This is a genomic window from Amycolatopsis sp. NPDC004772 (genome assembly GCF_053601215.1).
On record NZ_JBSGBK010000053.1, the window covers coordinates 1 to 56,014 of the forward strand.

At 72.4% G+C, this 56,014-nt stretch carries 48 protein-coding genes (1 of these 48 cut by a window edge); 25 read left to right on the plus strand and 23 right to left on the minus strand.

Annotated features, from left to right (window positions below):
- Positions 1-81: 81 nt before the first annotated feature.
- Genes ACWEF6_RS27475 through ACWEF6_RS27485 form a run of 3 tightly spaced genes read right to left on the minus strand, consistent with a single transcriptional unit; the run spans position 82 to position 2,171 of the window.
- On the minus strand, positions 82-1,275 hold the full coding sequence (locus ACWEF6_RS27475) for a cation:proton antiporter (protein WP_449685565.1): 1,194 nt from the start codon (positions 1,273-1,275) through the stop codon (positions 82-84).
- A 7-nt stretch (positions 1,276-1,282) separates the two neighbouring features.
- Positions 1,283-1,765 (minus strand): cation:proton antiporter regulatory subunit, encoded by a 483-nt coding sequence (locus tag ACWEF6_RS27480; protein WP_167384818.1) that lies wholly within the window; start codon positions 1,763-1,765, stop codon positions 1,283-1,285.
- Between the two features lie 37 nt (positions 1,766-1,802).
- The gene (locus ACWEF6_RS27485) at positions 1,803-2,171 is read right to left on the minus strand and encodes a DUF4267 domain-containing protein (protein WP_449685566.1); all 369 of its coding nucleotides are present in this window, start codon (positions 2,169-2,171) and stop codon (positions 1,803-1,805) included.
- Between the two features lie 113 nt (positions 2,172-2,284).
- On the opposite strand from ACWEF6_RS27485, the gene ACWEF6_RS27490 reads away from it, so the two are divergent.
- The 9 genes from ACWEF6_RS27490 to ACWEF6_RS27530 all read left to right on the plus strand — a co-directional run bounded on the left by ACWEF6_RS27490 (position 2,285) and on the right by ACWEF6_RS27530 (position 17,124).
- Entirely contained in the window at positions 2,285-2,830 is a 546-nt protein-coding gene (locus ACWEF6_RS27490; RefSeq protein WP_449685611.1) for a TetR/AcrR family transcriptional regulator, read from the plus strand.
- A gap of 91 nt (positions 2,831-2,921) precedes the next feature.
- Entirely contained in the window at positions 2,922-3,626 is a 705-nt protein-coding gene (gene cmk / locus ACWEF6_RS27495) for a (d)CMP kinase (protein WP_449685612.1), read from the plus strand.
- Positions 3,623-4,282: a lysophospholipid acyltransferase family protein gene (locus ACWEF6_RS27500; RefSeq protein WP_449685567.1), complete on the plus strand. Its 660-nt coding sequence runs from the start codon at positions 3,623-3,625 to the stop codon at positions 4,280-4,282. Before cmk ends, ACWEF6_RS27500 begins: the two co-directional genes overlap by 4 nt.
- A 16-nt stretch (positions 4,283-4,298) precedes the next feature.
- Positions 4,299-5,759 (plus strand): ribosome biogenesis GTPase Der, encoded by a 1,461-nt coding sequence (der, locus tag ACWEF6_RS27505; RefSeq protein WP_310971409.1) that lies wholly within the window; start codon positions 4,299-4,301, stop codon positions 5,757-5,759.
- A 312-nt stretch (positions 5,760-6,071) separates the two neighbouring features.
- Entirely contained in the window at positions 6,072-9,956 is a 3,885-nt protein-coding gene (locus ACWEF6_RS27510) for a Pls/PosA family non-ribosomal peptide synthetase (RefSeq protein WP_449685568.1), read from the plus strand.
- 80 nt (positions 9,957-10,036) lie between these two features.
- A complete protein-coding gene (locus ACWEF6_RS27515; protein WP_449685569.1) occupies positions 10,037-11,452 on the plus strand; it encodes a M1 family metallopeptidase in 1,416 nt (471 codons plus the stop codon).
- A gap of 125 nt (positions 11,453-11,577) precedes the next feature.
- The gene (locus tag ACWEF6_RS27520; RefSeq protein WP_449685570.1) at positions 11,578-13,869 is read left to right on the plus strand and encodes a glycosyl hydrolase family 95 catalytic domain-containing protein; all 2,292 of its coding nucleotides are present in this window, start codon (positions 11,578-11,580) and stop codon (positions 13,867-13,869) included.
- A 24-nt stretch (positions 13,870-13,893) separates the two neighbouring features.
- Positions 13,894-16,167: a glycosyl hydrolase family 95 catalytic domain-containing protein gene (locus tag ACWEF6_RS27525; RefSeq protein WP_449685571.1), complete on the plus strand. Its 2,274-nt coding sequence runs from the start codon at positions 13,894-13,896 to the stop codon at positions 16,165-16,167.
- Positions 16,168-16,227: 60 nt separating this feature from the next.
- The gene (locus ACWEF6_RS27530; protein ID WP_449685572.1) at positions 16,228-17,124 is read left to right on the plus strand and encodes a peptidylprolyl isomerase; all 897 of its coding nucleotides are present in this window, start codon (positions 16,228-16,230) and stop codon (positions 17,122-17,124) included.
- A gap of 121 nt (positions 17,125-17,245) precedes the next feature.
- On the opposite strand, the gene ACWEF6_RS27535 is transcribed toward ACWEF6_RS27530, so the two are convergent.
- The 3 genes from ACWEF6_RS27535 to ACWEF6_RS27545 form a co-directional block, all read right to left on the minus strand.
- Positions 17,246-18,991 carry an FAD-dependent monooxygenase gene (locus ACWEF6_RS27535; RefSeq protein WP_449685573.1) on the minus strand — a complete coding sequence of 582 codons (1,746 nt, stop codon included), beginning with the start codon at positions 18,989-18,991 and terminating at the stop codon, positions 17,246-17,248.
- Positions 18,988-20,736: a maleylacetate reductase and hydroxyquinol 1,2-dioxygenase domain-containing protein gene (locus ACWEF6_RS27540; protein ID WP_449685574.1), complete on the minus strand. Its 1,749-nt coding sequence runs from the start codon at positions 20,734-20,736 to the stop codon at positions 18,988-18,990. Before ACWEF6_RS27540 ends, ACWEF6_RS27535 begins: the two co-directional genes overlap by 4 nt.
- A gap of 76 nt (positions 20,737-20,812) precedes the next feature.
- Entirely contained in the window at positions 20,813-21,682 is an 870-nt protein-coding gene (locus ACWEF6_RS27545; RefSeq protein WP_449685575.1) for a helix-turn-helix domain-containing protein, read from the minus strand.
- A 70-nt stretch (positions 21,683-21,752) separates the two neighbouring features.
- Here ACWEF6_RS27545 and ACWEF6_RS27550 point away from each other — a divergent pair, with 70 nt between their 5' ends.
- Positions 21,753-22,490 carry a DUF4184 family protein gene (locus ACWEF6_RS27550; protein WP_449685576.1) on the plus strand — a complete coding sequence of 246 codons (738 nt, stop codon included), beginning with the start codon at positions 21,753-21,755 and terminating at the stop codon, positions 22,488-22,490.
- On the opposite strand, the gene ACWEF6_RS27555 is transcribed toward ACWEF6_RS27550, so the two are convergent.
- From ACWEF6_RS27555 to ACWEF6_RS27565, 3 genes are read right to left on the minus strand one after another with little or no spacing between them, the layout of a single operon-like run.
- Positions 22,457-23,254, minus strand: coding sequence for a siderophore-interacting protein (locus ACWEF6_RS27555; RefSeq protein WP_449685577.1), 798 nt, complete (start codon positions 23,252-23,254; stop codon positions 22,457-22,459). The two genes, ACWEF6_RS27550 and ACWEF6_RS27555, sit on opposite strands and share 34 nt — an antisense overlap.
- Complete coding sequence (locus ACWEF6_RS27560; protein WP_449685578.1) at positions 23,254-24,120, minus strand: PDR/VanB family oxidoreductase; 867 nt, start codon at positions 24,118-24,120, stop codon at positions 23,254-23,256. Before ACWEF6_RS27560 ends, ACWEF6_RS27555 begins: the two co-directional genes overlap by 1 nt.
- A 1-nt stretch (position 24,121) precedes the next feature.
- Positions 24,122-24,742, minus strand: a complete 621-nt coding sequence (locus tag ACWEF6_RS27565) for an MSMEG_1061 family FMN-dependent PPOX-type flavoprotein (protein ID WP_449685579.1) — start codon at positions 24,740-24,742, stop codon at positions 24,122-24,124.
- Between the two features lie 56 nt (positions 24,743-24,798).
- On the opposite strand from ACWEF6_RS27565, the gene ACWEF6_RS27570 reads away from it, so the two are divergent.
- Positions 24,799-25,416 carry a TetR/AcrR family transcriptional regulator gene (locus ACWEF6_RS27570; protein ID WP_449685580.1) on the plus strand — a complete coding sequence of 206 codons (618 nt, stop codon included), beginning with the start codon at positions 24,799-24,801 and terminating at the stop codon, positions 25,414-25,416.
- Between the two features lie 96 nt (positions 25,417-25,512).
- Here ACWEF6_RS27570 and ACWEF6_RS27575 read toward each other — a convergent pair whose 3' ends face one another.
- Positions 25,513-26,091: a LuxR C-terminal-related transcriptional regulator gene (locus ACWEF6_RS27575; protein ID WP_449685581.1), complete on the minus strand. Its 579-nt coding sequence runs from the start codon at positions 26,089-26,091 to the stop codon at positions 25,513-25,515.
- Between the two features lie 22 nt (positions 26,092-26,113).
- Here ACWEF6_RS27575 and ACWEF6_RS27580 point away from each other — a divergent pair, with 22 nt between their 5' ends.
- A complete protein-coding gene (locus ACWEF6_RS27580) occupies positions 26,114-27,103 on the plus strand; it encodes a histidine kinase (RefSeq protein ID WP_449685582.1) in 990 nt (329 codons plus the stop codon).
- Here the strand turns inward: ACWEF6_RS27580 and ACWEF6_RS27585 are convergent.
- A complete protein-coding gene (locus tag ACWEF6_RS27585; RefSeq protein WP_449685583.1) occupies positions 27,045-27,776 on the minus strand; it encodes a polysaccharide deacetylase family protein in 732 nt (243 codons plus the stop codon). The two genes, ACWEF6_RS27580 and ACWEF6_RS27585, sit on opposite strands and share 59 nt — an antisense overlap.
- A gap of 123 nt (positions 27,777-27,899) precedes the next feature.
- Between ACWEF6_RS27585 and ACWEF6_RS27590 the strand changes: the two genes are divergently transcribed.
- Both ACWEF6_RS27590 and ACWEF6_RS27595 read left to right on the plus strand, forming a co-directional pair.
- Positions 27,900-28,106, plus strand: a complete 207-nt coding sequence (locus tag ACWEF6_RS27590) for a helix-turn-helix domain-containing protein (protein WP_449685613.1) — start codon at positions 27,900-27,902, stop codon at positions 28,104-28,106.
- Complete coding sequence (locus ACWEF6_RS27595; RefSeq protein WP_449685584.1) at positions 28,106-28,990, plus strand: Clp protease N-terminal domain-containing protein; 885 nt, start codon at positions 28,106-28,108, stop codon at positions 28,988-28,990. Before ACWEF6_RS27590 ends, ACWEF6_RS27595 begins: the two co-directional genes overlap by 1 nt.
- 7 nt (positions 28,991-28,997) lie before the next feature.
- Here the strand turns inward: ACWEF6_RS27595 and ACWEF6_RS27600 are convergent, their stop codons facing one another.
- Together ACWEF6_RS27600 and ACWEF6_RS27605 are read right to left on the minus strand one after the other, a co-directional pair.
- Positions 28,998-29,804, minus strand: coding sequence for an NAD-dependent epimerase/dehydratase family protein (locus ACWEF6_RS27600; RefSeq protein ID WP_449685585.1), 807 nt, complete (start codon positions 29,802-29,804; stop codon positions 28,998-29,000).
- A gap of 23 nt (positions 29,805-29,827) precedes the next feature.
- Positions 29,828-30,640: an IclR family transcriptional regulator gene (locus ACWEF6_RS27605; protein ID WP_449685586.1), complete on the minus strand. Its 813-nt coding sequence runs from the start codon at positions 30,638-30,640 to the stop codon at positions 29,828-29,830.
- Positions 30,641-30,793: 153 nt separating this feature from the next.
- Between ACWEF6_RS27605 and ACWEF6_RS27610 the strand changes: the two genes are divergently transcribed.
- The 7 genes from ACWEF6_RS27610 (at position 30,794) to ACWEF6_RS27640 (ending at position 41,253) form a co-directional block, all read left to right on the plus strand.
- Positions 30,794-32,302 (plus strand): sodium:solute symporter family protein, encoded by a 1,509-nt coding sequence (locus ACWEF6_RS27610; RefSeq protein ID WP_449685587.1) that lies wholly within the window; start codon positions 30,794-30,796, stop codon positions 32,300-32,302.
- Positions 32,303-32,351: 49 nt separating this feature from the next.
- Positions 32,352-33,287: a 5-dehydro-4-deoxyglucarate dehydratase gene (locus ACWEF6_RS27615; RefSeq protein ID WP_449685588.1), complete on the plus strand. Its 936-nt coding sequence runs from the start codon at positions 32,352-32,354 to the stop codon at positions 33,285-33,287.
- Complete coding sequence (locus ACWEF6_RS27620; protein WP_449685589.1) at positions 33,287-34,543, plus strand: glucarate dehydratase family protein; 1,257 nt, start codon at positions 33,287-33,289, stop codon at positions 34,541-34,543. The genes ACWEF6_RS27615 and ACWEF6_RS27620 overlap by 1 nt, the downstream gene beginning before the upstream one ends.
- A 4-nt stretch (positions 34,544-34,547) precedes the next feature.
- Entirely contained in the window at positions 34,548-35,675 is a 1,128-nt protein-coding gene (locus ACWEF6_RS27625) for a hypothetical protein (protein WP_449685590.1), read from the plus strand.
- A 15-nt stretch (positions 35,676-35,690) separates the two neighbouring features.
- Positions 35,691-37,145: an aldehyde dehydrogenase (NADP(+)) gene (locus ACWEF6_RS27630; RefSeq protein WP_449685591.1), complete on the plus strand. Its 1,455-nt coding sequence runs from the start codon at positions 35,691-35,693 to the stop codon at positions 37,143-37,145.
- A 206-nt stretch (positions 37,146-37,351) separates the two neighbouring features.
- Positions 37,352-39,727 (plus strand): polysaccharide lyase 8 family protein, encoded by a 2,376-nt coding sequence (locus ACWEF6_RS27635; RefSeq protein ID WP_449685592.1) that lies wholly within the window; start codon positions 37,352-37,354, stop codon positions 39,725-39,727.
- Between the two features lie 71 nt (positions 39,728-39,798).
- Positions 39,799-41,253, plus strand: coding sequence for a flavin-containing monooxygenase (locus tag ACWEF6_RS27640; protein ID WP_449685593.1), 1,455 nt, complete (start codon positions 39,799-39,801; stop codon positions 41,251-41,253).
- A 5-nt stretch (positions 41,254-41,258) separates the two neighbouring features.
- On the opposite strand, the gene ACWEF6_RS27645 is transcribed toward ACWEF6_RS27640, so the two are convergent.
- Positions 41,259-41,888 (minus strand): winged helix-turn-helix transcriptional regulator, encoded by a 630-nt coding sequence (locus ACWEF6_RS27645; protein ID WP_449685594.1) that lies wholly within the window; start codon positions 41,886-41,888, stop codon positions 41,259-41,261.
- Positions 41,889-41,975: 87 nt separating this feature from the next.
- Between ACWEF6_RS27645 and ACWEF6_RS27650 the strand changes: the two genes are divergently transcribed.
- A complete protein-coding gene (locus tag ACWEF6_RS27650) occupies positions 41,976-42,344 on the plus strand; it encodes a VOC family protein (RefSeq protein WP_449685595.1) in 369 nt (122 codons plus the stop codon).
- Between the two features lie 154 nt (positions 42,345-42,498).
- Here the strand turns inward: ACWEF6_RS27650 and ACWEF6_RS27655 are convergent, their stop codons facing one another.
- The 6 genes from ACWEF6_RS27655 to ACWEF6_RS27680 all read right to left on the minus strand — a co-directional run bounded on the left by ACWEF6_RS27655 (position 42,499) and on the right by ACWEF6_RS27680 (position 49,866).
- Complete coding sequence (locus ACWEF6_RS27655; RefSeq protein WP_310971435.1) at positions 42,499-42,621, minus strand: ribosomal protein bL36; 123 nt, start codon at positions 42,619-42,621, stop codon at positions 42,499-42,501.
- A 76-nt stretch (positions 42,622-42,697) separates the two neighbouring features.
- Positions 42,698-43,867: a VWA domain-containing protein gene (locus tag ACWEF6_RS27660; protein WP_449685596.1), complete on the minus strand. Its 1,170-nt coding sequence runs from the start codon at positions 43,865-43,867 to the stop codon at positions 42,698-42,700.
- Entirely contained in the window at positions 43,864-46,047 is a 2,184-nt protein-coding gene (locus ACWEF6_RS27665) for a DUF5682 family protein (protein ID WP_449685597.1), read from the minus strand. The genes ACWEF6_RS27660 and ACWEF6_RS27665 overlap by 4 nt, the downstream gene beginning before the upstream one ends.
- Positions 46,044-47,129 carry an ATP-binding protein gene (locus ACWEF6_RS27670; RefSeq protein ID WP_449685598.1) on the minus strand — a complete coding sequence of 362 codons (1,086 nt, stop codon included), beginning with the start codon at positions 47,127-47,129 and terminating at the stop codon, positions 46,044-46,046. The genes ACWEF6_RS27665 and ACWEF6_RS27670 overlap by 4 nt, the downstream gene beginning before the upstream one ends.
- The gene (locus tag ACWEF6_RS27675; protein ID WP_449685599.1) at positions 47,126-48,511 is read right to left on the minus strand and encodes a DUF5691 domain-containing protein; all 1,386 of its coding nucleotides are present in this window, start codon (positions 48,509-48,511) and stop codon (positions 47,126-47,128) included. The genes ACWEF6_RS27670 and ACWEF6_RS27675 overlap by 4 nt, the downstream gene beginning before the upstream one ends.
- A 35-nt stretch (positions 48,512-48,546) precedes the next feature.
- On the minus strand, positions 48,547-49,866 hold the full coding sequence (locus ACWEF6_RS27680) for an SWIM zinc finger family protein (RefSeq protein WP_449685600.1): 1,320 nt from the start codon (positions 49,864-49,866) through the stop codon (positions 48,547-48,549).
- 91 nt (positions 49,867-49,957) lie between these two features.
- On the opposite strand from ACWEF6_RS27680, the gene ACWEF6_RS27685 reads away from it, so the two are divergent.
- Complete coding sequence (locus ACWEF6_RS27685) at positions 49,958-50,467, plus strand: PadR family transcriptional regulator (RefSeq protein ID WP_449685601.1); 510 nt, start codon at positions 49,958-49,960, stop codon at positions 50,465-50,467.
- Entirely contained in the window at positions 50,467-51,066 is a 600-nt protein-coding gene (locus tag ACWEF6_RS27690; RefSeq protein WP_449685602.1) for a GyrI-like domain-containing protein, read from the plus strand. Before ACWEF6_RS27685 ends, ACWEF6_RS27690 begins: the two co-directional genes overlap by 1 nt.
- Here the strand turns inward: ACWEF6_RS27690 and ACWEF6_RS27695 are convergent.
- The 3 genes from ACWEF6_RS27695 to ACWEF6_RS27705 all read right to left on the minus strand — a co-directional run bounded on the left by ACWEF6_RS27695 (position 51,051) and on the right by ACWEF6_RS27705 (position 54,624).
- The gene (locus ACWEF6_RS27695; RefSeq protein ID WP_449685603.1) at positions 51,051-51,314 is read right to left on the minus strand and encodes a hypothetical protein; all 264 of its coding nucleotides are present in this window, start codon (positions 51,312-51,314) and stop codon (positions 51,051-51,053) included. The two genes, ACWEF6_RS27690 and ACWEF6_RS27695, sit on opposite strands and share 16 nt — an antisense overlap.
- The gene (locus ACWEF6_RS27700) at positions 51,314-53,380 is read right to left on the minus strand and encodes an AMP-binding protein (protein WP_449685604.1); all 2,067 of its coding nucleotides are present in this window, start codon (positions 53,378-53,380) and stop codon (positions 51,314-51,316) included. The genes ACWEF6_RS27695 and ACWEF6_RS27700 overlap by 1 nt, the downstream gene beginning before the upstream one ends.
- A gap of 305 nt (positions 53,381-53,685) precedes the next feature.
- On the minus strand, positions 53,686-54,624 hold the full coding sequence (locus tag ACWEF6_RS27705; RefSeq protein ID WP_449685605.1) for a helix-turn-helix transcriptional regulator: 939 nt from the start codon (positions 54,622-54,624) through the stop codon (positions 53,686-53,688).
- Between the two features lie 163 nt (positions 54,625-54,787).
- Between ACWEF6_RS27705 and ACWEF6_RS27710 the strand changes: the two genes are divergently transcribed.
- Positions 54,788-56,014, plus strand: the 5' portion of a protein-coding gene (locus ACWEF6_RS27710; protein ID WP_449685606.1) for a hypothetical protein. 255 nt of this gene lie beyond the right edge of the window; the window shows 1,227 of its 1,482 coding nt (coding positions 1-1,227); the start codon lies at positions 54,788-54,790; its stop codon lies beyond the right edge, outside the window.

The following is a 56,014-nucleotide window of genomic DNA, read 5'->3' on the forward strand; positions in this document are numbered from 1 at the left end:
CCACAAGTTGGTGGCGTTGGGTGCGTCCAATGCACCGAACGCCACATTGGGGCGCTTGGGGCTGGGCTGGGCGGGCTTGCGCTAGTTCGCCTCGGCCGGGGCCGTCCGCGCGGCCGATTTGCGTTGCAGGGCGCGGACGATCGGCTCCACCACCCGGGCCGCCGTCGGGCCGAGGATGGCCATCAGGAGGACGTACGCCGTGGCCAGCGCCGCGAGTTCGCCCGTGACCGCTCCCGCCGTCACCGCCAGGCCCGCGATGACGATCGAGAACTCGCCCCGCGCGACCAGCGCCGCTCCCGCCCGGGCCCGGCCCATCTTGCCGATGCCCTGGCGGCGCGCCGCCCACCAGCCCGTGGCCACCTTCGTCAGCGTCGTCACCACCGCCAGCACGATCGCCCAGCCCAGCACCGGCGGGATCGACGCCGGGTTCGTGTTGAGGCCGAAGACCACGAAGAACACCGCGGCGAACAGGTCGCGCAGCGGCTCCAGCATGTGCGTCGCGTTCTCCGCTGTCGAGCCCGAGATCGCGATGCCGAGCAGGAACGCCCCGACCGCCGCCGAGACTTGCATCGCCGACGCCAGGCCGGCGACCAGCAGGGCCGCGCCGAGCACCTTGAGCAGGAACACCTCGCGGTCCGGGCTGTCCACCGCGGCCGAGACGTACCGGCCGAACTTCAGCGCGACCACCAGCACCACGGTGATCACCAGCAGCGAGATGCCGACCGCCTCGAGACCGCCGAGCAGCGACACCCCGCCCAGCACGGCGGTGAGGATCGGCAGGTAGAGCGCCATCGCGAGGTCCTCGAACACGAGGATCGACAGCACCACCGGCGTCTCGCGGTTGCCGAGCCGGCCGAGGTCGCCAAGGACCTTCGCGACGATGCCGGACGACGAGATGTACGTGACGCCCGCCATCACCATCGCGCCGACCGGGCCCCAGCCCAGCAGCAGCGCGACGGCCGCGCCGGGAGCCGCGTTGAGGACGATGTCGAGCAGGCCGGCCGTCCAGGACCGGCGGAGCCCGGTGAACAACTCGGCCGCGGAGTACTCCAGGCCGAGCAGGAGGAGCAGGAGCACGACGCCGATTTCGCCGGCCAAGTGCGTGAAGCCGCCGATGTCGCCCAGCGGGATCAGGCCGCCCTGGCCGAAGCAGAGGCCGCCGAGCAGGTAAAGCGGGATGGGGGAGAGGCCGATCTTCGCGGCCAGGCGCCCGAGCACGCCCAGCCCGAAGAAGACCGCCCCCAGTTCGATCAGGGACAGCGCGGTGTGGTCCATCGGCCGCTCAGCCGTACTTGAGGATCTTGGCGGCGGCTTCCAGGCCCTCGCTCGTGCCGACCGCGACCAGCAGATCGCCGCCGGTGAACGTGAAGTCCGGCGTCGGCGACGGGTGCACCTGGCCGGCCCGCGCCACCGCGACCACCGAGACACCGGTGCGGGTGCGCATCGCGGTGTCGCCGAGCGTCCGGCCGTCGAACGGACCGGACGGCTTGATCGGCAGCTGCCGCGTGCTGATCCCCGGCAGGTCGCGGTGCTCCTCGGTCAGCTGCGCGACCAGCTGCGGCGCGCCGAGCAGGTTGGCCAGCGCGCCGGCCTCGTCCGCGGTGAGCGGGATCGAGGCGGCGCAGGCATCGGGATCGTCCGATTTGGACACGATCAGCTCGATGTGGCCGTCCCGCTGGGTGACGACGCCGATGCGGCGGCCGGTACGGGTGGCGAAGTCCTTGCGGACCCCGATGCCGGGCAGAGGAGTTACTTCGACGTTCACCCAACCACCGTAACCCAGGTGTCCGATTCGCGGGGATTCAGCCGAGCAGCAGGAGCAGGGCGGCGACGGCCATCGCGAGGCAGGTCAGGCCGTGGACGCCGAAGGCGATGGCCTTCTTGCCCCCGTGGCGCAGGACGATCAGCAGGTCGAAGAGGGGCCAGGCGGCCGCGGTGAGGACGACCCAGCCCAGCGCGTGCGGGTCGCCGTAGATCATCAGGGCCAGGGGGATCAGGCCCGCCCCGATGTCGCGGCCGCCCTTGACGTTCAAGAAGGTCTCGGCGTTCTCCGGGACCGCCTGGAAGCCGAAGCCCACGGCGATCTTCGCCGGCGCGAAGAGGTAGTTGAGGCCGACGTAGATGATGCCGAGCGAGACGAGCGCGGTGAGGACGTAGCCGGTGACGAGCATGGTGTTCCCTCCAGGTTTTCTAGCATCGCTAGGATTACTAGCAACGCTAATCTAGCGGCGCTAGTTTGTCTAGCGGTGCTAGCATGTGATCCATGACCCAGCGACAACGGCGTGTGCGCGACCGGACCGAGCGAGGGCAGCGGATCATCGCCGCGGCCAGGGAGCTGGCCGAGGCGGAGGGGTGGGACGCGGTCACCACCCGGCGGCTCGCGGGCCTGATCGAGTACAGCCAGCCGGTGCTCTACAGCCACTTCCCGGGCGGCAAGGACGCGATCATGGCGGCGGCCGCGCTGGAGGGCTTCACCGAGCTGGCGGCGACGCTGGGCGCGGCGCGTCCGGGCGGCCTCGGCGGGGTGACGGAGGCGTACGTGGCCTTCGCGGAAGCCAAACCGGGCCTCTACGACGCGATGTTCACGCACGCCTCGGAGCTGCGGTTCGCCGAGGACGACACGCCGGAGGTGATGAAGGCGTGCTTCGCGGAACTGCTCGCCGTCGTCGAGCCGACGGCGGGGGAGCAGGACGCGGGCGCGCTGACCGAGGTGTTCTGGAGCACCCTGCACGGCCTGGTGACGCTGGACCGGGGCCGCCGGCTCTCGCCCGCCCACCGTGACGAGCGCCTCGCGCTGGTGGTGGCGCGCTTCGGCACGCGGGCCGACTGATCTCCCCCGCACCCCGACCGGCAGAATGGGGGACGACGCCGAACGGGACGAGAACGCGAGGAGAGTGCCGGTGACGGGAGCCCTACGTGGTGTGGTCGCGCTGGATGGCCCATCGGGGACCGGGAAGACCACCGTCGCCCGCAAGCTCGCCCAGCGCCTCGGGGCCGGCTACCTCGACACCGGTGCCATGTACCGGATGGTCACCCTCGCCGTGCTGCGCGCGGGCGTCGACCCGGCCGACCAGGACGCGGTCGCCGAGGTCGCGGACCGCGCCGAGTTCACCATCGGCACCAGCCCCGACCGGCCCGAGATCCGCCTGGCCGGTGCGGACGTCGCCGCCGACATCCGCGGGCCGGAGGTCACCAAGGCCGTGTCGCCGGTCTCGGCCGTGCCGCACGTGCGGGAGCTGCTGGTCGCGCGGCAGCGGCAGATCATCGATGACGTCGTCGGGCACCGCGGCGGGATCGTCGTCGAGGGCCGGGACATCGGCACCGTCGTCGCGCCGGACTCGCCGCTCAAGGTCTTCCTGACCGCCTCGGCCGACGTCCGCGCGTCGCGCCGCAGCACCCAGGACACCGCCGCCGGGCGGCAGTCGTCGGTCGCCGACGCCCTGGCCAGCGTCGAGCGCCGCGACCACCTCGACTCGACCCGCGCCGCCTCGCCGCTGCGCGCGGCCGACGACGCCGTGCACGTCGACACCTCCGAGCTGTCGATCGACCAGGTGATCGTCGCGCTGAGCGAGCTGGCCAGCCACCGCGGCATCCTCGAAGGCTGCAACGCCGAGGTCGCTCGATGAGCGGTGACGGACTCCCCGAGGGATCCGTCGGCAGGCTCCACGACGCCGGGCGGGTCTTCGCCCGGTACTATCTGCGCTCGGCCTTCCGCATCCGGGTGCACGGCCGCGAGCGCGTCCCCGCCACCGGGCCGCTGCTCGTGATCGCCAACCACAGCTCCATGATCGAGCCGCAGCTGATCTTCGGAATGCTTCCGCGGCGTTCGGCGTTCCTGGTCAAGGCCGAGATGTTCGGCGGCGTCGTCGGCAAGTTCCTGCTGGCGATCGGGCAGATCCCGCTCAAGCGCGGCGAGATCGACCGCAAGCCGCTGCTCACCGCGGTCGGCGTCCTGAAGGACGGCGGGGTCGTCGGGATCTTCCCCGAAGGCACCCGCGGTGCCGGGGACGTCGGCGCGGCCGAACGCGGCGCGGCCTGGCTGGTCCGGGCCTCCGGCGCGACCGTGCTCCCGGTCGCGACGCGGGGCACGCTCAAGCCGGCCGACGGCAAGCGGCGGTTCCGGCCACGGGTGGACATCCTCGTGGGCGAGCCGTTCACGCCGAAAGTCGGCCCCGGGAAGACCGGGCTCGACCAGGGCACCGAAGAGCTGCGCGGTGAGCTCGCGGCGCTCGTGAAGACTTTGGACGACTGGCGTGCCGAACACGGATCCGGCGCGGTATAAGGGAAATCGGGTAGTGATGGAAGAGTACGACGGCGTCGGCGAAGTCGACGGCACCTGGTCCGACGAGACCGAATTCGCCGCGCTCGACGCGCAGATCGAGGCGGCGGAAGCGGCCGAGGAGGCCGCGCTCGGGCAGCCGGTGCTCGCCGTCGTCGGCCGGCCCAACGTGGGCAAGTCGACGCTGGTCAACCGCATCCTCGGCCGGCGCGAAGCCGTCGTGCAGGACGTGCCGGGCGTGACCCGCGACCGCGTCGCCTACGACGCCTACTGGGGTGGCCGCCGGTTCACCCTGGTCGACACCGGCGGCTGGGAGCCGGACGCGACCGGGCTGCAGGCCTCCGTCGCCGCCCAGGCCGAGCTGGCCATGCAGACCGCGGACGCGGTGCTGCTGGTCATCGACGCCTCGGTCGGCGCGACGGCGACCGACGAAGCCGTCTCCAAGGTGCTGCGCCGCTCGAAAAAGCCGGTGCTGCTGGCCGCCAACAAGGTCGACGACGACCGGCTGCTCGCCGACACCGCGTCGCTCTGGTCGCTCGGCCTCGGCGAGCCGCACCCGGTCAGCGCGCTGCACGGCCGCAGCTCCGGCGACCTGCTCGACGCCATCCTCAAGGCCCTGCCCGAGTCGCCGCGCGAGGGCGGCGTCCCGACGTCGGGGCCGCGGCGCGTCGCGCTGGTCGGCAAGCCGAACGTCGGCAAGTCGAGCCTGCTCAACAAGCTGTCCGGGGAGCAGCGCTCGGTCGTCGACTCGGTGGCCGGCACCACGGTCGACCCGGTCGACTCGCTGGTCGAGCTGGACGGCGAGACGTGGCGGTTCGTCGACACGGCGGGCCTGCGCAAGCGCGTCAACTTCGCCGCGGGCGCCGAGTACTACGCGTCGCTGCGCACCAAGACCGCGATCGACGCGGCCGAGGTCGCGATCGTGCTGCTGGACGCGGCCGAGCCGCTGTCGGAGCAGGACCTGCGGGTGCTGACCATGGTCGTCGAGGCCGGCCGCGCCTGCGTGCTGGCGTTCAACAAGTGGGACCTGGTCGACGAGGACCGCCGGCACGCGATGGTCCGCGAGCTCGACCGCGGCCTGGTCCGCGTGCCGTGGGCGGAGAAGGTCAACATCTCGGCGCTGACCGGCCGTTCGGTGCGCAAGCTCGCGCCGGCCCTGCGGACCGCGCTGAAGTCGTGGGACCAGCGGGTGCCGACCGGCCAGCTCAACGCGTGGCTGTCCGACCTGATCGCGGCCACCCCGCCGCCGGTCCGCTCGGGCAAGCAGCCGAAGGTCCTGTTCGCGACCCAGGCCGGCATCCGCCCGCCGACGCTGGTGCTGTTCACCACCGGCTTCCTCGAGGCGGGCTACCGCCGCTTCATCGAACGCAAGTTCCGTGAGCAATTCGGCTTCACCGGCAGCCCCGTTCGGGTGAATGTGCGCGTCCGGGAAAAGAAGGCGAAGCCGAAGGTCGGCGGAAAAGCCGCCCGAACCCGGTGAGTCATTTGCCGTAACTCGCGTGATCAGGGTCGTGACTCGCGTGATTGGGGCCGTAACTCGCGAGTTACGGCCCCAATCACGCCGGTTCCGGCTTCAATCACGCGAGATGCGAGCTGGATCACGCTGGTCAGGCCGGTGATCGTGAGGTCTGACACGCGAGCGTGACCCTGGGGATATCTTTTGGTGATCCGCGGGTATGGTTGAAGGTCGTTGCGGGCGCCTCATTCGGAGAGCGAGCCCGGTTGAGGCTCCCGAAAGGTGAGTGGTGGGCTTGCGCGCCCATGGTTTTGTCCTGCCCGGGGTGAGTGGCCGATGACCGTCACCATCGAACCCACCGAGTCCGCTGCCGAGGTCACGCTCGCCCCGGTCGCCGACCGCGCCCTCTTCTGGTCCGGCCTCGGCGCCGGTGAGCGCACCCTCCTCGACGTCCTCGCCGCCACCGCCGAGCGGCACCCGAACGCCGCCGCGATCGACGACGGCACCACCACCCTGACCTACCGCCGGCTGCTCGAGGAGATCGACGCTTACGGGCGCCGCCTCAACAGCTACGGCGTCGGCCTCGGCGACCGCGTCGGCATCCGGATCTCCTCCGGCACCGCCGAGCTGTACGTCGCCATCCTCGCCACCCTGTCCGTCGGCGCCGCCTACGTGCCGGTCGACGCGGACGACCCTGACGAGCGCGCCGAGCTCGTCTTCGAAGAAGCCCAGGTCGCCGCGGTCGCCACCGACGGCACGATCAACGTCCACAGCACCCCGGGTGGCCGCGACGGCCGCCCCGGCCCGGCCGACGACGCCTGGATCATCTTCACCTCCGGCTCCACCGGCAAGCCCAAGGGCGTCGCGGTCACGCACGCGAGTGCTGCCGCCTTCGTCGACGCCGAGGCCGAGCTCTTCCTCACCGACGAGCCGATCGGCCCCGGCGACCGCGTCCTGGCCGGCCTGAGCGTCGCCTTCGACGCCTCCTGCGAAGAGATGTGGCTGGCGTGGCGCCACGGCGCCTGCCTGGTCCCGGCGCCCCGCGCGCTGGTCCGCACCGGCGTCGACCTCGGCCCGTGGCTGGTCGCGCAGCGCATCACCGTCGTCTCGACCGTGCCGACGCTCGCCGCCCTGTGGCCCGCCGACGCCCTCGAAGACGTCCGCCTGCTCATCTTCGGCGGTGAAGCGTGCCCGCCGGAGCTGGCCGAGCGCGTTGCCGTCGAAGGCCGCGAAGTCTGGAACACCTACGGCCCGACCGAAGCCACCGTCGTCGCCTGCGCCGCGCAGCTGACCGGCGAGGGCCCGGTGCGGATCGGCCTGCCGCTCGTCGGCTGGCAGCTCGCCGTCGTGAACGACGAAGGTGAGCCGGTCGCCATGGGCGAGACCGGCGAGCTCGTCATCGGCGGCGTCGGCCTGGCCCGCTACCTCGACGCGGCCAAGGACGCCGAGAAGTTCGCGCCGCTGCCGTCGCTGGGCTGGCAGCGCGCCTACCGCTCCGGTGACATGGTCCGCGCCGAAGAAGAAGGCCTGCTGTTCCTCGGCCGCCTCGACGAGCAGGTCAAGCTCGGCGGCCGCCGCATCGAGCTGGGCGAGGTCGACGCCGCGCTGCAGGCCCTGCCGGGCGTGCAGGGCGCGGCCGCCGCGATCCGCCGCACCAAGGCCGGCAACCAGGTCCTCGTCGGGTACGTCGTGCCCGCGGGCGAGGACTTCGACCATGACCAGGCCGCGAGCCGCCTGCGCGAGCACCTGCCCGCCGCGCTGGTCCCGCTGCTCGCCGTCGTCGACGACCTGCCGACCCGCACCTCCGGCAAGGTCGACCGCAACGCCCTCCCGTGGCCGCTGTCCACCGTGGAGGCTTCCGGGCTGACCCCGACCGAGACGTGGCTCGCCGAAGGCTGGGCCGAAATCCTCGGCGTGTCGGTCGACAGCCCGAAGGCCGACTTCTTCACCCACGGCGGCGGCAGCCTGACCGCCGCCCAGGTGGTGGCCCGCATCCGCACCCGGCACCCCCAGGTGTCGGTCGCCGACATCTACGCCCACCCCAAGCTGGGCGCGCTGGCCGCGATGCTGGACGCGCTGAGCGGGCAGGCCACCGAACGCCGGGACATCGCGCCGACGAAGCGCCGCGCCGGGGTCGTCCAGACGCTGCTCATGGTCCCGCTGATGGGCCTGGTCGGACTGCGCTGGGTGACCCTGGCCGCCGCGCTGTCGAATGTCCTGTCCGTGCTCGGGTTCGCCTGGGCGCCGACGCTGAGCTGGGCGTGGCTCGGCCTGGCCTGGGTGGTGCTGTTCAGCCCGGCGGGCCGGATCGCGATCGCCGCGGGCGGCGCGCGCGTGCTGCTGTCCGGGGTCCGCCCCGGCACCTACCCGCGCGGCGGCAGTGTCCACTTGCGACTGTGGACGGCCGAGAAGCTGGCCGGGTTCTCCGGTGCGGACAGCGTCGCCGGCGCGTCCTGGATGACGACGTACGCGAAGGCGCTCGGCGCGCGGATCGGCAAGGACGTCGACCTGCACTCGCCGCCGCCGGTCACCGGCTTCCTCAAGCTGGGCCGCGGTGCCGCGATCGAGCCCGAGGTCGACCTGTCCGGCCACTGGGTCGACGGCGACGTCGTGCACATCGGCAAGGTCCGCGTCGGCGCGGAAGCCCGCGTCGGTGCGCGCAGCACGCTGTTCCCGGGCGTCCGCATCGGCAAGGGCGCGGAGATCGCGGCCGGGTCGACCGTCCGCGGCGCCGTCCCGGCCGGGCAGCGCTGGGCCGGTTCGCCCGCCACCCGCGTCGGCAAGGACGAGCGTGACGCGCTGAAGTGGCCGTCGAGCCGCCCGCCGCGCTCGCACTTCTGGGCCGCCGTCTACGGCGCGACCTCGCTGCTCCTCGGCTTCCTGCCCGGCATCGCGGCGCTGGCCGGGGTCGCGGTGCTCGGCTACGGCATCGCCGGCGCCCCGACGCTGTTCGACGCGTTCACCCGCGCGCTGGTCTTCGTGCCGGCCGCGACCGCCGCGTACTTCGGCGCGTACATGCTGCTGGTGCTCATCGGTGTCCGGGCGCTGAGCATCGGCATGGTCGAGGGCTACCACCCGGTGCACGGCCGCGTCGCCTGGCAGGTCTGGGCCACCGAACGGCTGATGAGCATGGCCCGCGAAGGCCTGTTCCCGCTGTACGCCAGCCTGTTCACGCCGGTGTGGCTGCGGCTGCTCGGCGCGAAGGTGGGCCGCAACGTCGAGGCGTCGACCGTGCTCGCGCTGCCGAAGATGACCAAGGTCGACAGCGGCGCGTTCCTGGCCGACGACACCATGGTCGCCACCTACGAGCTCAACCACGGCTGGCTGCACGTCGCCCCGGCGCGGATCGGCAAGCAGGCGTTCCTCGGCAACTCGGGGATGACCGCGCCCGGCCGTTCGGTGCCGAAGCGCGGGCTGGTCGGCGTCCTGTCGTCGACGCCGCTGAAGGCCAAGAAGGGCTCGTCGTACCTCGGGATGCCGCCGCTGCCGGTCCGCCGCGCGGTCGGCGAAGCCGACACGAGCCGCACCTACACCCCGGCGCTGCACCTCAAGGCCGCGCGGGCGCTGGTCGAGCTGTGCCGGATCATCCCGGTCATGTGCGGCGTCGCGCTGACCGTCGTGGTCGCCTTCGGCCTGCTGTGGACGGCTTCGGCGTTCGGCTTCGGCGTCGCCGCGCTGCTGGCCGGGCCCGCCCTGCTGGCCGCCGGGATCGTCGCGGCGCTGACCGCGACGGTGATGAAGTGGCTGCTGGTCGGCAAGTTCCGCGAGGTCGACCACCCGCTGTGGAGCTCCTTCGTCTGGCGCAACGAGCTGGCCGACACCTTCGTCGAGGCCTTCGCGGTGCCGTGGCTGATCGGCTCGGTCGGCGGCACCCCGCTGCTGACCGCGTGGCTGCGCACGATGGGCGTCAAGATCGGCCGCGGTGTCTGGCTGGAGACGTACTGGCTGCCCGAGGCCGACCTCGTCGAGCTCGGCGACGGCGCGACGATCAACCGCGGCTGCGTCGTCCAGACGCACCTGTTCCACGACCGGATCATGAGCATGTCCCGGGTGACCCTCGGCGAGGGCGCCACGCTCGGCCCGCACGGCATCGTGCTGCCGGGCGCGGGCATCGGCGCCCGGACGACGGTGGGCCCCGGTTCGCTGGTGACCCGCGGCGACGAGGTGCCGGCCGACACGCGCTGGCTGGGCAACCCGATCTCCGCGTGGACCGGTAAGTAACGAAAGCGGGACCAGGCGCGCCGGACTCACCCGTCCGTGCGAGCCTGGTTCCAGCACGCACGACGAAAGGTTCGCGACGGGTGATTTCGAAGGCTCCGGCTCCGGCTCCCGGCGCGGACACCTCGGGTGACCCCTACCTTCCCGCCCACGGCAACGGCGGGTACCGGACCCGGCACTACGACCTGAGCCTCGACTACAAGGTCGCGCCGAACCGGCTTTCGGCGTCGGCGGTGATCACCGCGGAGGCGACGCAGGCGCTTTCCCGCGTCAGCCTCGACTTCGGCGAGTTCCGGATCAACCGCGTGCTGGTCGACGGGAAGGCCGCGAAGTACCTCAAGCGCGGCGCGAAGCTGCACGTCAAGCCGGCGAAGTCGATCCCGGCGGGCACCGAGTTCACGGTCGAGGTGCACTACGTCGGCAACCCGCGCCCGGTGCGCAGCCGCTGGGGTGACGTCGGCTGGGACGAGCTGACCGACGGCGCGCTGGTGGCGAGCCAGCCGGTCGGGGCGCCGTCGTGGTTCCCCTGCAACGACCACCCGTCGGACAAGGCGACCTACCGGGTGAGCGTGACGACGGCGTCGCCGTACCTCGTCGCGGTCACCGGCACCCTGGTCGAGCGGACGACGTCGGCGAGCACGACGAGGTGGGTGTTCGAGCGGCGCGAGCCGACGGCGACCTACCTGATGAGCGTCCAGATCGGCCGCTACGACGAGGTCGAGCTGTCCGGCCGCGGCTGGTTCCCCCACACGGGGGTCGGGCTGCGCCGGCTGAGCCTCGGCATCGGGCGCGCGACCGGCCAGGTGGAGTCGATCTTCGAGACGGTGCCGCAGCGGGCGGCCGTGCCCCCGCGGCTGCGTCGCCTCTTCGACCGCGACTTCGGGCGCCAGGGCCGGATGATGGAGTTCCTGCAGCGGCTGTTCGGCGCGTACCCGTTCGCCGAGTACGTCATCGTGATCACCGACGACGACCTCGACGACCCGATCGAGGCCCAGGGCATGGCCATCTTCGGTGCCAACCACGTCGACGGCCGCCGCACCCACGAGCGGCTCGTGCTGCACGAGCTGGCCCACCAGTGGTTCGGCAACAGCCTGACGGTGGCGGACTGGCGCCACATCTGGCTGAACGAGGGCTTCGCGACGTACGCGGAGTGGCTGTGGTCGGAGGAGATCGGCGGCCAGCCGGCGTCGGCGCTGGCCCGCAGCTGGTACGCGCGGATCAAGGCCAAGCCCGCGGACGTCCGGATCGCCGACCCCGGCGTGGCCCGGATGTTCGACGAGCGCGTCTACAAGCGCGGCGGCCTGACGCTGCACGCGCTGCGGGCGGAGATCGGGGACCCGGCGTTCTTCGCGTTGCTGAAGTCGTGGGCCGAGGAGCACCGCCACGGGCTGGTCACGACGGAAGCTTTCGTGGCGGCGGCCGAGGCCCACGCGGGACGGTCGCTGAGCGCGTTCTTCACCCGCTGGCTGTACACGCCGGCGCTGCCGCCGCTTCCCTGATTCATCGGATGTCTCTGCCGCTTTCCGGGTGAACTCCTCTGGCGTTTTGGGCACCCCTCTGCAAGTATGGCCGCACGCCGCCGCTTGATCTCGCCGAAACATAGTATGAATTCGGAGGGTGCTTCATGGACTCTGTGTCCAGGCGGACGGTGCTCCGGTCGGCCTCGGTCCTCGCCGGGGCGGCCGCTTTCGGGGGGCTGTGGGCTCGCGCGGCCCCGCCCGCGCTCGCCGGCGGCGACCCGTACCGGGACGTCGCCCGGGATGCGCGGATGGTCTGGCGGCGGCTGCCGAGGAACTGGCAGGAAGGCCCGTTCCTCGCCAACGGCTCGCTCGGCGTCCAGGTCTACGCCGGCAAGAGCCCGCAGGTCCTCAAGTTCATGCTGAGCCACACCCAGGTGCAGGACCAGCGCAGCCAGTGGGAAGCCGGCATCGGGCTGTCCCGCCTGCCCATCGGGTACCTCACGCTCACCCTCGCCGGCGCGATCACCGCCGTCGACTGGACGCTCGACCTCTACAACGCCGAGCTCGGCGGCACCATCACCACCACTCAGGGCTCGGTCGCCTTCTCCGCCGTCGTGCACAACGACCTCGGCGTGCTGCTCGTCTCGCTGACGCCGAGCGCCGGGGAAGCCGCGGCCGCCTGGGCGTTCCAACCGCTCGAATCCGCCACCACCCGGACCGTCCGCAAGCCGCCCGAGTACGTCGCCAACCCCGCGCCCGAGCTCGGTGCCGGCTTCTGCGCGCAGCCCCTGCTCGCCGGGGGCGGGTACACCACCGCATGGCAGGAACGCGCGATCGGCACGAAACGGCTCCTCGCCGCCACTGTCGCCTACAGCTTCCCGGGCACCACGCACACCGCGGACGCGCGCAACGCCGTGCAGAAAGCGCTTGCCGCCCGCCCGGACGCGTTGCTCGCCCGCCACCGCCGCTGGTGGAACGACTACCACCGGCGCAGCTTCGTTTCGGTGCCGGACAAGCAGGTGCAGCGGTTCTACTGGATCCAGCTGTACAAGATCGCCGCCGCCACCCGGGCCGGCGGGCCGGTCGTCTCCGAGTGGGGGCCGTGGTTCCCCGAGGTCGGCAACAGCTGGACCGCCGTCTGGTGGAACCTCAACGTCCAGGTCACCTACCCGATCGTCAACAGCACCAACCACCCCGAACTCGACGCCGTCACCGAGACCTTCCGGCGCGACCACGCGAACCTCGAGGTGTCCGTCCCGCCCGCGTACCGCGACGGCGACACCTACGCCCTCTCGCACCCCGGCGACTGGCGGCTGCGGCCCGGCGGCACGCGCTCGGTGGGCGTCCCCGGGACGACGTCCAAGACCGACCAGACCGGGAACCTGCTGTGGGGCCTGCACAACGTCTGGCTGGCCTACCGGCACCACATGGACAAGGGCGTGCTGCGCGACGTCCTGTACCCGACGCTGGCCAAGGCGCTGAACTTCTACCGCCACTTCCTGGTCACCGGCCCGGACGGGGCGCTGCACCTGCCGCTGACCCGCTCCCCGGAGTACGCCGACGCGCCCGACTGCACCTACGACCTGTCGCTCATCCGCTGGGCGGCCCGCACACTCGTCGACACCGCCCGGATCCTGTGCCTCGACGAGCCGCGCGTGCCGATCTGGCGGGAGATCGGCGCCAAGCTCGTGCCGTACCACGAAGATCCGGCCGACGGTGTGCTGATCGGGGACGGCGTCCCCCTGGCCGCGTCGCACCGGCACTTCTCGCACCTGCTGTGGCTATACCCGCTGCGCGAGAAGGTCTGGGACCGTCTCGGTGACCGCGACCTCATGACCCGCACGTTCACCCACTGGGCCGCCGACCAATCCGCCTGGCACGGCTACAGCTACGCGGCCGCGTCGTCGATGAATTCGGTGATGGACGCGCCCGAGGAAGCCTTGCGGTACTTGAAGTTCTTCCTCGACCGGAACGTCGTCGCCGACACCGAGCTGACCGCGAACACGATGTACCGCGAGGGCTCCAACTTCGCGATCGAAAGCCCGATCACCGCCGCGCAGTCCGTGGTGGACATGCTGATGCAGGGCTCCGGCGGGGTGCTCAAGGTCTTCCCGTCGGTGTCGGCGACCTGGCGGGACGCCTCGATCGCCGGCCTGCGCGCGGAAGGCGCGTTCCTCGTGGACGCCTCCCGCCGCGACGGCACGACCGAATTCGTCCGCGTGCACAGCGAAGCCGGCGAGCCCCTGGTGCTGCAGCACGGCGTCGCCGGGGACGTCGACGTCCGCGACGAGCACGGGCGCCGGCTGCCGTGGCGCGCGGCCGGGCCGGGGCGGATCGCGATCGGGCTGCGCCGCGGCGGCACCGCCGTCGTCACCCCGCGGGGCCGGCGGCCGGACTCCGGGCCGCGGGACGTCCCCGCGCTCGGCCCCGCACCCGCGTGGGGCCTGCCGAGCTGAACCGCTCTTCGACGAGGAGGTCGAATGGACATCACCCGCAGGACGGTGCTCGGTGGTGCGCTCGCCGGGATCGCCGCCGCCGGCTTGACGCCGGGTTTCGCCGCCGCGGCACCCGGTGGCGACGACTTCGGCTGGGCCGGGTTCCTCGGCACCGCGGACCTGTACTGGCGGCGGCTGCCGAAGACCTGGTACGAGGGCCCGTTCCTGGGCAACGGCTATCTCGGCTCGGGTATCTACGCGGAGCCCGGGCAGAACGCGATCCGGTTCAACGTCCAGCACAGCCAGGTGCAGGACCACCGCCCGGAGTTCGGCTCGCTGTTCGGCCTGGCCCGGCTCCCGATCGGGTACTTCACGCTCGAACCGGCCGGCGCGATCACCGCGATCGACTGGCGGATGGACCTGTGGAACGCCGAGCTGACCGGGACGATCACGACGTCCGCGGGCAGTCTGAGCCTGCGGGCGATCGTCCACACCGGACAGTCTTTGCTGGCCGTCGAGATCCGCCCGTCCGAGGGGGAGCGCGGGTTCAAGTGGGTGTTCCACCCGGCGGTCGCGGTCAGCCCGCGGGCCGATCCGGTGTGGAACAAGCCGCCGCCGGCCGGGTACACCGCGAACCCGCCGGTGCAAATGTCGGGCAGCGGTGACGCGCGGCTGGCCGTCCAGCCGCTGCTGGCCGGCGGCGAGCACGTGACGGCCTGGCGGGAGGTCACGCGCGGCGGCGCCCGCACGCTGTACACGTCGGTGGCCTGGTCGCACCCCGGAAAGACGTCGGCCGCGCGGGCGCTGGGCACGATCCGCCGGGCGCTTCCGTTCGCCGCGCTGACCCAGGACCACCGGCGCTGGTGGCACGACTACTACCGGCAGAGCTTCCTGTCCATTCCGGACACCCGGCTCCAGAGCTTCTACTGGATCCAGCTGTACAAGGTGGCATCGGCGGCGCGGCGCGAGGCGCCGGTGATGGCGACGTCCGGGCCGTGGCTGGAGAACACGCCGTGGCCGGCGACGTGGTGGAACCTCAACGTCCAGCTCGAGTACTGGCTGATCCACGGCTCCAACCACCTGGAGCTCGACGCCGTCAGTTACGCCCTGGACAAGTACCGGGCCAACCTGACTTCGCAGGTCGCTTCTCCGTACCAGGCCGACTCGGCCGGGATCCCGCGGACGACCGACATGACGCTGCTCAACGGCGTCTCGAACGCGACCAGCGGGTTCCCGGTCGGGATCCCGGGGCAGGACACGCCGACGCCGGAGGTCGGCAACCTGACCTGGGCGCTGCACAACGTCTGGCTGTCCTACCGGCACACTCTCGATCACGTCCTGCTCCGGGGCACGCTGATCCCGTTGCTGCGCAAGGCGATCAACTACTACCTGCACTTCCTCGCGCTCGGGCCGGACGGCCGGCTCCACCTGCCGCCGACGTTCTCGCCCGAGTACGGTGTCAACGCCCCCGACTGCAACTACGACCTCTCGCTGATCCGCTGGGGCTGCAAGACGCTCCTGCAACACGCACCGGGCGATCCGCTGGCGCCGCGCTGGCGGAACGTGCTGGCGAACCTCGTCGACTACCCGGCCGACGCCAACGGCTACATGATCGGCGCCGGGGTGCCGTTCGCGAAGTCGCACCGGCACTACTCGCACCTGCTGCAGATCTACCCGCTCTACGACGTCACCTGGGAGCAGCCGGAGCACCGGGCGATCATCGAGACGTCGCTGAACCACTGGGTCGGCTTCGAGGGCGCGCTGCAGGGCTACACGTTCACCGGGGCGGCGTCGATCTCGGCGCAGATGCTGCGCGGCGAGCAGGCCGCGTTCTACCTCGGCGAGCTGCAGCGGCGGTACATCCAGCCGAACACGATGTACCAGGAGTCCGGGCCGGTCATCGAGACGCCGCTGTCGGCGGCGAAGTCCCTGCAGGACATGCTGGTGCAGAGCTGGGGTGGCGTGCTGCGGCTGTTCCCGGCGGTACCGGCGGCCTGGGGCGACGTCGCTTTGCGGGACTTCCGCACCGAAGGCGCGTTCCTGCTCAGCGCGTCCCGCACCGGCGGGAAGACGCGCTGGCTGAAGGTGCACAGCGAGGCCGGGGCGCCGTGCGTGCTGCGGCCGGGCATCGACGGCGAGCTCGCGGTGACCGACGCGCGCGGCCGGGCGCGCCGCTGGCGGCGGCTGGCCGGCGGGGACGTCCAGGTCGAGCTCGGGCGCGGTGAGGACGCGTTCGTGTACCGGAAGGGGGATCGCCCGGACTTCGGCGTCCGGCCGGTGGCGCCGGGCGGGCCGAGCGCGCCGTGGGGCCTGCCCTGATCGCCGTTTTCGCCCGGTCCCGACGGCAGTAGGGTGTGCTCTCCGACGAGGGGAGCGTGGATGAGCGAGCCGGACGGCAGACCCGGGCCGCCGTACCCGTATTCGCCGTGGCCGTCCCCGGTCCCGCCGAAGCGGTCGTCGACGTTGGCGATCGTGGTGATCACCGGGTCGGTCGTGATCGTCGTGGTGATGGCGCTGGCCTTCCTGGCCTGGGGCTACCCGGGGTTCCTGCGCGAGCCGGACGGCCAGGCCGGCGGCGCGTTCCGGACCACGGCACCGTCGCCGTCGACTTCGGCGGCCGCGCCCGGGACGCCGGGCGCGATCCCCGGCGGCCGGGCGCCGATGCCGAAGCGGAGCAAGCCGCTGGCCGACCCGGTGACCTGCGCGTTCACCCCGGACACCGGCTCGCCGGCCCCGAAGAAGGTGGCGCTGCCGCCCGACGGCCCGGCGCCGTCGTCGGGCACGGTCGGCGTGCGGCTGGCGACGACCGCGGGCGACATCGGGCTGACGCTGGACCGCGCGCTGGCGCCGTGCACGGTGGTCAACTTCCTGAGCCTGGCCCGGCAGGGTTTCTACGATGGCACGTCGTGCCACCGCCTGTCGGTCGTCACCGGGTTGCAGATGCTGCAGTGCGGCGACCCGGTGGGCGACGGCACCGGCGGCCCGGGCTACACGATCCGCGACGAGCTGTTCCCCGGCCTGACGTACGGCCGCGGCGTCCTCGCGATGGCGAAGACCACGGCCCCGGACTCCGGCGGCTCCCAGTTTTTCCTGGTCTTCGGCGACATCGACATCCCGCCGGAGTACACCGTCTTCGGCAGCATCGACGACGCCGGCCTGGAAACCCTCGACGCGATCGCCCGAGCCGGAATCGACCCGGCAAAACCCGGCATCGGCGACGGCAGCGGCCCGCCGAAGACCCCCGTAACCCTCACCAAGGTCACCGCCACCTCGTAACTCGCGTGATCCGAGCCGTATCTGGCGTGATCAGAGCCGGAACTCGCGTGATTGGGACCGTAACTCGCGAGTTCCGGCTTCAATCACGTGAGTTCCGTGCTCAATCACGTGAGTTCCGGGTTCAATCACGGGCCAGGAGGTGGCGGAGGTTCTGGAGGAGGGTCTCGGCGGGGGTGGGGGACGGCGTGGGGTGGCGGAAGGCGACGTAGCCGTCGGGGCGGATGAGGAGGCAACCGGCCTCGTCGATGCCGCGGAGGCGGGACCAGTCGCCGTAGGCGTCGCGGACGTCCGGGTCGCCGATGCGGACCGTCCGCAGGTCCAGGCCCAGCTCGGCGCCCACCTTGGCTGCCGCGTCGCGCCACGGGGTGCCGGTGAGGCCGGTCAGGAGCGTCCAGCGGCCGCCGCCCACGAGGTCCAAAGTGGACACACGACGGCCGTGCGGGCCGACCAGCCACGCGTGCGGCAGCTTCGCGCCCGGCTCGGTGCTCGGCCGGTGGAACAGCTCGGGGTCGCCATCGGAAACCGGAGCCGGGACGCCGTCGGGCAGCACCGCCCCGGAGACGTACCGCTGATCCAGCTCGACGCCGTGCGCGTTGAACTCGTAGTGCTTCAGCTCGATCGCCTGCTCCAGCTCATGCCGCTTGCGTGCCCCCTCGGCCGTGGGCGCGAGGCAGGTCTCGAGCCCGGCCGAGATGCCGTCGGCGTCGGTGTCGCCGGAGATCCCCAGCGCGGCGAAGATCGGCCCGAACTGGTCGCGGCTGAGGTTCGCCCGGTCGACGATCTGCTTGCCGACCGGCGCCCGCTCGGCCGTGTAGCTGTCCAGCAGGCCCTCGCCCGCCTCGCCGCGCAGCACCATCGCGAGCTTCCACGCCAGGTTGTAGGAGTCCTGGACGGACGTGTTCGACCCCAGCCCGTTCGACGGCGGGTGCCGGTGCACGGCGTCCCCGGCGCAGAACACCCGGCCGCTGCGGTACTCGGTCGCGTAGTTGTGGTTGACCGTCCACAACGACGTCGAGGTGATCTCGACGTCCAGCGCCGGGTCCCCGACGAGGTCCCGCACCAGCCGCGTCGCTTCCTCGGCGTCGACCTCGGGCGGTGGCTGGGCGATGTCGTAGCCCCAGGTCAGCAGCCACTCGTTCCACGGCCGCACCATCCGGACCAGGCCCATCCCGATCCCGCCGAGGTGCGCGCCCGGCCGCATCACCCAGTACAGCACGCTCGGCCGGTGCGCCACGTACCGCGCGAGGTCGGCGGTGAACGTGATGTTCATGCTGCCCGCCTTGCCCGTCTGCCCGGCGATCGGCAGGCCGGCTTGTTCGGCGACGCGGCTGCGGGCGCCGTCCGCGCCGATGAGGTACTTGGCGCGCAGGGTGAACTCGTCGCCGCGCACGCGGTCGCGGAACCGCACATCGACCCCGGAATCGTCCTGGGCGAACGACAGGAACTCGGTGTCCAGCCGCAGTTTCGTGCCCCGCGCGGCGGCCTCGCTGACCAGGATCGGCTCCAGGTAGGTCTGCGGCAGGTCGATCATGTGGCACGGGCTCGCCGCCGCGTACTCCGACGACGACCGGTCGCCGGTGCCCCAGCTGGCGATCCGGCCGATCTCCGGCCCGGTCAGCGACGTGCAGAGCACGGTGTCGCCCATCAGCTCCGGCGGTGTCCCGGCGGCCAGGGCCTTGTCCTCGACGCCGAGGTCGCGCAGCACCTCCATGGTCCGCTGGTTGGTGATGTGGGCGCGCGGGGTGTTGGCCGTCCAGCCGTACTTGGTCGCCAGCACGGCCGGCACGCCGTAGGTGGCGAGCAGCAGCGCCGCGGAGCCGCCGGCCGGGCCGCTGCCGACCACGATGACGTCGGTGTCGTAGGTCATGCGCTGCTCCCTGAAATCCGGAAGGTGAAGTCGAGCCCGTCGGTGAAGTCGACGATCAGGCCGTCCTTGACGCCGAACACGGTGTCCGAGTCGAGGTACTCCCCGCCGGCGACGAACAGCTGCGTGATCAGCGTGCGGTAGCCGGTTTTGGCGATCATGAAGTGCACGTGCGGCGCCCGGTAGGGGTGCCGCCCGACGGCGTCCAGCAGCTGCCCGACCGGGCCGTCGGCCGGGATCGGGTACGCGCTGGGGACGATCGTCCGGAAGCGCAGCCGCCCGTCGGCGTCGGTGCGGAAGCGGGCGCGCAGCACCGGACCGTCGACGTCGGGCAGCTGGACGTCGTAGAAACCGTCCTCATTGGACTGCCAGACGTCGACGATCGCGTCCGGGACCGGGGTGTCCGCCGTGTCGACCACGCGGATGTCCGCGGCCAGGGGCGTACCGGGCAGGCCCGCGGCCAGATCGGTGCCCTGCGGTGTCTCCGGCGGACCGTCGACGTAGAACGGGCCGAGGACGGCCGACGGCGTCGTGTCGGGTGTACGCGAGTTGGTCAGGACGTCGACGACGCTCGACACGCCCAGGGTGTCCGACAGCAGGATGAACTCCTGCCGCGTGTCGGTGGTGATGTGCCCGGCCCGGGTCAGGAAGCCGATCGCGTACTCCCACTCGTCCTGGGTGAGGTCGGTGCGGATCGCGTAGCCGTGCAGCGTCTCGACCAGGTCGCTCAGCAGCAGGCGCACGCGGTCCGGCGCGCCGGCGAAGCTGTCGACGACCTGCTTCGTGAGCGCCTTGAGGCTCGGGCGCGTGGCCGGCCGGGTGCCGTGCAGCGCCTGACGCAGCAGGTCCGCTTCCGGTTCGCCGTCGAGGTCGGCTTCGGTGAGGCCCAGCTCGGCCAGCGAGCGCGGGATCGGGAGCGACGCGGCCAGGTCGAACACCTCCGCGGCGTCGTCGAGCCTTTGGTGCGCCATGACGTACGGGAGGAGGACGGCGTGGGTTTCGGCGTGCGGCAGCCCGAACTTGCCGCCGAGGTGGTGGCAGAGCCGGTGGTGCAGGCCCATCCGCACCGCGTCGAGGCACGTCCCCGCGAGCCAGGCGCCGCGGAGCGCGTCGGTCCGGGCGTCCACATCGGACGGATCGGCGGCGATCCGCGGCAGGGCGCCGGTGAGCAGCCGGATCGCTTCGGCGGCGAGCAGGTCGGTCATCGGGTTGGCGTCCGGGGCGTACCGCGCCTCGACGGCATGGGCGAGCGCGTTCAGCCCGCTCGCCGCCGACACGGGGACCGGCAGCGACAGCGTGAGCGAGACGTCGTAGAGGACGATCGCCGGCCGGACCGCCGGGTTCCGGTGCGTGGTCTTGCGCCCGTCGGCGGTCTCGCCGAGGACGGCGGTCAGTTCGGAACCCGCGTACGTCGTCGGGACGATCAGCTGCGGCAGGCCGGTCCGCAGGGCGAGAGCCTTGGCCAGCCCGGTCGCCGAGCCGCCGCCGATCGCGACGACCCCGTCGACGTCGTGCTCGGCGACGACCTTGAGCGCGCGCTCGGTGACGTCGACGGGCGTGTGCTCGGTGGCGTCTTCGAAGCGCGCGGCCAGCCGGGGGCCGAGCGCCTCGGCGGCCCGGTCGCCGTGGCGCGGGCGGCCGATCAGCAGGACCCGGCCGAGCCCGAGCCGGTCGGCCTCCGCGCCGAGCGTGCCGAGCGAGCCGAAGACCACCCGGACGGGGTTCGCGGCGTAGCTGAACGAGGTCATGCGAGGCAGTATCCGGCCGCGAACGAGGCCCGGTCCTGCACGTTCGTGCTGCTCGACGGCACGAAACGCGCGTGTGTCAGCCGAGGCGGCGCAGAGCGGCCGGTGTGGTGCCGAGCTGAGCGCGCAGCACCCGGGTGAGGTGCTCCTGGTGCGAGAACCCGCAGCGGACGGCGATCTCGGCGATCGGGTCGTCGCCCGTGCGCAGCAGCAGCCCGGCCCGCTCGACGCGCAGCCGCAGCAGGTAGCGGTGCGGGGGCAGGCCGGTGCGGGCCTTGAACCGGCGGGAGAACTGGCTGACGCTCAGCCCGGCGAGGTCGGCCAGGTCGGCCAGCGGCACCGGCTCGGCCAGCCGTTCGGCCATCAGGTCGCGGACCGCCGCGAACTGGCGGTCGGACAGGCCGCGGGCCGGCTCGGGCTCCGGGACGTGCCCGGCGCGGTGGTGGCGCACGAGCTGGGCGGCGACGAGCGCGCCGAGCTGGTCGGCGTAGGTCCGGGCACCCGGCTCCCAGTCGCGGACGACGCCATCGAGGCTGAGCACCAGCTGTTCGAGCAGCGGATCGTGGCTGCCGAGCTCCTCGGCGAGCTGCACGGTCTCCCCGGCGGCCTCTTGGACGGCGACGTCGGCGAGGTAAACGTGCACGGTGTCGAGCGCCCCGCCCAGCTCGACGGACAGCTCGGCGTGCGACGGCTGCAGGAAGAGCCCGCCGGCGGGCATCCGCCGGCTCTGCTCGCGCGCGGTCCCGACCGCGCGCCGGACGGTCACGGGGCCGTCGAGGTGCAGGATCAGCTGGTGGCTGCCGGCGGCCCCGAACTCGGCGCGGTACGGGCGTTCCCGCTGCCGGGAGACGTAGACCCGGTCCCAGCCGAGGCCGGCACTGGTCCGGTCCGGGCGGACCCAGGGCAGCGCGAGGATGCCGTTCGTGTCGGCCAGCCCGAGTTCGCCCACGCTGCCTCCTCGCCGCGATGGTACCCGCCCTGAGCTGGGCGGCCGGTCAAGCCGACCCCGGGGGAGTCCGTTGCCGTTCACGTTCGCGCACCCGGCCGCGGTGGTGCCGCTGGCCCGGTGGCTCTGGCGGCCCGGCCTGGTCGCGGGTTCGCTCGCGCCCGACGTCGCGTACTACGTGCCGCTCCCCGGCGGGGAGCTGACCCACGAGCCGGTGGGGCTGGTGAGCGTGGACCTGCTGCTCGGGCTGGTGCTCGTGGCGGTGGGATACGCCGTCCTCGCGCCGGCCCTGGCGTTCGGGCCGGCCGGCTGGCGGGAGCGGGTGCCGCGCCCCGGCCGGGTCCCGTGGCTCGGCGCGGTGGTCTCGGTCGTCGCGGGGGCGGCCACCCACCTGTTCTGGGACGCGTTCACCCACACCGACGGCTTCGCCGTGCGGCACTGGAAGGGGCTGCGGGTCTCCGTCGTCGGCCCGCACCGCCTGTACAACGTCATCGGGTACGTGTCGTCCGCCGGCGGGTTGCTCCTGCTCGCGGTGCTGGTCGTGCGCTGGTACCGCCGGGTCCCGCGGGGTTCGCGGGCATGGCCGGCGTTGCCCCGCACCGGCCGGTGGGTGGTGGCGGCCGGACTCGGTGCGGGGCTGGTGGTGGGAGCGCTGCTCGGGTTGACGGACCCGGTGAGCGAGGTCAGCGGCTACGACTGGGTGCGCTGCCTGCTGATCGGCGCGGTCCGGGGCGGGCTCGTGGCGGTGGCTTGCTACGTCGTCGCGTGGCCGCTGGCTCAGCCGGGCGCCGCGCGGCCGTGGCGCCAGTAGCCGAGGAACGCGATGTCCGCCTTCGGCCAGCCGCGGTCGCGCACCAGGTGGCGGCGCACGCCCGTGGCCAGCGCGGCCTCCCCGGCGACCCACGCGTAGGCGGGCCCGGACGGCAGGACGGCGTCCCGGATCGTCGCCAGGGCCAGCGCGCCCGGACGCCGGCCGGGCCCCGGGCGGGGCAGCCAGTGCACCCGCACCCCGGGCGGTGCCTCGATCTCCCGCACGTCCGCCGGGGAGGGCACTTCGAGGAACACCTCCGCCACGAGGCCGGCCCCGGCGTGCTCGAGGATCGCCAGGATCGCGGGCAGCGCGCTCTCGTCCCCGGCCAGCAGCTGCCACGACACCCCGGGCGGCGGCAGGTAGCTGACGCCGAGGTCGAAGACGCCGGCCGGATCGCCCGGGCGCACCCGGCGCGCCCAGTCGGCCGCGGGCGCGTCGCCGTCGTGGAGGGCGAACTCGATGTCGATCTCGCCGGGCCGGGCCCGCCGGATCGTGTAGTTGCGGACCCACGGGCGGCGGGACTTCGGCAGCACGAGCAGTTCGGCCATCCAGCCCTCGTTGTCCAGCGTGGGCATGCGGAGCCGATCCTGACCCACGCGCGGGAAGAACAGCCGCACCGCCTGGTCGTCGCCGGCCGGCTCGAACTCCGCCAGCCCGGGACCGCCGAGGGTGATCGTGCGGAACGCCGGGCTGGGCGCGGTGGTCGCGCGGACTTCCAGGGTGATCATCCGCCGCGTCCGGGGGCGGCGCACCTTCGGGAACATCAGACGTCCAGCACGAGCCGCGGGGACAGCGCGCGGGACACGCACGGGTACATCCGGCCCGCCGCCGCGCCGATGTCGTCGCGGTGCTCGGGCTCACCCTTCACGACCCGCACTTCACAACTGCCGCAGACGCCCTCCCGGCACGCGGACGGCACCGGCCGCCCGGCGTGGTTCAGCGCGTCCAGCAGCGACTCGTCGGCCGGGACCTGGATCGTGCCCCCGGACCGGGCGCACCCCACTTCGAACGGGGTGTCCGGCCCGAACGCCCGCCGGGTGGGCTCGAACCGCTCGGTGTGCACCGCGGGGAACACCGCCTCGGCCGCGTCCACCAGCGACGCCGGGCCACAGCAGTACACCTCCGCCGTCGGGAACTCCCCGGCCAGCGCCGCGAGGTCGGGTCGGCCGAGCCGCACGCGGTCCCCGTACCGCGACGCGAGTTCGGCGGCGAACGGACGGCCCGCGTACGCCAGTGTCACCGCGGCACCGGAGGCGGCGGCGGACCGCAGCATCGGCAGGATCGGCGTGATCCCGATCCCGCCCGCCACGAACAGGTACTCCGGCGCGGGCCGCAGCGGGAAGTGGTTGCGGGGCAGGGAAACCGTCAGCGTCCGCCCCGGTCGCAGGAACAGGTGGACGTACTCCGAGCCGCCGCGGCTCAGCGGGTCGTGGCGGACCGCGATGCGGTAGGCCGAGAGGTCACCGGGGTCACCGCACAGCGAGTACTGCCGCGTCAGCCAGTTCGGCAGCTCCAGGTCGATGTGCGCGCCCGGTTCCCACGGCGCCAACGGGCCTTCGTCGCCGCGCAGGACCAGCGAAACGACGTCTTCGGTCACGCGCTCGATGCGCTCCAGGATCGTCTTCTGCATGTCAGTACAGCTTCCGGTAGCCCGCTTCGAGGAGCTGGTCGAGCAGCGCCGGGTCGACGTTCATCATCTCGCCGGCGACCTCGCCCGCCGACGGCAGTTCCGCCGCGAGCGCCTGGCTCGCCGGGTCCCACAGGCGCGAGCGGATCAGCGCGCGGCCGCAGTGGAAGTACACCTCGGCGACGTCGACGACGATCGCCAGCTCCGGTGCCTTGGCCTCGGTGCGCATCCGGGCGAGGACGTCCGGGGCGTCGGTGACGTACGCGCTTCCGTTGACCCGCAGCGTTTCCCGCATGCCGGGGACGAAGAACAGCAGGCCGACGCCGTCGTTCTCGGCGATGTTGCGGAAGGAGTCGGCGATCTTGTTGCCGGGCCGGTCGGGCAGCGCCAGGGTGTGCTCGTCGAGGACCTTGACGAAGCCGGGGTAATCGCCGCGGGGCGAGCAGTCGGCACGGCCCGCGGCGTCCGCGGTGGCCAGCGTCAGGAACGGCGAGTGCGCGATGAAGCGGCGGGCGTGCCGGTCGAGGTGGCCGCCGATCTTGGCCTTGATCATCGCCTCGGGCTCGCCCAGCCGGGCCCGCACCTCGGCCGCGGAGACGCGGGGCAGCGTATTTGTGCTGGTCATGGCACAATTATGAGCAAATATTCAGATCTTGACTACTCGCTTTCCCGGAGGATCCCGTGCCGTCGGACCAGCGCCGCATCCAGCCACGTAAACAGCCGCGGCAGGTGCGCGCCGAGCTGACCCGGCAGCGGATCCTGACCGCGGCTGCTCACGTTTTCGGCGACCACGGCTACGCCGCCGGCACCACCAACCGCATCGCCGAGCGCGCCGGCATCTCGATCGGCTCGCTGTACCAGTACTTCCCGAACAAGGACGCGATCCTCGCCGAGCTGCTGACCCGGCACCTCGACGGCGGCACGGCGGCCGCGGCCAAGGTGCTGACCGGCCCGCTGCCCGAGTCGATCGAGGAGGTCTTCCGCGTCTTCGTCCGGCTCGCCGTCGAGGCCCACCGCGACGACCCCCACCTGCTGCGCATGCTGCTGGAGCACGCCCCGCGGTCGAACGAGCTGCTGGAGCGGATCGGCCGGGTGAAGCAGGACATGGCCGGCCACACCCAGGCCTTGCTGGAGGGCCACCCCGAGGTCCGCGTCGCCGACACCGCCACGGCGGCCCGCCTGGTCATCGCGACGGTCGAGCTGGCCGTCCACGACCTGCTGGCCGAACCCGACCCGGTCGACGCCCGGCGGCTGGAGGACGAGATGGTCGCGATGCTGACCCGGTACGTCACGGGGTGACCTGCCGCTGCCCACCGCGCACCGGGCGGTCGCCGGCAAACGCTTGCGCGCCCGGCTCGCCGTCCCGGTCACCACGGCGGGCGCCGCACTTTTCCCTCAGCGGTCCCTGGCCACCAGCGCCGCCTGGGTGCGGCTGGTCACGCCGAGCTTGGCCAGCACGTTGCCGACGTGGACCTTCACCGTTCGTTCGGCCAGTCGCAGCCGGGCCGCTATGTCCTTATTGGACAGTCCCTCGCCGAGCAGCTCCAGCACGTCGCGCTCCCGCGGTGTCAGTGCACCGCCGCCGCTCAACGCCGAGGCCGCCGCCGGGCTCAAGGCCGTCACGCCCTGGTGGGCCGCCCGGACGGCCGCCGCGAGTTCGTCGCCCGAGGCGTCCTTCAGCACGAACCCCGCCGCACCCGAACTCAGGGCTTCGCGGATCTCCCGCGGCCGGCCGACCGTCGTCAGCATCAGGACCCGCGCCGCCGAGGGGCCGAGCCGGCGCAGGACTTCGAGTCCGTCCAACCCCGGCAGGTACAGGTCGAGCAGGACGACGTCGGCGGGCACCGGCGACGCCAGCAGCTCCGGGCCGCTCGCGTACTGCGCGACCACCTCGAGGTCCGGCTGCGCGCCCAGGATCAGCGCGATGCCCTCACGCACCAGCGCGTGGTCGTCGACGACCTGCACCCGGATCATGCCCGCACTCTACTGTCGGCCCATGCGTCAGTCTTTCGTCACGACGGCGGCCGTCGCCGCGGTGTTCTTCGCCAGCGGGGCGTGGACGCCGCAGCAGGGGTGGCTCGCCGCCGGGCTCAGCACCGCCCAGCTCGTCCCGCTGCTGTGGTCGCGCCGCGCGCCGGCCCTCGTGCTCGTGGTCGTGACCCTCGCGACGGCCGGGCACCTGCTGCTCGAACAGCCGCGCAACACGATGTACGTGCCGGTGCTGCTCGCTCTCCACAGCACACCGCAGCGGTGGCTCGCGGCCGCGGCGGCGCTCGCCACCGGCGCCGCGGTGTACCCGGCGAAGGGCCCGCTCGACGGCACGCTCCTCGTCGTCACGATCAGCGCGGTGGCCTGGCTGCTGGGTGCCGAACGCCGTCGGGCACTCGCCGACCGGGCCGAGCGCGCGGCCCGGCGGCTGCACGACACGCTCGCCCAGACCACCGCCGTCATGCTCGTGCAGGCCGAGACGCTGCGCGCGGTCGGCGACCTGACCGACGCCGACCGCGCCCGCCTCGACACGCTGCTGGCCGCCGGCCGTGGCGCGCTGACGCTCGTCCGCCGCACCCTGGACGACCTGCGCGACGACGCCGAACGCGCCCCCGACCTCGCCGAGGTGCTGGCCCGGCTGCGCACCGCGGGGCTGGTCCTCGACCGCGACCCGGTGCTGCCCGCCCTGCCGCCCCCGGTGCGGGAGCTCGCCGAACGGTTCATCGCCGAAACCGCGGTGAACGCCCTGCGCCACAACGGTCCCGGCGTCCGGCTGCGGTTCGACGTCGAGGCGGGGGAGCGGGTGACGATCACCGCGCGCAACGCGCTGAAGGGAACGTCCCGGGTGGGTGCCGGCTACGGGCTGGCCGGGCTCGCCGAGCAGGCCGCGGCGGCCGGGGGAGCGCTGACCCACGGCCCGCGGGACGGCGAGTGGGTGGTCAGTGTCGGGCTGCCAGCAGCTGCGACACGGTCACGAACCGGAAGCCGCGCTGCTTGAGCTGGTCGAGGATCGGCCCGATGGCCCGGCGCGTCTGCTCACGCGAGGCGTACATGGCGTGCAGCAGGACGATCGAGCCCGGCCGGACCTGGTCGACGACGGCCCGTTCCACGGTGGCGGTGGGCGGGGTGCCGTCGGAATCCGGCGCCACGTCCCAGGTGATCGTCGTGCGGTGGTGTTCGGACAGGTAGCTCGGCAGGGCGAAGAGCTTCTTGCCGTTCGGAGGCCGGAAGAGGATGTCGCCGGTGTACCCGGCCGCGCGGATGAGGGCGTCGGTGGCTTCGACCTCGTCGGCGATCCAGGACGGCGTCACGCCGATCATCCGGTCGTGGCTGAAGCTGTGGTTGCCGAGCTCGTGCCCGGCGGCGGCGATGTCCCGGGCGAGGTCCGGGTGCGCGGCCATGTCCCGGCCGATGAGGAAGAAGGTCGCGGGCACCTGACGGCTGTGCAGCGTGTCGAGGATCGTCTTCGTCCCCGCGGGATCGGGCCCGTCGTCGAAGGTGAGGGCGACGACCTTCTCGGTGGTGTCGACGCGGTCCACGAGGGTGCCGAAGAACTGGAAGGTCGGCGACTTCGACACCTCGAACAGCGTGACCGCCCCGGCGACCACGACGACCAGCACGCTCGCCACGACGATCGCCCACTTCCGGGCGCGGCGGGATTTCAAGATCATGCGGTCACCCTGGCGGCGGTCCCGAGGTGGGGGAAGCCGCAAAGGTCCTAGTACCAAGGTGTCGGGCCGTCAGCATATGTTGACGGTGTCAAGGTGTCAGCATATGCTGACGCGGTGAGCCTGATGACCGACTTCGAGCACACGGTGCGCAGCTCCGACCCCGACATCGCGCTGCGCGCGGTCGCAAGGTTGCGGCGGCTGGCCGAGCAGCTGGAAGCCGAGCAGGTGGCGGCGGCGCGGCGGGCCGGCTGGTCGTGGCAGGACATCGCCGAGCGGCTCGGAGTGACCAAGCAGACCGTGCACCGCAAGCACCGCGGCCGGGAGGACTGATGTTCCAGGGAGACCACCCCGCAGTGGGGCGGGCGATGAGCCGGGCGTGCGAGCTGGCCCGGGAGTTCGGCCACACGAGGGTCGGCAGCGAACACCTGCTGCTCGCGCTCACCGAAGGGCCCGCCGACGTCGGCGAGCACTTGCGGCTCGCACTCGCCGAAGGGGCACGGCCGACGCCCGACGGCGTCGGCGAACGCTCGCTGCCCGGCCTCGCCGAACGGCCGCCGTCGGGACTTGCCGAGGGTGGGCCGCGGGGACTCGCCGAAGGGCGGCCGCCGGGGCTTACCGAAGGTGGGCCGCCCGGACTCGCCGAGGGGCCGCCGCCAGGACTTGCCGAAGGGCCGCCGCCCGGGCTCGGGGATGTCGAGCGGGCCGTGCGGCGGGCGGCCCCGGACGGCGCCGGCGCGGCCGCCGACCGGGAAGCGCTCGCCGTGCTCGGCGTCGACCTCGGGCCGCTGCCGGGTGCCCTCGCGGACCGGCCGCCCGCCAAGGAGTTCCTGCTGCCACTCGGAGCCGGGAGAGCCCGGCGGCGGTGCGCCCGGGCGGTGCCGCCGATCGGCCTGGACCTCCAAGCCGCCTACGGCGCGTCCCTGCGGCTGGCGCTCGCCCGCCGGGAACGCCGGCACCGCGTCGAACACCTTGCCCTGGCGCTCGTCGCGCTCGATCCCGGCGCCGACTGGGTGTTGCGCGCTGTCGGAGCCGACCGGGAAGAGGTGCTCGCCCGCCTCGCCGCCGCGTTCCCGCCGCCGCGGCGCAACCGGCTGCTGCAGGCCGAACGGCGGGTCGGGTGCCGGGCCCGGTGTCGTGACATCGTGCGCCGGTACCAGCACACGACGGGCCGGATGGCGATGGCGCCGTCGGTGCTGGCCGCGCTGGTGCATTGAGGCGGGGTCAGAGCGGGTTGAACACTCCCAGAGGTGCCGTGCAGAACGGGCCTCCGACGTACTCGGCCGCCGGGCCGGTCGGCGCCGGCTTGTCCGCCAGCTGGTCCGCGTACACCTCCGCGTCGTCCAACGACTTGTAGCCCAAGGCTTCCGCCTCCTCGAGCGAGTAGATCCGGCGCGTGTTGTCCGAGACGCCCCAGATCAGGCGGTAGCCCGGCGACGGCGCCGCCAGGCACGCCTCGAACAGGCGCGCGCCGTCGTCCGGGGACAGCCAGGTCGTCAAGCCGCGCGGGCCCAGCGGCAACGGTGTCTCGAAGCACGAGCCGATGCGGATCACGATCACGTCCATGCCGAACCGGGAGTGGTACAGGCTCCCCAGCGCCTCGATCGCCGCCTTCGAGACGCCGTAGTACGTGTCCGGGCGGGGGGACGAGTCCGCCGGGAGGTCGGAATCCACCCTGCGGAAGCCGACCGCGTGGTTGCTCGACGCCAGGATCACGCGGGTGATCCCGGCCGCGCGCGCCGCCTCCAGGACCGTCTGCGTCCCGTTGATGTTGACGTCGAGGGTGGCCTCCCACGAGTTCTCGCGGCTGTGCCCGCCCAGGTGGATCAGCGCGTCGACACCTTCGCACGCCGCCGCCATCGCCGCCGGGTCGGTCACCGACGCCGTCACGACCTCTTCGGACTCGTCCGAAGCCGTCTGCGGGGCCAGGTCGAGCAGGCGCAGCACCCGGCCTGGGCGCCGCAAGCGGGGCCGCATCAGGGTGCCGACGACACCCGCCGACCCGGTGATGAGCACGCGCTGGTCCGTCATGGGGTTCCTCTCACGCAGAAGGGTTAACGGATGCCGGCCCGGCGCAGCTGCTGGCCGAGCTCGGCGGTGGTCTCGGCGAGCAGTTCGCCGACGCGGCGGGCGTCGTCGTCGCTCACCTGGGCGATGGGCATCGAGCAGCTGATCGCGTCGGTGCCCGGGATGCGGTAGGGGATCACCGCGGCGACGCACCGGACGCCCAGCGTGCCTTCCTCGACCTCGGCGGCGTACCCGCGCTCGCGCGTCGCGGCGCACTCGGCGTGCAGGCCTTCGAGCGTGGTGATGGTGTTCGGGGTCAGCGCGGTCAGCGTCGGCGGCATCAGCGCTTCGATCTCGTCGTGCGTCAGCTCGGCCAGCAGCGCCTTGCCCAGCGCGGTCGCGTGCGCGGGCAGCGTGCGCCCGACGCGGGAGACCAGGTGCGTCGACCGCTGCGACTCGCGCGTCTCCAGGTAGACGACCTCGGTGCCGTTGCGGCGCGCGAAGTGCGCCGTGAAGCCGGTCTTCTCGCGGATGCGCTCCAGCGCCTCGGTGGCGAACGGGACGACGGCGTCGCGGTCCAGGTACGCCGTGCCGCAGATCAGCGCGCGGACGCCGAGGCGGTAGCGGGCGGTGTTCGTGTCGGCTTCCAGCCAGCCGGCCTCCAAGAGCGTCCTCAACAGGCCGTGCAGCGACGAGCGCGGGAAGCCGGTGCGCGCGTGCAGGTCCGACAGGGACAGCCAGACGTCGTTCGCCGCGAACGTCTCGATGAGGTCGACGGCCCGGCGTGCGGACTTGACGCCCGAGGACTCCGAGGCGGGGGCACCGTCGGCTGCCGCCGGGTTGTCCACCTTCTGCGGCATTTGTGCTCCTCCGTCCGGCCGTTGACTTGTGACTCCGGCCATATTAGCGTCCCGAACAACGTTCTTATAGATGAACATGATCACTATAACAGACTCCGTTCATAGATGTGAACATCAAGACCGCATCGACGTGGACGCGGAAGGGAGCCTGCGGTGCACGCACTCGACTGGACGATGATCTGCGCGTACTTCGCGCTGATGATCGTGATCGGCTGGTGGTCGCACAAGAGGATCAGCGACGTGAAGGACTTCTTCACCGCCGGTGGCCGGATGCCGTGGTGGCTGGCCGGCATCTCGCACCACATGTCCGGCTACAGCGCCGTGCTCTTCGTCGCGTACGCGGGCGTTGCGTACACCACCGGCGTCACCGTGTACTTCTGGGGCTTCGCCAGCATCGGCATCGGCGTGGGCATCGGCAGCTGGCTGTTCGCCGCGCGCTGGAACCGGTTGCGTTCGAAGCTCGGCGTCGCCTCGCCGCTGGAGTACCTGGCCAAGCGGTACAACGTGCCGACGCAGCAGGCGCTCGCCTGGAGCGGCAGCCTGCTGAAGATCTTCGACATCGCGGCCAAGTGGTTCGCCGTCGCGACGCTGCTGCACGTCTTCGCCGGCCTGGACTACAACCTCGGCATCCTCATCACCGGCGCGGTCACCCTGGTCTACTGCACCATCGGCGGCCTGTGGGCCGACGCGCTCACCGACTTCGGCCAGTTCGTCATCCAGGCCATCGCCGCGATCGTGATGATCGTGGTGGTGCTGGGCAAGCTGGGCGGCATCTCGGCGCTCTGGACGATGTGGGACAAGCTGCCCGAAGGCCACGTCGACCCGGTGACGTCCAAGTACACCACCATCTTCCTGCTCGTCTACGTGCTGGTGAAGACGCTGGAGTACAACGGAGGCATGTGGAACCTGGCGCAGCGGTACATGGCCGCGCCGAACACCCACGAGGCCAAGCGGGGTGCGCGGCTTTCGTCCGCGCTGTACCTGTTGTGGCCGCTGGTGCTGATGTTCCCGATGTTCGCCGCGCCGCTGCTCATCCCCGGCATCAAGGACCCGACGCAGTCCTACGCGATCATGACCACGACGTTCCTGCCGCCGGGCCTGATCGGCCTGGTGCTGGCCGGCATCTTCTCGCACACCATGGCGATGGTCTCCTCCGACGCCAACGCCATCTCCGCGGTGATCACCCGCGACATGATCCCGGCGATGTTCCGCCGCGCCCGGCAGTGGACCGACGTCCAGGGCCTCAAGGCGGCCCGGATCACCACGGTCGTGTTCGTCGCGCTGACCATGCTCGTGGCCACCCAGGCGCAGAACCTCGGCGGCGTGCTGCAGATCGTCGTCAACTGGGTCGCCGCGCTGATGGGCCCGATCTCGATCCCGCTGCTGCTGGGCATGCTGCCGTGGTTCCGCAAGTGCGGCCCGCGCGCGGCGCTGATCTCCTGGGCGGGCGGCCTGATCGACTACGCGCTGGTGTACTACGTCTTCAAGGCGAACCAGACCGTGCTCGTCGCCACCCCGATCCTCGTTTCGCTCGCGCTCTACATCGGCCTCGGACTGCTCGCTCCCGAGCGCAGCGCGGCCGCCGATGAGATCGTCGACACCGTGAACACCGCCGACGACGACGTCGACCGCAAGCAGGAAGGCACGACCGTGCCCGCCTGACGCAGGCCACACCCGGCCGAACCGAAAAAGGACGAGAGAGCGGAAACTGATGGCACAGAACGAGATCGAGCTGGACGGCCTGCTGGCGTTCCCCCTCACCCCGTTCACCGAGGACCTCGAGGTCAACCTCGACGCGCTCGCGGAGAACGTGGAGAGCCACATCGCGGCGGGCGCCGGTGCGCTGTTCGTCGCGTGCGGCACCGGCGAGTTCAGCTCGCTCTCGCCCGCCGAGGTCACCTCGGTGCTCACCCGGGCCCGGGAGGTGGCCGAGGGCCGCGTCCCGGTCTGGGTGGGCGCCGGGGGCGGCGCGGCGTCGGCGCGGGCCGGCATCGCGGCGGCCCGGGCCGCCGGCGCGGACGGCGTCCTGCTGCTGCCGCCGTACCTGGTCACCGGGCCGTCGTCGGGCCTGGTCGACTTCGTGCGGTACGCCGTCGGCGACTCGTCCGTGCCGGTCATCGTCTACCACCGAGGCACCGGCGTGTTCACCGCGCCGGCCGCGGCCGCCCTGCTGGACATCCCGTCGGTCGTGGGCCTGAAGGACGGCTACGGCGACGTCGAGTGCATGACCCGGATAGTCACCACCATCCGGTCGCTGGACACCGAACGGGCGCGGAACTTCCTGTTCTTCAACGGGTTGCCGACCGCGGAGGTCTCGGCCAAGGCGTACGCCGCGATCGGCGTCGCCCGCTATTCCTCGGCGGTGCACTGCTTCGCGCCGGAGATCGCGCACCGCTTCCACCGCGCGCTCGGCGAAGGCGACACACGCGTGATGGACGCCCTGCTGACCGGGTTCTACCTGCCGCTGGTGGCGTTGCGGGACGAGACGCCCGGGTTCGCCGTCTCGCTCGTGAAGGCCGCCGCCCGGCTGCGCGGCGACAAGGTCGGCCCGGTCCGGCCGCCGCTGGTCGAACCGACCCCGGAACAGGTCCACCGGCTGGAGAAGGTCGTGGAGGACGGCTTCGTGACGCTGAAGGGGCTCGGCTGATGCAGATCCTCGACGTGGTGCTGACCCCGGTCGCGTTCGCGGACCCGCCGCTGCTCAACGTCATGGGCGTGCACGAGCCGTTCGCACTGCGCAGCGTCGTCCAGGTCAAGTGCGAGGACGGGATCGTCGGGCTCGGCGAGTCCTACGGTGACGACGCCTTCCTCGGCGAGGTGCGCAAGGTGCTGCCGCGGCTGCGCGGCCACGACGTGTTCGACCTGCCCGGCCTGCAGCGCCTGGTCGCCGAAGCGCTGTCGGACACGGTGCTGACCGACGCGCACGGCCTGATCGGCGGCTTTTCGATCCGCAAGACCGTCGCGAGCGTGTACTCGCTGTTCGAGGTCGCCTGCCTGGACGCGCAGGGGCACTACCTGGGCCGTCCGGTGACCGACCTGCTCGGCGGCAAGGCGCGTGACGCCGTCGAGTTCTCCGCCTACCTGTTCTACAAGTACGGCAAGCACATCGACGGCCGCGAGGACTCCTGGGGCGAGATCACCACGCCCGAGACGCTGGTCGGGTCGGCGAAGCGGATGTTCGACGAGTACGGCTTCCGCTCGATCAAGCTCAAGGGCGGCGTCTACGAGCCCGCGCAGGAGGTCGACGGCATCCGCGCGCTGGCCGAGGCGTTCCCCGGGAGCCCGCTGCGGATCGACCCGAACGGCGCCTGGACGGTCGAAACGGGCATCCGGGTCGCTCGCGAGCTCGACGGCGTCCTGGAGTACCTGGAGGACCCGACGCCGGGCATCGACGGCATGGCCCAGGTGGCCGCCGAGGCGTCCATGCCGCTGGCGACCAACATGTGCGTGGTCAACTTCGGCGACGTCGAACCGGGCTTCCGGGCGCGGGCGATCGGCGTCCTGCTGTCCGACCACCACTTCTGGGGCGGGCTGCGGGCCACGCAGTCGCTGTCGGTGACGTGCGAAAGCTTCGGCGTCGGCCTGTCGATGCACTCCAACAGCCACCTCGGGATCAGCCTGGCCGCGATGGTCCAGGTGGCCGCGGCGACGCCGCACCTGACCTACGCGTGCGACACGCACTGGCCGTGGAAGGTCGAGGACGTCATCGAGCCGGGCGTGCTGGAGTTCCGCGAGGGTGCCGTCGCGGTGCCGGCGACACCGGGGCTCGGGATCACGCTCGACGAGGACGCGCTGGCCCGCCTGCACGAAAACTACGTCCGATGTGGACTGACCAAGCGCGACGACGGGACCTACATGCGGAAGTACGTACCCGGGTTCGAAGCGAACACGGCGAGGTGGTGAACCGGTGAAGGTGACGGGATACGCCTACCCCTGGGACGTCGTCGAACCCGATTTCGTGGCGCGGGTCCGGGCGCTCGGCGTCGACGAGGTGGCCGTGGCGCTGTCGTACCACAGCGCCCGCGCGGCGACACCGTGGTCGCCGTCCCGGACGGCGGTGGTGGCGCGGCACGCGGCGTTCTACCGGCCGGTGACCGACGGGTGGGGCGAGCTGCGTCCGTCCACTCCGGACTGGGTGTCGTCCCCGGATTCCGGGGGCGACGCCGTCCGGCTGCTCACCGAGGCCGGGATCCCGGCCGCCGCCTGGATCGTCCTCACGCACAACTCGCAGCTGGGCTACGAGCACCCGGACGTCGTGGTGCGGAACTGCTTCGGCGAGGCGTACCCGTGGGCGCTGTGCCCGTCGCAGCCGGCGGTGCGCGAGTACGCCGCGGCCGTGGTCGCGAATTCGGTCGCCGGGCTGGAGCTGTCGTCGGTGATCCTCGAAGCCTGCGGGCCGCTCGGGGCGATCCACCAGCACCAGCACGAGAAGACCGATGGCGTCTGGGCCCCCGCGGTGGCCCGGCTGCTGTCGATCTGCTGCTGCGAGGCCTGCGCGGCCGCGTGGGACGTCGACGCGGAGACGGTCCGGGCGCAGCTCGTCGAGGAGGTCCGGCGGCTGCTGGCCACCGGTGATCTGGGGATCACCGGCGACCGGCTGCCGCCGTCGCTGACCCAGCAGCTGCTGCGCGGCCGGCAGCAGGCCACCGACGAGCTGCGGGCGGCGGTTTTGGCCACGCTGCCGGCGGGCACCCGGGTCGTGCTGCACGGCGCGGTGGACCCCTGGGTCACCGGTGCGCTGCCGGGGCTGACGCCGTCCGCTGCGGACGACGTCGACGCGGTCGTATTGTTCGGGTGGGCGCCCGCCACGGGTGCCGAGGCCGTCGCGGCGGCCCGGGAGGCCTTGCCCGAGCGGGTCGCGATCGCCAGCTACATCACGGCGGTCGCCGCCGCGCCGGTGCCGGACATCGCCGCCTACGTCGGCGAGCTGGCCAAGGCGGGTGCCGCCGAGCTGCACCTGTACCACCTCGGCCTGGCCGGACCGGGTCGCTGGCCCGACCTGGAAACGGCCACCGCCGCCGCCCATGAGAACTGAGGAGCTGTTCCACCGATGAGCCAGGCCACCGACGCCGCCACGCTCGAGAAGATCCTGGCGGGAGCTGCCGAAGCCGCCCGTCCCGCCGCCGAGGCCACCCCGGCCGAACGCGCCGGCTGGCTGACCGCCGTCGCCGACGCCCTCGACGCCGCCGCGGGCGAACTGGTCCCGCTGGCGCACGCCGAAACGCACCTGCCGGAGACCCCGCGGCTGGCCGGCGAGCTGAAGCGCACGACGTTCCAGCTGCGCCTGTTCGCGGAGGTCCTCGCGGACGGCGAGTACCTCGGCGCCACCGTCGACCACGCCGACCCGGACTGGCCGATGGGCCCGCGCCCGGACATCCGCCGCGTCAAGACCGCGATCGGGCCGGTGCTGGTGTTCGCGGCCAGCAACTTCCCGTTCGCGTTCAGCGTGGCGGGCGGCGACACGGCGTCCGCGCTGGCGGCGGGCTGCCCGGTGGTCCTCAAGGCCCACCCGGGGCACCCGGAGCTGTCCGCGCAGACCGGCTCGATCGTGCGCGAAGCCCTGATCAAGGCGGGCGCCCCGGCGGCCCTGTTCAACGTGATCTTCGGCCAGGACGAAGGCGTCACGGCCCTGAAGGACCCCCGGATCGCGGCGGCGTCGTTCACCGGCTCGATCCCGGGCGGGCGGGCGTTGTTCGACATCGCGGCGGCGCGGCCCCGGCCGATCCCGTTCTACGGCGAGCTGGGCAGCGTCAACCCGGTGGTGGTGACCGAGGCCGCGGTGGCCGCGCGCGGGGAAGCCGTGGCCAAGGGGTACGCCGGGTCGTTCACCCTCGGCGCGGGGCAGTTCTGCACCAAACCGGGCCTGCTGTTCCTGCCTGCGGACCACAACCTGACCGAGACGCTGCGCGCGGCTCTCGACGGGGCGCCCGCCCAGCCGATGCTGAACGACCGGATCGCGGCCGGGTTCTCGTCCCGGCTTTCGGAGCTGCGAGAGGTTCCGGGCGTCGAGGTCGTCTCGTCGTCGCCTTCGTCCGCACCGGCGTTCACCCCGACGCTGCTGGCCACGACCGGAAAGCAGTTCCTCGAGGGCGGCACCACGGTGCACGAGGAGTGCTTCGGGCCGGCGTCGCTGATCGTCACGTACGCCGACCAGGCCGAGCTGCTGCGCCTGCTGGAGGTGATCGAACCGGGGCTCACCGCCACGATCCACGGCGAGGAGTCCGATGTGGACTGGCTGCGGCCGGTGCTGCCCGCGCTGGCCCGCATCGCCGGCCGGCTGCTGTGGAACGACTGGCCCACCGGGGTGACGGTGAGCTGGGCCCAGCAGCACGGCGGCCCCTACCCGGCCACGACGGCCCCGACGACGACCTCGGTCGGCACGGCGGCGATCGAGCGGTTCCTGCGCCCGATCGCCTGGCAGGGCTTCCCGGACGCGCTGCTGCCCGAACCCCTGCAGGAGGCCAACCCCTGGCAGCTGCCCCGCCGCACCGACGGCTCCCGCTGACCCGATCGCACCACCAGCACCACTGATTTCGCGGACCCGCCGGGGGCGCCCCCCGGTTCCATTCTATCGCTCGGCACCGACAGTTTCCGTTGCCGTGGGGGTCACCTTCGGGCCACGTCCCGAAGGTGACCCCCGAAAATCCGCCGCCGCACAACTGAATCCCCGTTCCCCCGTAAGCCGAGGATGTCTTCCTGGGAGGCATTGCCATGCCCGTGAACCGGAGAAATGCCCTGCGCGGTGGTGCCCTGGCGGCCGCCTCCACCGTGCTCCTGACCCGCCCGGCCTTCGCCGCGCCTGCAACGAAACCCGCGGCGGCCGAAGCAAAAGCGATCAACGCCGCGACCGCGCCGATCGTCGCCGCCTACCGGCAGCTGCAGACCGGCATCAACCGGCCGTCGCCCGAACGGACCGAAGCCCTCGCCAATCTCGGCCGGGTCGCCAAGGCCTACAACGCCAGCATGTCCGTCGCCGGCGGTGGCGCTCCACTGTGGACTGACCTGCCGCTCGGCCCCGGCAGCGACTACACGACGTCGATGTACGCGCGGCTGCGGGCGATCGCCGTCGACTGGGGCACGCCGGGCGGCGCGCTGTCCGGTGACCCGGTCGTGCTCGACCGCGTCAAAGCCGCGCTGGAACTGATCTACGCCAGCCAGTACAACGAAAACGTCGGCGAGATCGGCAACTGGTACACCTACGAGATCGGCATCCCGTACTACCTGCTGCACACGCTGTCGGTGGTCGCCGACCAGCTCACCGCCGAGCAGCTCGAGCGCTACCTCAGGCCGGTCAAGCGGTTCGTCGGCAACCCGAACCTGCGCGCGAACAACGCGTCGGTGATCGAAACCGGCGCCAACCGCGCCGACAAAGCGCTCATCTCGATCGTTTCGGGCGCCATGCTCGGCGACACGGCGTGGATCAAGACCGGCATCGACGCCCTCACCGACGTCGCCGGCGGGGGCGCGGCGAGCGTCGTCGCGAAGCTGGACCGCGCGGCCGGCGACGGCTTCCACGTCGACGGCTCGTTCATCCAGCACGACACCATCCCGTACCCCGGCCACTACGGCATCGTGCTGCTGACCGCGCTCGCCGGCGCCATCCACGTCACCCAGGGCACCGAGTACGCGCTGCCGCAGCCGCTGAAGGACAAGATCTACGCGCTCGTCCCGGACAGCTTCGCCCCCTTCGTCTACGCGGGCGCGCTGATGGAACCGGTACGCGGCCGGATGCTTTCGCGCCAAGGGGAGACCGGCCACGACATCGGCCACCAGCTCACCGTCGCGACGCTGGTGCTGGCCCGGACGGCCTCGGGCAAGACCAAGACCGACCTCAACGCGCTCGCCGCGAAGTGGCTCAAGGAAGGCACGTTCGCGCCGTTCCTGAAGATCCCGGACCCGGAGCGGTTCGCGCCCGGTCCGGACCTGGTGGCGACGCCGGGCATCGAGTTCGCGCAGGACATGCTCGCGTCGGGGACGCGCCCGGCGCGCGTCGAGGCGACGCACCGGATCTTCGGCCAGCAGGACAGGCTGGTCCACATCACCGACGGCTGGTCGGCCTCGCTGGGCGTCAGCTCCACGCGGATTTCGCGCTACGAAGCCATCAACGGCCAGAACCTCAAGGGCTACCACGTCGGCGACGGCGTGCTCTACACGTTCCTGCCGAACGCCAAGGGCCACTACACCGACGCCTACTGGCCGACGGTCGACCCGCTGCTGCTGCCCGGCACGACCGAGCACGACGGCCCGGCCGACCCCAAGTTCGGCGGCGTGCCGGTGGGCCCGAACGCGCACACCGGCGGCGTCCGCTGGGACGCGCGGCACGGCACGAGCGCGTTCGACTTCGAGAACTGGGACGGCTCGCTGGTCGCGAAGAAGTCGTGGTTCTTCACCCCGGACGGGATCGTCTGCCTCGGCGCCGGCATCACCAGCACATCCGGTTACGCGGTCCGCACGACGATCGAGAACCGCAACCTCGGCGAGGGCGGCCGCGGGACGCTGACGGCCGACGGCCGACGCCTTCCGGCCGATCTCGGGAAGGCGTCCGCCCTGCGGAAGCCGCGTTGGGTGCACCTGGAGAACGTCGGCGGGTACCTGCTCCTGGACGACGCTTCGGTGACGGCGCTGCGCGAAGACCGCACGGGCGCGTGGCGCGACATCGACACCGGCGCCAACACCAAAGGCACGACGACGCCGAACACCCGCCGGTACCAGAAGCTGGTCCTCGAGCACGGCGTCAAGCCGACGGACGCGAAGTACGCGTACGCGGTGCTGCCGGGCGCTTCGGTGATCGACACGCTCACGGCGTCCTGGGCGTGGCGCGTGCTGGCGAACACCCCGGTGGTGCAGGCGATCCGCGTGACCGGCGGCGGCACCGTGCTGGCGAACTTCTTCGCGGCGGGCTCGGTCGGCGACGTCAGCGTGTCGGGCCCGGCGTCGGTGGCGATCGGGCGGTGTGGCGCGCGGACGCAGCTCGCGGTGTCGGATCCGACGCAGCTGCAGGACAGCGTCACGGTCGCGGTGCGCGGCCGGGCCGTGGAGGTGCCGCTGAAGGGCACGTTCGGCGCGACCAAGGTCGTCCTGGTGTAAGCAGGCCTCCCCGCCGGGCCGGTGCCCCGACCCGGTCCGGCGGGGTCCCCACCTCGGTTAGGCTGCCGGGCATGAGCACCGCCGAGCACGTGGACGTCCTGATCGTGGGCGCCGGCCTGTCCGGTGTCGGCGCGGCCTGCCGGCTGCAGGAGCGGTTGCCGGGCAAGACGTACGCGGTGCTCGAAGCGCGTGACACGATCGGCGGAACCTGGGACCTCTTCCGGTACCCGGGCATCCGGTCCGACTCGGACATGTTCACCCTGGGTTACCCGTTCCGGCCGTGGAAGGACCCGAAGGCGATCGCGGACGGGCCGTCGATCCTGAGTTACATCCGCTCGACGGCCGCGGCGTTCGGCGTGACCGAACACATCCGCTTCGGGCACCGGGTGACGCAGGCGTCGTGGTCGTCGCCGGACGCGCGGTGGACGGTCACGACCGCGCACGGCGCCACGTTCACCTGCCGGTTCCTCTATCTGTGCAGCGGTTACTACTCGTACGAGTCCGGGCACGTCGTCGACTTCCCGGGCCGCGCGGAGTTCGCCGGGGAGATCGTGCACCCGCAGCACTGGCCGGATTCGCTGGACTACACGGACAAGCGGATCGTGGTGATCGGCAGCGGCGCGACGGCGGTGACGCTGGTCCCGGCGCTCGCGTCGCGCGCTTCGCACGTGACGATGCTGCAGCGGTCGCCGTCGTACATCGTGGCGCGGCCCGGGCGCGACGCGCTGGCCGACCGGATCCGGGCGCTGCTGCCGGAGAAGCCGGCGCACCGGGTGGTCCGCGGCAAGAACGTGGTGATGGGGACGCTGTTCTTCCAGCTGATGCGGCGGCTGCCGGGCCGGGCGTCGCTGGCGTTGCGCAAGCGGGTGGCGGCGCAGCTGCCGGCGTCGATCCCGGTGGACCCGCACTTCGTGCCGTCGTACGCCCCGTGGGACCAGCGGCTGTGCCTGGTGCCGGACGCCGACCTGTTCCGGGCGTTGCGGTCGGGCCAGGCGGACATCGTGACGGACCGGATCGCGCGGTTCACGTCGTCCGGCGTCGCGCTGGAATCGGGGCGCTCGTTGCCGGCGGACGTCATCGTGACGGCGACGGGCCTGCGGCTGGTGGCGTTCGGCGGGATCGCGCTGACGGTCGACGGGCGGGCGATCGAGCCGGGGGAGCAGCGGGCGTACAAGGGCACGATGTTCGGCGGGGTGCCGAACCTGGCGTGGTGCGTGGGGTACACGAACAGCTCGTGGACGCTGCGGGCGGACCTGGCGTCGCAGTACGTGTGCCGCCTGCTGGCGTACCTGGACGGGCACGGGTTCGCGTTCTGCGTGCCGGACGCGGCATCGGCGGCGGGCGCGGGCCGGCCGCGGCCGATCGTGGACCTGCAGTCGGGGTACATCAAGCGGGCCGCCCCGGGCCTTCCGAAGCAAGGCGGCCGACGGCCGTGGATGATGCGGCAGAACTATCTGCTGGACCTGGCCGACATGCGGTTCAACCGCGTGAACGACGGCGTGCTGCGGTTCGGCCGCGCGGGCTGACGTGCTCAGCTTTCGCGCTCGCGCAGGAGCCTGCGGACCGCGTTCCGGTCGCCACCGATCGTCACCTTGCCGTCGGCGATGGCCTTCTCGAGGTCGTGAGGCCGGTCGAGCAGGGCGTTCAGCGTCGAGGGATCGGTGCGGATCGTCGCATCCGGGGCGCCGGGCTCGCCCGGCTCGATGGTCAGCCGGCCCGGTTCGGTGCGGACCGTCCACACGCGAGCGTCCAGTTCGACGCGGTAGCACGCGGTGCTGCGCGGACGGGCGGACTCGCGGAGGAACAGCAGCATCGACGTGACGCCGAGGGACGCGGGCCGGGGCAGCGGGACTCGCGCGCCCCACGCGCCCAGCGCGAGGACGACCGGCTCCAGTTCGCGGCCCCAGCCGGTGAGCTCGTAGACCGTCGAAGCGGCCGGGGGCGGCAGCTGCCGGCGCGTCACGACGCCGCGGCGCTCGAGCTCGCGGAGCCTGTCGGTGACGAGGTTCGAGCTGGCACCGGGCAGCGCGCGGCGGACGTCGGAGAACCGCTGCGGCCCGAGAAGCAGCTCGCGCACCACGAGCAGGGCCCAGCGTTCCCCGACGACGTCCAGGGCGCGCGCGATCGTGCACGCGTCCCCGTAGCTGCGGCTCGTCGGCATGGTTTCAAGGTACAACGTCGTGGTTGTTTTTAACAACTCGATGGGCGTACGGTCGGACGGTCCGGAAGTCGACGGAAAGGAACGGTCATGGGCCGGCCAGTCGTGCACTTCGAGATCATCGGAACCGACCCGGCGCGGCTGCGCGGGTATTACGGCGAGCTGTTCGGCTGGGAGTTCGACACGTCCGGGCCGGTCTCGGACCAGGTGTCGGAACCGGGCGCGTACGGGTTCGTGGAGACGGACGGCATCCCGGGCGGCGTCGGCGGCGGCGCGGCCTACGAGAGCCAGGTGGTGTTCTACGTGGGCGTCCCGGAAGTCGCGGCGGCGCTGGCGGAGGCCGAACGCCTCGGTGGCACCCGCCGCATGGGCCCGGACCGAGCACCGGGTCGGGATCTGGTGGTCGCCCACTTCACCGACCCGGAGGGCAACCTCATCGGCCTCGCCGGCCCGGCTTGACGGGACGCCAAGAGGCATCACGCGTGCTTGGAGGGGCATCGCGGTGATGCCCGGCCCGTCACGCGAGGTGCCCGGCTGAGCACGCGAGGTGGCCCTTCGGACGCAAGCCGGCCCCGGAACCGAGGTGGTTCCGGGGCCGGTGGGGTGCGTTTGGTCAGCCTTGGCGGGCCTTCGAGCGGGGGTTGGCCTTGTTGATCACCAGCAGCTTGGTGCCCCGGCGGATGACCTGGGCGCCCGGCTGGCGGGCGAGCGAACGGATCGAGCTGCGGACCTTCATGGCGAGCCGTCCTTCCTGCGGGAACTGCCGTCCTGCCTCCCGTTCAACCGCGGGCCTGTCGGTTTCATTCCGCAACTCAGCTGCTCTCGCGGGCCGCCCAGCTCTGGAGGTCGTCGCCGCGGATGGCGGCGGCCATCAGGTCGGGGAACTGGTCCGGGGTGCACGCGAAGGCCGGGATGCCCAGCTCGGCGAGGGCCGCCGCGTTCTCGTGGTCGTACGACGGCGCGCCCGAGTCCGACAGGGCCAGCAGCGTCACCACCTGGACCCCCGCGCCGGCCAGCTCGGCGACGCGGTGCAGCAGCTCCTCTTCGTTGCCGCCCTCGTAGAGGTCGCTGATCAGGACCAGCAGGGTCCGCTCCGGGCGCTCGACCAGGCCCTGGCAGTACGCGATCGCCCGGTTGATGTCCGTTCCGCCGCCCAGCTGGGTGCCGAACAGGACGTCCACCGGGTCGGCGAGGTGCTCGGTGAGGTCCGCGACCTCCGTGTCGAACGCGACGAACGACGTCTTCAACGCCCGCATCGACGCCAGCACCGCGCCGAACAGCCCCGAGTACACCACCGACTCCGCCATCGACCCCGACTGGTCGACGGCCAGGATCACGTCCCGCTGCACCGCCTGCTGCCGGCGCCCGAAGCCGATCAGCTTCTCCGGGACGATCGTGCGCAGGTCGGGGGAGTAGTGCTTGAGGTTCGCGTGGATGGTGCGCGCCCAGTCGACGTCGCCGGGGCGCGGCCGGTGCGTGCGCGACGCCTTGTCCAGCGCGCCCCGGATCGCCGCGCGGGTGCGCTCGGCCAGCCGTTCCTCCAGCTCGGTGACGACCTTGCGGACCACCTCGCGCGCGGTCTCCTTGGTCTCCTCCGGCAGCACGCCGTTCAGCGACAGCAGCGTGCCGACCAGATGGACGTCCGGCTCGACCGCCGACAGCAGCTCCTTCTCCAGCAGCATCCGGGTGAGCCCGAGCCGGTCGACCGCGTCGCGCTGCATGACCTGCACGACGGTGCTCGGGAAGTAACGCCGGATGTCACCCAGCCAGCGTGCGACCCGCGGCGCCGACGCACCCAGGTTCGCGCTGCGCGGGCCGCCCGTGTTCTCCTCGTCGGGCTTGTCGTAGAGGGCGGCCAGCACCGCGTCCACCCCACTGTCCTCATCGGACAGTTGAGCGTCCTCCAGGCCGGACCCCGGCCCGGCGCCGTCGCCGCCCAGGACCAGCCGCCAGCGCCGCACCCGGTCGGTGTCCGCGGTCATGCCCCCACCCCCAAGAGCGTCGCCAGGACCGGCAGCACGCGCTCGGCCCGGTCCTCGTCCAGTTCGTCGGCCACCGCCACGGTGCGCGCGGTGCCGGTGAGCCCGGCCGCGCGTTGCCCGATCGCCCGCTTTTCCGGCCCGCTGAACGCGCCGAAAGTGCGGCGCAGCAACGGAAGCACCTCGGTGAAGACGTCGTCGGGGATCGCCGCCAGCCAGGCATCGATCACCCGCAGCAGACCTTCGTCGTGCACCAGCAACAACGCGCCGCCGTCGAAGAAGCCCTCGACGTAGGCCGCACCCGCCGACGGTGTGACGCCCGGCGTGAGCGCGCGGCCCAGCCGCAGTTCGATGTCGAGCGCGTCGAACAGCCCGGCGTCGTGCAGGATCCGGGTGAGCCGCCCGGCCAGCAGCGGGGGCAGCGACGGTCGTTCGGCCAGCCGGGCCAGCGCCGCCAGCCACCGCTGCTTCGGGTCGTCGCCGAGCAGGGAAGTCGCGTCGTGCACGCCGTCGACCAGCTTGGCCAGGCGGGCCGCGGCGTCGTCGTCGATGCCGTGGGCGGCCGGTGGCAGGCCGGCGCAGATCCGGTCCAGCATCCGGTCGGCGACCGCCCGCAGCGCGCCGGTGTCGGTACCGCGGACGTTGCCGTACCGGGTCGCCCTGGCCAGCGCGGGCAGCGCCGACATGAGCCGGGCGACGTCCGCGTCCGCCGCCGCGCGGGCGTCCAGCGCCGCGAGCGCCTCGGGCAGCGCCTCCGGCAGGTCGGCGAGCAGGCAGTTCTCGACCGCCGTGGTGACCTCGTCCAGCGGGGGCGTGCCTTCGACCGTGCCGCGCACCGCGGCGGTGGCCGCCGACGGCACGGTGGTGCCGTACACCGCGGCCGCGACCAGGTCGACCTCGAACGACGGCTCCCAGCACAGCGCCCACGTCTCGCGGAAGGTGCCCTTGTTGCGCCGGGCCGACGCCTCCCGGTTGCCCCACTCGATGCCGAGGATCCGCAGCCGGTGCAGCAGCTTCGAGCGGTCAAGCCCGCCCGGCGTCCGCAGGTCGAGGTCGAGTTCCTTGACGATCGGGTCCTTCTTGAGCCGCAGGCGTTTCGCGGTCGCGGTCAGGTCCGCGGCCAGCGGCGGCTGCGGGACGCGCTCCGGCACCTCGCCGAGCCGCTCGCCGACCACCAGCCGCCGGGTGACGAGCTCGACCTGCACCTCGTCACCGCCGCACAGCACCGACCGGGTGGCTTCGGTGACCTCGGCGAGCCCGGCCGACGACCGGCCCCGCAGCGTGGCAAGGGTTTCGGCGAGCCGGACCGCCTCGATGACGTGCGCGGTCGAGACGGGCAAGTCCTCCTCCCGCAGCACCGCGGCGACCCCGGCCAGCCAGCGCGCGGTGACGTCGTCGGCCGTGGTGAACAGGTGGTGGTACCAGCCCGGCGACCGGACGCCGGCCCCGTAGCCGCTGGCCGTGGCGAGGCGGCCGTGCGTCCACGGCACCCAGGTGCACGCGACCTTCCGCTTCGGGAGTCCTTTGAGGACGGCCTGGTCGTGCGACGCCGGCGGCAGCGGGTCCGCCAGCGCGGGCACGTGCCAGGCGCCGCAGACGACGGCGATGTTGTCGAAGCCGTCCTTGCGGGTGCGGCGCAGCACCGAGCGCATGTAGGCCTCGCGGCGGGCTTCGTTGCCCTGCGGGGGTTTCTCGTCCTCCCGCACCGCGCTCATCGCCTCGGCGATCACCTCGAACGGGCTTTCGGCGTCCCGCCGCGATTCGACGACGTCGTCCCACCAGCGTTCCGGGTCGTCGTAGCCGCCGGCCGAGGCCAGCAGGGCCAGCGGGTCGACGGGTGGGCCGGTGTGCTCGTCCGGGGGCGCGGCGAACGTGTGGGCGGCCGGGAGATCGCAGAACCGCACCGGGATCCCGGCCTCGCGGGCGTAGGTCAGCGCCTGCCACTCCGGGCTGAATACGGCGAACGGCCAGAACGCGGCGCGCGAGACGTCGTCGGTCGCGTACGCCAGGAGCGCGACCGGCGGCTGCATGGCCGGGTCTTCGGTGAGCTCGACCAGGGCGTCGGCCTCGGGCGGCCCTTCGATGAGGACGACGTCGGGTTCGAGTTCGGCGAGCCGCGCCGCCACGGCCCGGGCGGATCCCGGGCCGTGGTGGCGGATGCCGAGCAGGTGGGTGGCCGTCAAGAGAGCTCCTGACCGGCCCGGTAGAAGTCGGCCCAGCCGTCGCGTTCGCGGACCACGGTCTCCAGGTATTCGATCCAGATCGCGCGGTCGGCCACCGGGTCCTTGACCACGGCGCCGTGGATGCCCGCCGCGATGTCGTGCGGGCGCAGGACGCCGTCGCCGAAGTGGGCGGCCAGGGCGAGCCCGCCGGTGAGCACGCTGATCGCCTCCGCGGTCGACAGCGTGCCGGACGGCGACTTCACCGCCGTGCGGCCGTCTTCGGTGCGGCCCGAGCGCAGCTCGCGGAAGACCGTCACCACCCGGCGGATCTCGGCCAGCTCGGCGGCTTCGGCGGGCAGCTGCAGCGAGGTGCCCAGCTCGGCGACCCGCCGGCTGACGATCTCGACCTCGGCCTCGGCGCTGTCCGGCAGCGGCAGGACGACCGTGTTGAACCGCCGCCGCAGCGCGCTCGACAGCTCGTTGACGCCCTTGTCGCGGTTGTTCGCCGTCGCGATCAGGTTGAAGCCCGGCCGGGCCTGGACCTCGGTGCCCAGCTCGGGGATCGGCAGCGTCTTCTCGGAGAGGATGGTGATCAGCGAGTCCTGGACGTCGGCCGGGATGCGCGTCAGCTCTTCGAGCCGGGCGAGTTTGCCGTCCCGCATCGCGCGCAGCACCGGGCTTTCGACGAGCGCGGCGGCGCTCGGGCCCTCGGCGATCAGCCGGGCGTAGTTCCAGCCGTAGCGGATCGACTCCTCGGACGTGCCCGCGGTGCCCTGCACCAGCAGCGTCGAATCCCCGCTGATGGCGGCGGAAAGGTGCTCGGACACCCACGTCTTCGCCGTGCCGGGCACGCCGAGCAGCAGCAGCGCGCGGTCGGTGGCGAGGGTGGCGACGGCGACCTCGATCAGCCGCCGCGGGCCGACGTACTTCGGGGTGATCACGGTGCCGTCCGGCAGGGTGCCGCCGAGCAGGTACTCGACGACGGCCCACGGCGAGAGGTTCCAGTTGGGCGGCTTGGCCCGATCGTCGGCGGCGGCCAGCGCGGCCAGCTCGGCGGCGTGGTCCTGTTCGGCGTGCGGCCGGAGGACGGTGGGGGCGGTCATGCGAGCTCCTCGTACATTTCGCGGCGGAAGTTCAGCGTTTCGGTGAGCGCCCGGCGCCAGGGCCCGGCGTCCATGGTCAAGCGGGTGGTGGCCAGCGGGTGGCGCAGGCACTGCGGTGGAACGGCGCGGGCGATCACGACGGCGGCGTGCGAGACCAGCCGGTGGTCGTCCTGGCGGGCGATCCAGTCGAGCAGCGCGGTGCCGAGCTCCTTCGTCCACGGCCGGGGCAACTCGTGCACCAGCCGCGCGAACGATTCGACCGGCAGCCGGCCGACGAGGTGCCCGATGGTGGCGGCCTGGCTGGCCGGGCTCAGCACCCCGACCAGCGGCGGGGTGGTGCGCCCGCCGGGGTCGGCGCCGATCAGCGCCTGTGCCCAGGTCTCGTCGCGCTGCCGCAGGGCGGCGGTGGCCCAGGAGTCCCGCAGCACGGCGGCCGGGCAGCCCTCGACGGTCATCCGCACGACCTCGGCCGGCGGGCCGAACTCGGTCCAAAAGGCGAGCGGAGCGGACGCGACGAGGGTGCGCAGCCGGACGGTGCCGTCGCCGCGTTCGCCCTGGGGGAGGGCGACGGTGAGCACCCGGTTCCGGCGGTGGACCAGCGGGCGCAGCCGTTCGGCCATGCTCTCGCCGTAGCGCGTGCCGGGCAGCCGGCCGAGCAGGTCGGCGGCCTGTTCCCGGACGGCGGCGGCCCGATCGGTGAGCGCGGCTTCGAGGAACGCTTCGTCGTCGGCGCGGACGTGCCCGGCGAGGACGCCGAGGAAGTCGGCCCGGACGTCGGCGGGCTCAGTCTTCCAGGACGTGGTGAGGGCTTCGCGGGCGACGTCGGGCTCCTGGGCGAGTTTCGCGGCGAGCCACCGGCGGCGCTGGGCGAGACTGCCGTACTGCCAGACGTCGCCGGATTCTTCGGGCGGCGCGGCGAGGAAGCTCCAGTCGGGGTTCCGCTGCCCGAGCCAGGCACCGACGGGCCCGGCCACGGCGCACAGCGGCCCGCGCAGGGCGGCCTTGGTGCGGGCGGCCTCGGCGAGCAGCGGCAGGGTTTCCGGGGGGACGCGGTACTCGGTGCCGGCGACGATGCCGAGCCATTCGAGCAGGAGGTCGGGGTGGCTGGCGGCGAGGAGGCGGCCGAGCCGTTCCCGGGCGAGCGGGGGGACGAAGGCGCGTTCGTCTTCGGGCGCCACGGGCAGCGGCCGCACGTCGCGCAGCGGCTGCCGCCCGGCCCGGCGGTAGGTGGTGAGCACGGCCGCGGCAGCCAGCAGCTGCTCGGCGGGGTCTTCGCGCTCGCCGATGAGCTCCTGGACAGCGGCCGGCTGGGCGGCGGCGTCCAGGGTGCGCCGCCGGGTGCCGAGGAGAGCGGTACCGACGAGGTCTTCCCAGGCTTTCACGGATGCACCGCCTTTCGGAGATTCGCGCAGTGGTTTCACAGCCGCACCGCCCGGCCCTCGTGCCAGCAGGTCAACGGCCTCAGCCCGGCTTGGCTCCACTCGCCCGCCACGGTCAGCGGGCGGCCCGCCGACAGCGCCAGCAACGACCACGGGAACGCGTACGGCACCAGCGGCAGCGCCGTTCCGTCCGGTTCGGACAGACACCAGCCGCCCGCGTGCTCGGCCGGGGTGACGCCCGACAGCAGCACCGGCCAGCGCTCCAGCCAGGGGTCCGCCGCCATCGCCCGGGCGTGCGCCGCCAGGGCGTCCGGAATGGAACCGCCTTCGGCCGTCGGGGCCGGCAACGGGATTCCGCGCTCCGCCACCAAGGCTCGTATCGGCGCGGCGCCCGGGTAGAACGCCAGCTCCGCCGTCAGACGGTGTCCTGGTGGGAGCGACGCGTCGAGCGGACGGCCCGGTGGCGCGAACGACAGCACCAGCGCGTCCCGGCCCGTGCGGAGGCCGCGCAGCCAGGTCCGGCGGGTGAGCAGGCGGTCGTTCTCCTCGTCCGCCGCGCCGGTGATCAGCCAATCGTCCGCGACGCGCTCGCCGCTTTCCAGGACTCGGGCCGTCTCCACCGAAAAGCCGAGCCGGGTGCGGACCGTCTCCGCCAGCGCGAGTGGCAGCGATTCCAGGCGGGTGGCCGCGTCGGCGAGCAGGTACAGCTGGGACAGCTCGGCCAGCAGCGCCTCCGGCCAGTCCCGGCGGCCGACGATCGCCGCTGCCCGGCGCAGGCCACCGGCGAGACCCGAAGCCTGGGCGTCGACCATCCGGGCCGCGACCGTGCGCAACTCTTCGCCGCCGTTGCGCTCGAAGCCCGCGAAACCCGCGCCGATCCGGTCGGTGAGCCAGACTTTCAACTCCGCGACACCGCCTTCGACGCGGGCCGCCCGGTCGGAAGCGCGGCGGGCGGCCGCCTCCTCGTCCTTCGGGCCCGCTGTCTCCGCGCGTTTCTCCGCCCGCCTCGCGCGGTCGGCGCGTTCGGCCAGCCACGCGTGCACCCACTCGGGTGGTTCCGCGGTGTCGACGCGCCCGGCCGCCCAGAGCAGCAGCAGGCCGAGCGCGTGCTTGCACGGGAACTTCCGGCTGGGACAGGAACATCGGAACGCGGGCTCGGCGAGCTCGACGCACGTCTGGTACGGCTTCTTGCCACTGCCCTGGCAGAAGCCCCACACGGCGTCTTCGGACGCGCCCGCGCCCGACCACTTCGCCGGCGTGGCCAGCGCCCGGCCCGCCTTTTCCGATGCGGGATCCGGCGCCAGCCCGGCCACGCGTTCCGCGGTCCACGGCACCGCCGTCACCACCTGTCCCCCCACTGTTCGACCTCGCTTTCCGGTACGGGGTGAAGCATGCCAGGCACCACCGACATTTTCCGGAAGGTGAGTATTCTAGTGCTAGAATACGGCCGTGCTGACCGACGCGGAGCTGACGGTGCTGGGCCTGGTGGCCGAGCGGCCGAGGCACGGCTACGAGCTGGACGAGGTCGTCTCCGAACGTGGCATGCGCGATTGGACGGCGCTCGGCTTCAGCTCGATCTACTACGTCCTGGGCAAACTCCGTGACCGCGGCCTGGTCGCCGAGGTCGCGGGGGAGCGCGCGCACGCGAAGGCCAAGAAGACGTTCACGATCACCGAAGCGGGCCGCAAGGCGTGCGCGGCCGCCGCCGAAGCCGCCGTCGCCGAGCTGCGGCCGGTGCACCCGCCCGTGCTCGTCGGCCTGGCGAACAGCCCGGCCATCCCGCCCGCGCGGCTCGCCGCGGCGCTGGCCCGGCGCGCGGAAGCGGTCGGGGAGCGGCTGGCCGAGGTGCGTCGCGCGGCCGCGGCCCAGGACCACGCCCCGCCGTTCGTCCGGGCGATCTTCGATTACTCCATTGCGCAACTCGAGGCGGAAGCCCGGTGGCTGGAAGGAATGACCTGATGCCGTACGACATCAAGAAGGACCTCAAGCAGCTGTACGCGCCGAAGAACACCGCGTGGGAGCTGGTGGACGTCCCCGAACAGCGGTTCCTCGCGATCGACGGCCGCGGCAACCCGAACACGGCGGAGAGTTACAAGAAGGCGGTCGAAGCGCTGTACGCCTTCGCGTACACGATCAAGATGGCGGCGAAGCAGCGTGGGGAGGACTTCGTCGTGGGGCCGTTGGAGGGCCTGTGGTGGGCGGAGGATTATGCCGCGTTCACCGTGCGCGCCAAGGATTCCTGGCAGTGGACGATGCTGATCGCGCAGCCCGCGTGGATCGGGGAGGAAGCGGTCGAGGGGGCCCGGGAGACGGTGCGGCGCAAGAAGAAGCTCGATGCACCGGTGCGGTTGGAGAAGCTGCACGAGGGGCGGTGTGCGCAGGCGCTGCACGTGGGGTCCTACGACGACGAAGGTCCGCTGCTGGCGCGGTTGCACGACGAATACCTTGCGGAGCAAGGGCTCGAGCTGACAGGGCTGCACCACGAGGTGTACCTCGGCGACCCGCGGCGGGTCGAGCCCGCGAGGCTGCGGACGGTGCTGCGTCAGCCGGTCGGCTGATCCAGCTCGGCCAGCCCGCGTTCCCAGCGCGCCCGGCGCTGGGCGGACGTCTGCTCCCACCACGGCTCACCGCGCTCGCCCAACGCCACCTTCGCCGCCTGGACGCGGGCGCGGTCCTGCGCGCGCCGGGCCGCCATCAGGTGCTTCTGCAGGCGGTCTCGGACGTCGTCGGGGATTTCGGGGTCGGTGGCGCGCCAGCGGCGGCCGTTCACGATGATGTAGCGGCCGTCCGGGGTGTGCTCGGGCATCAGTATTCGCTGGTCGCCGGCCAGGTGTCGTCGTGCAGGAGCCTCTTGAGGATCTTGCCCGTCGCGTTGCGGGGCAGGTCCGGCACGAAGTACACGTCGCGGGGGACCGCGAACCGGGCCAAGCGCTGGTGGATGTACTGGCGGATGTCCTCCGCGTGCAGCGAGGCGCCCCGGCGCGGGACGACGTACGCCGCCAGGCGCTGGCCCCACTCCGCGTCCGCGACGCCGACCACCGCCGCGTCGTGGACGCCCGGGAGCGCCACCAGAGCCTCCTCCACCGGGCGGGGGAACACGTTCTCGCCGCCCGAGACGATCATCTCGTCGGCGCGGCCGGTGACGAACAGGCGGCCCGCGGCGTCCAGGTAGCCGACGTCGCCGCTGGCCATCATGTCCGCCGCGCGGGCCGGGTCCGTCCCGCTCGTGTAGCCCTCGAACAGCATGTCGTTGCCGACGAAGATCTGGCCCTCGCCGCCCGGCGGCACCGGCTTGCGGTCCTCGTCCAGGATCGCCAGCCGGGTGCCGAGCGGGCAGCGGCCGGCCGTCGTCGGCGCCGCGCGCAGGTCCGCCGGGTCGGCGATGCTGGCCCAGGACACCTCGGTCGAGCCGTAGAAGTTGTAGAGGACGTCGCCGAAGGTGTCCATGAACTGCGTGACGAACGGCCCGGACATCGCCGAGCCGCTGCTGGCCACGATCCGCAGCGACGACAGGTCGTACCGCGCGCGGACCCGCTCGGGCAGGTCCAGGATCCGCTGCAGCATGATCGGCACGGCGAACAGCGCGTCGCACTTCTGCTCGGCGATCGTCCGCAACGTCTCTTCGGCGTCGAACTTGCGGGTGAGCGCGAGCGACGCCCGCAGCGCCATGCCGATCTGCATCGCCGCGAGGCCCCAGGTGTGGAACAGCGGCGCCGCCACGAGCAGCCGGTCGCCGGAGCGCAGCGGGATCCGGTCGAGGATCGCCGCCGCGGTGCCCAGCCCCTTCGGCGTGGGACGGCGGGCGCCCTTCGGCGTCCCGGTGGTGCCGGAGGTGAGGACGATCAGCCGGCCCGGCCGCTCGACCGGCTTCGGGCGGTCGGCGGGGGCGGCCTGGATCAGCTCGTCGACGGTCGGGTAGCCGGCGTCGGCGTCCGGCCAGGTGCTGATCCGGGCGAAGTCGCCGGGGACGTTCGCGATGGTCTGCGCGAACTCGTCGTCGGCCAGCACGGCGGAGGGCCGGTGCTCGGCGAGGACGTCCTTGACCGACGCGGCGGACAGCCCGGTGTTCAGCAGGATGACGTCGGCGCCGAGCTTGCTGGCGGCGACGAACGACTCGATCATCGCGGCGTGGTTGCGGCACATCAGCGCGATCCGGTCGCGCTCGACGACGCCGAGTTCGCTCAGCGCGTTGGCGAGCCGGTCGCTGCGCTCCTGGACCTGGCGGAAGGTGCGGAAGCTGCGCTCGTCGTGCAGGGCGGGCTCGTCCGGGACGCGGGCCGCCGCGGCCTGGTAGCCGCCCGCGACCGTGGCGCCCCACTGGGCAAGGGAGTTCAGCTGGCGCGCCAGCTTGTCCGGCCGCGCGGCGCTGAGCACGCCGGCCCGCAGCAGGATGCTCGTGGTGCGCAGCTTGGTGGCCTTGTTGGTCTCGCCGTCGGTGTCCGGGTCGGCTGCGCCCGCCAGGTGCAGGTCGAGGCGGCGGCCGAGGGCGCGGACGTCCTTCTTGATCGACGAGACCAGGTCCAGGTAGGCCGGCGGCAGCATCATCCGCACGAACAGCTCGGTCCGGCCGCCCGCCAGCGGTCTCAGCTCCAGCGAGACCCAGGTGCCCTCGTCGGGAACCCCGCACCACACGACGTGCTCGCCCGGCCGGTGGACGACGGCCTGCATCTGCGTCTCGATCAGCGGTCCCCGCGCGGGGACGATCCGGATCGCGCCCTTCGGGCCGCGCCCGCGCGCGGCCGGCTCCTGGATTTCGCACCAGCTGATCTCCGGCACGAACCTCGAGTACCACTCCGGCGATCCGACGATCTGCCACACCACGTCCGGCGGGTGCCCGACCACGGCACTCGCTTCGACCACATCGTCACGCATTGTCTGCCCTCACCGAAGTGTCACCGAACGCACGTTCAGGTCACGGAGGCGTCACAGTAGCAGCAAATGGGTGATCAGGGATACTCCGAACGGCCAGATACCGGCGGGTAACGGACACTCGGAGTGTGTCCTCCGGGTGTCCATTGTAGACCGATTAACGGCGTTCACCAAGCATAGTGGCCATCGGGCGGTTCGACGTGATCGACAGCGGGGGCGTGAAGCCCGGTCAAGCTGTCCGGTGAACGCCTGGCCGCCGAGTCGGACAAAGGCGACGAACGGTGATTCAACGGACGCGGACTGGGCTGTCACGTTCCGTAGCGGGCGACCAGCTCCGCGCCGAGCCGCGCCAGCTCGGCCCGTACCGACGCCGGGCCTTCCACCTCGACCAGCGCGCCCCACCCGGCCAGCTCCTGCGCGATCATCACCGGCGCCGGCGCGGCGACCCGCGCCCGGACGCGGTCCCCGGGCAGTTCGGCGACCAGCGCGCAGTGCCGCCCGAACCGGTCCTGCAGCACCTCGAAGTGCCGCCGGTCGAGCACGACGTCCGCGCTGAGCAGCGAACGGCGCTTCTCCACCTCCTCGACGACCTCCTGCCAGACCGTCGTCAGCTCGAGGTCCGACGGGCGGTCGGCGGGCTCGTCGGTCGTCACGGCGGAGACGATCCGGTCGACGCGGAAGGTCCGGCGGCCCTTCGCCGTGCCCGCGACCAGGTACCAGACCTCGTCCTTGTCGACCAGGCCCCACGGATCGACGAGCCGCTCGGACTTCGCGCGGCCGGCGTAGGCGAGGCGGACCCGTCGGCGGGCGATGACGGCGTCCCGCAGCAGCGAGACCATCGGCGGCCGTTCCTTCGGGCGCTCACCCCAGCCGGCCTGGTCGACGACGACCGCGTCCGCCGCCGCCTCGGCGTCCGCCCGGAACGTGCCCGGCAATGCCCCCATCAGCTTCCGCAGGGCCGATTTGACCTCCGGCGCGCCGGAGGCGGCCGGGCCGGCCAGGAGGAAGAGGGCTTGCGCCTCGCGGGCGCTCAGGCCGGAGAGGTCGGTGCGCGCGCCGCCGACGAGCTGCCAGCCGCCACCGCGCCCGGGCTGGGGGTAGACGGGCACGCCGGCCGCCGAGAGGGCTTCGAGATCGCGACGCGCGGTGGCGACGGAGATCTCCAGTTCCGTCGCCAGCTCGGCGGCCGTGACGCGGCCACGGGTCTGCATCAGCAGCAGGGTGGCCACGAGGCGGTCGGCGCGCATGGACGCAGTGTCGCACCCGGCCGTGTCACCGCTCCTTTCCGGCGGACCTGACAATTAGTTGTCAGTACTTGGTCAACGGCGGAAACCGGTACGGCTCCGGCCTAGGCTCGGCCGCCCGTGTGCTCGCCCGTCACGGGGTATTCGCGCGAACCGAAGGAAACCCGTGACGAACGACCCCCATTCCCGGCAAAGCATCCAGAACACGGACGGGACGGTGTTCGCCAATCAAGGCGGCAACCAGACCATATACATGGAGTCCGTCAAGGACCACCTCCAGAACGGCCTGATGGCCCTCAAAGGCCGCATGTACGCCAAGGCGGTCAGCGAGTTCGAAGAATTCCTCAGCGACGCCCGGAAAGTCGGCGCCCAGAAGATGCCGGAGGCGCAGCGGGACCTCGCCACCGGGCACTTCTGCGCGGCGCTGGCCATGTTGGTCGGCCGCCCTCCCAACGACCGCTCGCCCGAGCAGATCGACCGCGTCGAGGCCCACATCGAGCAGGCCATCGACTACGGCGACATCGTGGTGACCCACCAGGCCAACGTGTTGTGGGCCCTGGTGAAGGACGACTACTACGCAGCGAACAGCATGCCGGCCAAGCCGCCGTCGGCGGATGCCTTGGCCGCGAGCATCGACGAACTGCAGCCGACACAGCTCGAGCCGCTGGTCACGCACGTGAGACGGGCTCAAGGCCGCACGTTCAGGCTGCTGCAGGCACGCGCGAACGAGTTCGGCATGATCGTGCTGGCGGAACCCGAGCAGGTGCCGGTGGTCCGCGATTTCGATCCGGCACGCGGAGAAGCGGTCAGGCGTTACTTCGTGCAGACGCCACGTCGTCAGAGTGCAGCACCTGGAGCGATCGTGCTCGGTGTCGCAGCGCTCTGCGTGATCACGGCCGCGTCGGAGCGCAACGCCGGCAGTCTCGTGCTGCTCATCGTCGCCTACTTTGCCGTGAAATGGGGCTGGCGGAAGGTGAAGCAGTACCGCGTCTACCTGAAGCGGTACGCGGCAGCGGAGCCGAAGCCGAGCGACGCGCAGATGGACGCGTGGCTGCAGGAGGACATTGCTGCGCTGGAGACCAAGGCGAGCCGGCTGGTTCGGTTGGTGGCGAAGACGAAGCATGAAGGCGGCGACCTCGTCTACCCGATCCAGTCAGTGGTCGGCATGTCCTCGCCGACGGGGTCTCTCGCGGACTCGTGGTGCGCCCGGCGCGGTGATGACCACAAGTGGCGCGCCAGTCACTACGACGTGCTGATCCTCTTTCTCACCAACGATCTGATCAGCATTTACCGGTGCGAGATCGACTTCCGCACCGGCGAACCCATCCACGAGGAGATCGCCGAGTGGCACTACCGGGACATCGTGAGCGTCTCGACCAAGCGGGTCACCATG

What these genes read in the sequence shown, in the direction of transcription:
- ACWEF6_RS27475 (WP_449685565.1), bottom strand. Translation starts at nt 1,275, where the DNA reads ATGGACCACACCGCGCTGTCCCTGATCGAACTGGGGGCGGTCTTCTTC.
- ACWEF6_RS27485 (WP_449685566.1), bottom strand. Translation starts at nt 2,171, where the DNA reads ATGCTCGTCACCGGCTACGTCCTCACCGCGCTCGTCTCGCTCGGCATC.
- ACWEF6_RS27500 (WP_449685567.1), top strand. Translation starts at nt 3,623, where the DNA reads ATGAGCGGTGACGGACTCCCCGAGGGATCCGTCGGCAGGCTCCACGAC.
- der (WP_310971409.1), top strand. Translation starts at nt 4,299, where the DNA reads ATGGAAGAGTACGACGGCGTCGGCGAAGTCGACGGCACCTGGTCCGAC.
- ACWEF6_RS27510 (WP_449685568.1), top strand. Translation starts at nt 6,072, where the DNA reads ATGACCGTCACCATCGAACCCACCGAGTCCGCTGCCGAGGTCACGCTC.
- ACWEF6_RS27520 (WP_449685570.1), top strand. Translation starts at nt 11,578, where the DNA reads ATGGACTCTGTGTCCAGGCGGACGGTGCTCCGGTCGGCCTCGGTCCTC.
- ACWEF6_RS27525 (WP_449685571.1), top strand. Translation starts at nt 13,894, where the DNA reads ATGGACATCACCCGCAGGACGGTGCTCGGTGGTGCGCTCGCCGGGATC.
- ACWEF6_RS27530 (WP_449685572.1), top strand. Translation starts at nt 16,228, where the DNA reads ATGAGCGAGCCGGACGGCAGACCCGGGCCGCCGTACCCGTATTCGCCG.
- ACWEF6_RS27535 (WP_449685573.1), bottom strand. Translation starts at nt 18,991, where the DNA reads ATGACCTACGACACCGACGTCATCGTGGTCGGCAGCGGCCCGGCCGGC.
- ACWEF6_RS27540 (WP_449685574.1), bottom strand. Translation starts at nt 20,736, where the DNA reads ATGACCTCGTTCAGCTACGCCGCGAACCCCGTCCGGGTGGTCTTCGGC.
- ACWEF6_RS27555 (WP_449685577.1), bottom strand. Translation starts at nt 23,254, where the DNA reads ATGTTCCCGAAGGTGCGCCGCCCCCGGACGCGGCGGATGATCACCCTG.
- ACWEF6_RS27560 (WP_449685578.1), bottom strand. Translation starts at nt 24,120, where the DNA reads ATGCAGAAGACGATCCTGGAGCGCATCGAGCGCGTGACCGAAGACGTC.
- ACWEF6_RS27565 (WP_449685579.1), bottom strand. Translation starts at nt 24,742, where the DNA reads ATGACCAGCACAAATACGCTGCCCCGCGTCTCCGCGGCCGAGGTGCGG.
- ACWEF6_RS27575 (WP_449685581.1), bottom strand. Translation starts at nt 26,091, where the DNA reads ATGATCCGGGTGCAGGTCGTCGACGACCACGCGCTGGTGCGTGAGGGC.
- ACWEF6_RS27580 (WP_449685582.1), top strand. Translation starts at nt 26,114, where the DNA reads ATGCGTCAGTCTTTCGTCACGACGGCGGCCGTCGCCGCGGTGTTCTTC.
- ACWEF6_RS27585 (WP_449685583.1), bottom strand. Translation starts at nt 27,776, where the DNA reads ATGATCTTGAAATCCCGCCGCGCCCGGAAGTGGGCGATCGTCGTGGCG.
- ACWEF6_RS27590 (WP_449685613.1), top strand. Translation starts at nt 27,900, where the DNA reads ATGACCGACTTCGAGCACACGGTGCGCAGCTCCGACCCCGACATCGCG.
- ACWEF6_RS27595 (WP_449685584.1), top strand. Translation starts at nt 28,106, where the DNA reads ATGTTCCAGGGAGACCACCCCGCAGTGGGGCGGGCGATGAGCCGGGCG.
- ACWEF6_RS27600 (WP_449685585.1), bottom strand. Translation starts at nt 29,804, where the DNA reads ATGACGGACCAGCGCGTGCTCATCACCGGGTCGGCGGGTGTCGTCGGC.
- ACWEF6_RS27605 (WP_449685586.1), bottom strand. Translation starts at nt 30,640, where the DNA reads ATGCCGCAGAAGGTGGACAACCCGGCGGCAGCCGACGGTGCCCCCGCC.
- ACWEF6_RS27615 (WP_449685588.1), top strand. Translation starts at nt 32,352, where the DNA reads ATGGCACAGAACGAGATCGAGCTGGACGGCCTGCTGGCGTTCCCCCTC.
- ACWEF6_RS27620 (WP_449685589.1), top strand. Translation starts at nt 33,287, where the DNA reads ATGCAGATCCTCGACGTGGTGCTGACCCCGGTCGCGTTCGCGGACCCG.
- ACWEF6_RS27630 (WP_449685591.1), top strand. Translation starts at nt 35,691, where the DNA reads ATGAGCCAGGCCACCGACGCCGCCACGCTCGAGAAGATCCTGGCGGGA.
- ACWEF6_RS27635 (WP_449685592.1), top strand. Translation starts at nt 37,352, where the DNA reads ATGCCCGTGAACCGGAGAAATGCCCTGCGCGGTGGTGCCCTGGCGGCC.
- ACWEF6_RS27640 (WP_449685593.1), top strand. Translation starts at nt 39,799, where the DNA reads ATGAGCACCGCCGAGCACGTGGACGTCCTGATCGTGGGCGCCGGCCTG.
- ACWEF6_RS27645 (WP_449685594.1), bottom strand. Translation starts at nt 41,888, where the DNA reads ATGCCGACGAGCCGCAGCTACGGGGACGCGTGCACGATCGCGCGCGCC.
- ACWEF6_RS27650 (WP_449685595.1), top strand. Translation starts at nt 41,976, where the DNA reads ATGGGCCGGCCAGTCGTGCACTTCGAGATCATCGGAACCGACCCGGCG.
- ACWEF6_RS27655 (WP_310971435.1), bottom strand. Translation starts at nt 42,621, where the DNA reads ATGAAGGTCCGCAGCTCGATCCGTTCGCTCGCCCGCCAGCCGGGCGCC.
- ACWEF6_RS27660 (WP_449685596.1), bottom strand. Translation starts at nt 43,867, where the DNA reads ATGACCGCGGACACCGACCGGGTGCGGCGCTGGCGGCTGGTCCTGGGC.
- ACWEF6_RS27670 (WP_449685598.1), bottom strand. Translation starts at nt 47,129, where the DNA reads ATGACCGCCCCCACCGTCCTCCGGCCGCACGCCGAACAGGACCACGCC.
- ACWEF6_RS27690 (WP_449685602.1), top strand. Translation starts at nt 50,467, where the DNA reads ATGCCGTACGACATCAAGAAGGACCTCAAGCAGCTGTACGCGCCGAAG.
- ACWEF6_RS27695 (WP_449685603.1), bottom strand. Translation starts at nt 51,314, where the DNA reads ATGCCCGAGCACACCCCGGACGGCCGCTACATCATCGTGAACGGCCGC.
- ACWEF6_RS27700 (WP_449685604.1), bottom strand. Translation starts at nt 53,380, where the DNA reads ATGCGTGACGATGTGGTCGAAGCGAGTGCCGTGGTCGGGCACCCGCCG.
- ACWEF6_RS27705 (WP_449685605.1), bottom strand. Translation starts at nt 54,624, where the DNA reads ATGCGCGCCGACCGCCTCGTGGCCACCCTGCTGCTGATGCAGACCCGT.